Consider the following 50,116-nt stretch of genomic DNA (forward strand, 5'->3'; position numbering starts at 1 on the left):
ATTAATGACCAATAGCGGACATTAAAAATGGCGAAAAACGGCCAATAATCTTGGCGTTGACAGTTATATTAATAACAACGTTCCCCAGTGTTCGTCTCTGGAGCATGAAAGCCCGCCCGATACCTTCCCCGAGCCAGGTAAGATTTCGAAAGAGGGTTATCGGGTCTGGTTAACCTCGCATAACGATTTAGGTATTATACGTTACATGATCGCCATGGGAACGGCACATTATGTCGTCATGATCGACCCCGCTTCCTTTATTGATGTCATTCCCTATAGCTCATGGCAAATTGATACCGCTATTATTGGCAATGCCCATAATGTTGTCATAACCAGCAGCGATGAAATTGCTCAGGGAATTATAACCCGTCTACAAAAAACACCCGGTGAGCATATCGAAAATAATGGAATCATTTACGATATCCTGCCCTTCCCGGAGATGAATATTTCGATCATCACCTGGGCTTCAGCGAAAATGTTGCAGCAAGGCTGGCATCGGCAAGTCTTTATCTGGTTACCGCTCGGGTTAGTCATTGGCCTGCTGGCAGCGATGTTTGTGCTGCGTATTTTGCGCCGTATCCAGTCACCGCATCATCGGCTGCTGGATGCTATCGAAAATCGTGATATTTGCGTGCACTATCAGCCGATTGTCTCCTTAGCCAATGGCAAAATTGTCGGTGCTGAGGCACTGGCGCGCTGGCCGCAGACAGATGGTTGTTGGTTGTCACCAGATAGTTTTATCCCGCTGGCACAGCAAACGGGCCTTTCTGAGCCATTGACGCTACTGATTATAAGAAGCGTCTTTGAAGATATGGGCGACTGGCTGCGTCAGCATCCGCAGCAGCATATTTCGATCAATCTTGAATCCACCGTGCTCACCTCGGAAAAAATCCCGCAATTACTGCGTGAAATGATCAATCACTATCAGGTTAATCCCAGACAGATCGCTCTTGAACTCACGGAACGCGAGTTTGCCGATCCGAAAATCAGCGCCCCGATAATTTCTCGCTACCGGGAGGCGGGCCATGAGATTTATCTCGATGATTTTGGTACGGGGTATTCAAGTTTAAGTTATTTACAGGATCTGGATGTCGACATTCTGAAGAGCGATAAATCCTTCGTTGATGCGCTGGAATATAAAAATGTCACGCCGCATATCATCGAAATGGCAAAAACACTGAAACTGAAAATGGTAGCCGAGGGAATCGAAACCAGTAAACAAGAAGAGTGGTTACGCCAGCATGGCGTGCACTACGGCCAGGGCTGGCTCTACAGCAAGGCATTACCGAAGGAGGATTTCTTACGCTGGGCCGGGCAACATTTGTGAATTTTAGGGCTGACGACGAGCCTGTAAACAGTTTTCAGAAAAACCAGAAGACGCTGGCGAGACTTCAGCGACAGTTAAGCCGCAAGGTCAAATTCAGCAACAACTGGCAGAAGCAGAAAGGCAAAATACAGCAACTGCATTCCCGTATCGCAAATATCCGCAGGGACTACCTTCACAAAGTCACAACGACAATCAGCAAAAACCACGCAATGATAGTTATTGAGGATTTGAAGGTCAGCAACATGTCAAAGTCAGCAGCGGGTACGGTCAGCCAGCCGGGGCGCAATGTCCGGGCAAAATCAGGTTTAAACCGTTCGATACTGGAGCAGGGCTGGTATGAAATGCGCCGCCAGCTTGAGTACAAGCAGCGCTGGCGTGGAGGTCAGGTACTGGCAGTACCGCCAGCGTACACAAGCCAGCGTTGCGCGTGCTGTGGTCATACCGCGAAAGAAAACCGCCTGACACAAAGTAAATTCGTGTGTCGGGCTTGTGGATATACAGCGAACGCCGATGTAAACGGCGCTCGTAACATTTTAGCGGCGGGGCACGCCGTTCTTGCCTGTGGAGGGATGGTGCAGTCAGGCCGCCCGTTGAAGCAGGAACCCACCGAAATGATTCAGGCGACAGCCTGAACGTCGTAGGAATCCCTGTCCTGCAGGGCGTGGAGGATGTCAACGGTAGGAACGGCAACCACAAAACCATCAACATACTTCATCAGGCATACCTCCGAAGCGTACTGCGCAGCCAGACAATTCTTGCGACGTCAGTTGTGGTTAAAGTTTAGCTATATTGTTTTTTTTGACGAAACGGTGGAAGGCTGAAATGGGTGGGGGCCCTGCCAGCTACATCCCGGCACACGCGTCATCTGCCTTGGCTGCTTCCTTCCGGACCTGACCTGGTAAACAGAGTAGCGTTGCGGGAGAACCAACAGAGCCCCATTGAGAGCGTTGAGAACCAACGCGCAGGCGCATTATTACTGCTGTCCCGGCTAATTGCAACACATTGCGTGCCAGATGCTGGTTTCTTGCACAATGCGGCTTCACTCGGGCGTTTTTCCAGATTATGCTGAAAAATTGCCTCAGGAAGAAAAGATGGAAAAAGAAGATTCATTTCCCCAACGGGTCTGGCAAATCGTAGCCGCTATTCCCGAAGGCTATGTCACCACTTACGGTGATGTGGCGAAACTGGCGGGAGCGCCCCGCGCCGCGCGCCAGGTGGGCGGTGTGTTAAAGCGTCTCCCCGAAGGCAGCACCTTGCCCTGGCACCGGGTGGTTAATCGCTACGGCGCAATTTCGCTAACCGGACCTGATTTACAGCGTCAGCGACAGGCATTACTGGCAGAAGGTGTGATGGTATCGGGAAGCGGGCAAATCGACTTACAGCGTTATCGCTGGAACTACTAACCCTCTCAGGGCTGAGAGGGTTAACTTCGCTTAATATTGCGTAGGAGCAGGAACAGCCGAAGACGGATTCACCTGGGTTGGTGAAGTCGAAGGTACGGTAGTCGTTGCGCCACCGCTGGCCTGAATCGGCACGGCAGTTTGCTGTACCGGCACTAATGTCAGGTCGGCTTTAGTTCCCCCCTGGTTGATCACCGGCTGAACGGTATCGGTAATAAAGACCAGTTTGTCATTCACGGTAATCGCCGCACTCAACAGAATACGCGCGTTCGGCTGAACATCTGCCGGGTTAAATGGCAGAACAAAGCTGAATGGCGACTGTTTACCTTCGGTACGCACCGCTTTCTGCGCCAGCACTTTTGACGGAGCATCGGCTAACGACGCGTCAGAAAGTGTCACGGTCAGCACAGCGTCAGGCGGCAGTGCGACTTTCTGACGGATCCAGACGGTGCCGGAGACATTCGGTTGCTGGATAGCAGGTTGTTGTGTTGCTGAAATAGACGTATTTGCAGCCGGTGCTGGCGTCTGAATATCCGCGCTTTTATCTGCGCAAGCCGCCAACGCAATCGCAACCGCTAAACCACTGGCCATGTGCACGAGTTTCATTCACTTCTCCCTATTATCAATGCACCAGCGGGCTAACTTTCCTCGCCGGAAGAGTGGTTAACAAAATAGTAACGTCAACAAGTGTGGCACACATCACGCATTTCTGCCTGTAATTAGCCCGTAATTCAGACCATTGCACCCATCGGACCAGTGGCAAATTTGCGTTATACTCAACTCACTTTGGCTTGCTGCGGCAGCTTTGTTACTGGAGAGTTATATGAGTCAGGCGCTAAAAAATTTACTGACATTGTTAAACCTGGAAAAAATTGAGGAGGGACTCTTTCGCGGCCAGAGTGAAGATTTAGGTTTACGCCAGGTGTTTGGCGGCCAGGTCGTGGGTCAGGCCTTGTATGCTGCAAAAGAGACCGTCCCTGAAGAACGGCTGGTACATTCGTTTCATAGCTACTTTCTTCGCCCGGGTGATAGTAAGAAGCCGATTATTTATGATGTCGAAACGCTGCGTGACGGTAACAGCTTCAGCGCCCGCCGGGTTGCTGCTATTCAAAACGGCAAACCGATTTTTTATATGACCGCCTCTTTCCAGGCACCAGAAGTGGGGTTCGAACATCAAAAAACAATGCCGCCCGCGCCAGCGCCTGATGGCCTGCCTTCGGAAACACAAATCGCCCAATCGCTGGCGCACCTGTTGCCGCCGGTGCTGAAAGATAAATTTATCAGCGATCGTCCGCTGGAAGTTCGCCCGGTAGAGTTTCATAACCCGCTGAAAGGCCACGTCGCAGAACCGCATCGTCAGGTGTGGATCCGCGCAAATGGTAGCGTGCAGGATGATCTGCGCGTTCATCAGTATCTGCTCGGTTACGCTTCTGATCTTAACTTTCTGCCGGTAGCTTTACAGCCGCACGGCATCGGTTTTCTCGAACCGGGGATTCAGATTGCCACCATTGACCATTCCATGTGGTTTCATCGACCGTTTAATTTGAACGAATGGCTGCTGTATAGCGTGGAGAGTACTTCGGCGTCCAGCGCACGCGGCTTTGTGCGCGGCGAGTTTTATACCCAGGACGGCGTGTTGGTTGCCTCAACGGTTCAGGAAGGGGTTATGCGTAATCACAATTAAAAAAATAGCCGGAGGTGAAAACCGTCCGGCTGTGAGATGGTTGGTCACGTGCTTTTGTTGATGCCGGATGCGGCGTAAACGCCTTATCCGGCCGACCAATTCTTGTAAATTCAACAAATTGTGATTTTCATTGTGGGCCTGATAAGCGCATCAGGCTAAATTGCATTTGATTGCTGGTTACGCGTTATAGGCATTCTCGCCGTGGCTGTTGACGTCCAGCCCTTCTCGCTCCTGCTCTTCCGGTACACGCAGACCAACTGTCAGATCTGCCAGTTTGTAGCCAATAAACGCCACCACACCAGACCATACAATCGTAATGGCGATGCTTTCCAGCTGTACCAGCACCTGATGCCCCATCGTCACACCTTCAGCGAAGCCCACGCCGCCCAGTGAGCTGGCGGCAAAAATCCCGGTCATGATACAGCCGACAATGCCGCAAACGCCGTGTACCCCGAAGACATCGCAGGGATCATCCACCCGCAGCAGACGTTTGAGCATAGTGACACCCCACAAACCAGCCAGACCTGCCACCACGCCGATAATCAACGCGCCGCCAACACCAATATAGCCACAGGCAGGCGTCACACCGACCAGCCCCGCAATCGCGCCAGAACACGCCCCCAGCAGTGAAGGCTTGCCACGCAGCGCCCATTCACCGAAGATCCAGCCAAGAATTGCCGCCGCCGTTGCGACCACTGTATTCACAAATGCCAGTGCCGCGATTTCATTCGCGGTGCCCGCGGACCCAGCGTTAAAGCCAAACCAACCGATATAGAGAATGGCAGCCCCGGTGAAGACCATCGGCAGGTTGTGCGGTTTGAACGCCTCTTTACCGAAACCCACACGTTTGCCTGTCAAATACGCGCCCACCAGACCGGCGATTGCGGCGTTAATATGCACCACCGTGCCGCCCGCGAAATCCAGCGCACCGTGAGAAGCCAGCAAACCGCCGCCCCACACCATATGCGCAATCGGAATGTAGGAGAGCGTCAGCCATACCACCACAAAAATCAGTACAGCTGAGAAGCGGATCCGTTCTGCCAGCGCCCCGACGATCAAGCCTACGGTAATGCAGGCAAAAGATCCCTGAAACGCCACGTGGATATATTGATAAATGCTGCCCATCACCGCCGTCAGTTCGATGTTTTTCAGCATCACCCCGTTAATGTTGCCAAAGAAGTTGTTGCCCTCACCAAACGCCAGCGAGTAACCGTAAACCACCCAGAGAATACAGACCAGTGCAAACGTCACCGTCACCTGCGTCAGCATCGACAGCACGTTTTTGCCGCGAATCAACCCACCGTAAAACAGGGCAATCCCCGGAATAGTCATAAACAGCACCAGCGCAGTACAAATCATCATAAACGCATTGTCGGCTTTATCAGCCACCGCAGGTGCAGCCATTACCAGTCCCGGCAGCATCGCCAGTGAAGCAAGCCCAGTTTTTATCGTCGCTATCTTCATTTTTCGTTCCTGTTGCTGTGTGCCAGAGATTACAGCGCCGCTTCGTCGGCTTCGCCGGTACGAATACGAATGACGCGTTGCAATTCAGCGACGAAGATTTTGCCGTCGCCAATTTTTCCGGTGTAGGCCGCCTTGCTGACGATATCGATCACTTCATCGAGTTGGTCATCAGCAATTGCCACATCAATTTTTACTTTTGGCAGGAAGTTGACGCTGTATTCTGCCCCCCGGTACAGCTCGGCATGCCCTTTCTGACGCCCGAAACCTTTGACTTCGGTGACGGTCAGGCCCTGAATACCAATGGAAGATAACGCTTCACGAACGTCTTCCAGCTTGAATGGTTTGATTATCACGGTCACCAGCTTCATAGATCCCCTCCGGTCAGAATTCGGTAATGGTTCTGCTACACGAAGAAGGTATTGCAAGCGGTGTGCCAGAAATGAAAAACGAGAAAGAGAGCAGGAAGTTAAGAAGATTGAAAATAAAAACGCACTATGACAGTGCACAGTGCGTTACATTTTTGCACCAACGATGAAATATTGCGCTATTCAGGCGCTCAATGATTCCTCTTCACGCACGCTGGCTGCCAGCTCTTCGCCCGCAAGTTGCAGTTGATACATCTGCCAGTAGCGTCCCTGGGCCACCAACAGTTGCTGGTGAGTGCCCTGCTCCACAGCTTGCCCACGATGAAGCACCAAAATAGTGTCGGCATCGACAATGGTCGATAAGCGGTGAGCAATCACCACAAGCGTGGTATGTTCACGCACCGCCGCCAGAGCGTGCTGAATCGCCTGTTCAGTACCGGAATCAATGCTGGCGGTAGCCTCATCAAGGATCAGGATTTGCGGCGTCTCCACCAACACGCGCGCCAGTGCCAGCAATTGCTTTTGTCCAACCGAGAGGTTATTCCCCTGTTCACCCAGCAGCGTATTAATACCGTCGCTCATACTGCGCGCCAGCTCTGCCAGTTGCACGGTTTCCAGCGCTTGCCAGACACGTTCTTCGGAGATATCACGCCCCAGCGTCACGTTGGCGAGGAAGGTATCTGCCAGCACCACCGGATCTTGCTGCACCATCGCCACGCCCTGGCGCAGCGTGCTGTGACTTAGCGAACTTAATGGACGACCATCAAGGCGAATCTCACCTTCCGTTAGCGGGTAATAGCCCATCAATAAACTGGCGAGGGTACTTTTGCCACTGCCGGTATGCCCGACCAGCGCCACAAAGTTACGCGAAGGCACAGAGAGATTAATGTTCTTTAGCACCAGATTGTCATCACGATAAGCAAATGACACGTTATCGACTTCGATGGTGCCGCTCTGTAACGGGCGATCATCATTGCCATATTGCTGGCGCGGTCCGTCCATCAACTCAAACACGCGCTCACCAGCAACAACAGCCTGTTGCAGCATCGCCTGTTGCGTGGTCAGTTCGATTAATGGTTCGTTAAGTCGCCCAAGATAGCTGATAAACGCATACAACACGCCCACTTCAATGGTGCCACTGGCGGAGAAGCCAAACAGCATCAGCAAGCCACAAAGAATGAGCGATGAAAACAGACTCAGCAGGGGGCGCAGCAAAAAACCGTCGAGGCGCAGGGTTTGCATCCTCGCCATATAATGCGAACGACTGGCCTCGCCCATACGTTCGCCAAATCGCGCCTGCTGACGAAACTGCTGGATGACGCTCATGCCGTTGATAATTTCGTTAAAGCCGTCATTGATATCTGCCAGATAGGCGCGCACACGGCGGACAATCGGCGTGCTGTAACGCTGATATATCACCATTACCACCAGCACCACCGGGAAAATCATTATCGCCACCAGCGCCATTCGCCAGTCGAGGCTGAACATCGCCACCAGCATCGCGCCCACCAGTGCGGCGCTACGCAGGACAGTTGCCACTACGGTAACATAGAGATCGCGGATCACTTCAGTGTCATTAGTGACGCGGGAAATCACCTGCCCGACAGGCTGGGTATCAAATTCGCTTAATGGCTGGCGTAACGCCGCATCCATCACGTCGGTACGCAACTGTTGCACAACACCAACCGCCGCACGATTAAAGAGTAGCGATTGCGCATAATGCAACCCAGCAGCAAACAGTTGCAGCCCAACATACACCGCAGCCAGCCCTGCAACCACTTTCAACGGCAGGTTGTTTTTCGCTACCATATTGTCGATAAAATAGCTGATGAGCAGCGGGCAGCTCACTTCTGCCGCCGCCGCCACCCACATCATCACCACTGCACCCCCCAGCGGTTTACGCCACGGCGAACCGTACGCTAACAGGCGCTTGAGAGTCGGCCACAGTCGGCTAAAACTACGCATCAACGGCCTCCTCGCGAATTTCCGGAGCGTCGTCGAGCGCCGCCTCCAGTTGTTGATAGCGATACATATCGCGATACCAGCCGCTTTGTTGTGCCAACGCATCATGGTTGCCACGCTGGGCGATATGTCCGTGCTGCATCACAATAATTTCACGGGCTTCCGTCAGTGCAGAAAGACGATGGGCACTGATGATTACTGTTCTTCCCTGCCCCCACTGGCGCAGGTTATGCAGGATCTGGTGCTCTGTGCGTCCGTCCACCGCCGAAAGCGCATCATCCAGAATAAGAATTTCAGCATTCACCAGTAACGCACGAGCAATGGAAATACGCTGCTTTTGTCCACCGGAAAGCATCACGCCGCGCTCGCCCACTTCTGTATCGTAACCTTGCGGCAGACGCAAAATATCGTCATGTACGCTGGCTAACCGTGCTACGAATTCAATCTCTTGCTGGGTGGCATTCGGGCAACCCAGCGCGATGTTATTCGCCACGGTGTCGGAAAAAAGGAATGGCGTCTGACTGACCACCGCCAGGCGGCTACGCCAGCTATCGAGTTGCAACTGCGTCAGAGGAATATCATGAAAGCGAATATCCCCCTCGCTGACGTCGAAATGACGCTGAATGAGCGACAACAGGGTACTTTTGCCGGAGCCGGTCGGCCCGCAAATGCCCAGCATCTGACAGGGTTTCAGTACGAAATTGACGTTTTCCAGCGCAGGATGGTTAGTCTGCGGATACGTAAACCGACGAATATTCACATCCAGTTCGCCACGCCCTTCCGGCACGGGTTTGCTACCATCGTTCACCACTGGCGCTTCAGCCAGCATCGCGCGAATACGGCTGTATGCAGCACTACCTCGTTCTACAATGTTAAACATCCACGCCAACGCCAGCATCGGCCAGATCATCAAACCTAAATACATCATAAAACTGGTGAGCTGGCCCAGCGTTAAACTGCCCTGCACCACCATCCAACTACCACCGCTAATTGCCAGCAAGTTCGCCATGCCAATCGCGATATAGATGGTCGGGTCAAAACGGGCATCAATACGCGCCACCCGCATGTTTTTTTTGCCGGTATCTTCGGCATCCGCGGCAAATAACGCCGACTGGCGATCTTCCAGACCAAAGGCTTTAATCATGCGGATACTGGTGAGGCTTTCCTGAGTGCGGTCATTAAGACTGGAAAACGCCGACTGTGCCAGCTTAAAGCGTTCATGCAAGGCATCGCCGTTGCGCTTAATCATGATCGCCATCACTGGCATCGGTAACAGCGCGATTAAAGTTAACTGCCAGCTAATTTGCGTCGACATCATAATCAACACTGCGCAGCCCATCACCAGTGAATCCACCAGCGTCAGCACCCCTTCTCCGGCGGCAAACACGACCCGATCGACGTCATTGGTCGCACGAGCCATGAGGTCCCCCGTGCGATGACGCAGGTAAAACTCAGGATGCTGGCGGCTTAGCTGACGGTAATAATCTTCACGCAGTTCAACAGCCAGTTGATAAGACGCGCCGAATAGCAATACGCGCCAGACGTAACGCAGGAGATAAACCACAACTGCAATCAGCACCATGGTGGCGATCCACATCAGGATCTGCCCGGTAGTAAAGTGTTGTTCTGTCACGCCATCGACAACAATACCAACCACTTTTGGTGGAACCAGTTGCAGCATCGCGATAATGACAAGCAAGGCGACGGCCCCGAGATAGCGACGCCATTCCCGACGGAAATACCAGCTTAATTGAGCAAATAATCGCACGCGTTGTGTCCTGACCTGATTCTGGATATTTATTCGATGGGTAAAGAAGTGGTGTATTTAATCTGTTCCATCGCGAAACTGGAAGTGACGTCCGACAGCCCCGGCACGCTGTTTACCAGACGCTTATAAAACTCGTCGTAACGTTTCATGTCGGCAACCTGGATGCGCATCAGATAGTCGTATTCACCGGCCATGCGCCAGAACCCCAGTACTTCTGGCATTTCACTAACCACCGTGACAAAGCGGCAATACCATTCGCTGCTGTGATGTTGCGTTTTTATCAACACAAACGCAGTCAGCCCGAGGCCAATTTTTTCTGGATCCAGCAGGGCGACTTTGCCGATAAGGATACCGTCGTCCTCCAGCCGTTTCAGACGCTTCCAGCAGGGGGTGGTTGTCAGATTAACGGCTTCAGCCAGTGCCTGCAAAGAGAGAGTGCAATCCTGCTGTAGTAAGGCAAGCAGCTTACGATCAATTTTATCTAACATAGCCCTTTCACAGAGAATTTTTTCCTCTTTTCATTCTATTTTAAAGGTGAAATGGCAACAATTTATTCTGTGCGGTTTAAACACCACAGCACAAAATGACAAATCAAACAAAAAAAACCGGGCAATTGCCCGGTGCTGGAAGGGATCTCGTTATTCGGGGGAATAAGGTAGATGTGGATAGTCCAGCCAGTGCATCAAATAGTGAGAGACAGCCTGATTTCGGCAATGTCCAATCACCGGTAAATGTGGGAGCGCCGCGCGCAGTTGCGGCATCGCATTGCCCATAATAAAGCCGCTACCGACGCTGCCTAACATTTCGCGATCGTTCATCGCATCACCAAAAGCCATACAGTCACGCAGCGAAAACCCTAAATGTTGCGTCAGCACCTTCAGCGCTGCGCCTTTATTGCAGCCCACCGGCAGCACTTCCAGGCAATTAATTGCGGAGAAACATAAATGCACACGTTCACCTAAGGCTTCACTTAGCTGGGTCTGCAAACGCATAAGATCGTCGTGATCGCCACAGAAGCAGATCTTGGTGACGCGATCGAGCGGTATTCTTTTGACATCGATAATCTGGTAATGGAAACCGCTATACACAAACGCTTGCAACAATGCCGGGACTTCTTGTCCGGTAAACCAACCATCGTCATTGAAGATATGCATGCTGGCTCGAGTATCCCATTGCTGATACAACACCAGCTCCGCGACATCTGCGGGTAAATCATCACGATGTAAAAGCTCACCTTCCAAAGAATGCACGCGCGTTCCGTTGCCGGTAATCAAATACGCATCCAGCGATAGCGCTCCGAGAATATGCTGCATCTCCAGCGCATGACGTCCCGTGGCAAAAGTGAGGGTAATGCCGCGTTCACGCAGCCGCGCCAAAGTAGAGAGGGTCTTCTCACCGAAATGATGGTCAGGCATCAATAAAGTGCCGTCCATATCAAATGCTGCCAGACGAGCCATTTCTTTCTCCACTCTGTGACACGGTTAATGGTGATTGAGTATCACCTGATATATACGGAAGTAATAGTGAATAGTTAAATAATTTTGTTCCGGATTTATATGCGACTGCTCAACCGTCTTAACCAGTATCAACGTCTATGGCAGCCTTCTGCCGGAAGGCCGCAATCTGTCACCGTCAGCGAACTGGCCAAACGCTGTTTTTGCAGCGAACGCCATGTTCGTACGCTGTTACGTCAGGCACAGGAGGCGGGATGGCTGGAGTGGCAGGCGCAGTCAGGACGCGGAAAGCGCGGGCAACTACGCTTTCTGGTCACGCCGGAATCGCTACGCAATGCGATGATGGAACAGGCACTGGAAACCGGAAAGCAGCAAGATGTGCTGGAACTGGCGCAACTGGCCCCGGGTGAGCTGCGCACGCTGTTACAGCCGTTTATGGGCGGGCAATGGCAAAACGATACGCCAACGTTGCGTATTCCCTACTATCGCCCACTCGAACCGTTACAACCGGGCTTTTTGCCTGGCCGTGCCGAGCAGCATCTCGCCGGGCAGATATTTTCCGGCCTGGCCCGCTTCGATAATAAAACCCAGCGCCCGATTGGCGATTTAGCGCATCACTGGGAAACCTCTGCTGACGGGTTACGCTGGGATTTTTATCTTCGCTCAACCCTACACTGGCATAACGGCGATGCACTAAAAGCCACACACTTACACCAGCGGTTATTGATGCTGTTACAACTGCCAGCACTGGAGCAATTATTTATTAGCGTGAAGCGTATTGAAGTCACCCATCCGCAGTGTCTGACTTTCTTTTTACATTGCCCCGATTACTGGCTTGCGCACCGACTGGCGAGCTATTGCAGCCATCTGGCGCATCCGCAATTCCCACAGATTGGCACGGGTCCATTTCGCTTAACACACTTCACAGCGGAACTGGTGCGCCTGGAAAGCCATGATTATTACCATTTACGTCATCCGCTGCTTAAAGCGGTTGAGTACTGGATAACTCCACCGCTTTTTGAAAATGATGTGGGAACCAGTTGTCAGCATCCCGTGCAAATTACTATCGGCAAACCAGAGGAGTTGCCACGGGTCAGCCAGGTCAGTAGCGGCATCAGTTTAGGTTTTTGCTATTTAACATTGCGCAAAAGTCCCCGGCTGTCCCTCTGGCAGGCGCGAAAAGTGATCTCCATTATTCATCAATCCAGTTTATTACAAACATTAGAAGTCGGAGAAAACCTGATCACCGCCAGTCATGCATTGCTGCCAGGCTGGACTATTCCGCAATGGCAAGTACCGGATGAGATAAAACTACCGGAAACTTTGACGCTGGTTTACCACCTGCCGATAGAACTTCATACCATGGCAGAACGTTTACAGGCGACGCTGGCTGCGGAAGGCTGTGAACTTACCATTATTTTTCATAACGCAAAAAACTGGGACGACACGACCCCACTGGCACAAGCAGACCTCATGATGGGCGACAGGTTAATTGGTGAAGCACCGGAATATACCCTGGAGCAGTGGCTACGTTGCGATCCGCTTTGGCCACATGTTTTTGACGCTCCAGCCTATACACATCTGCAATCGACACTGGACGCGGTGCAAGTAATGCCTGATGAGGAAAACCGATTTAATGCCCTGAAAACGGTTTTTTGCCAGTTAATGGCAGACGCGACGCTGACGCCGCTGTTCAACTATCACTATCGCATTAGCGCCCCGCCCGGCGTGAACGGTGTGCGGCTGACTCCGCGCGGCTGGTTTGAATTTACCGAAGCCTGGCTTCCCGCACCGTCGCAATGAAGAGCTGGTCCGGGTTAATCGCAGGCGTTACCATAACGCTTTTATTGTTCAAGCAGGATTATCTATGAAACGTGCTGTCGTTGTGTTCAGTGGAGGCCAGGATTCCACCACCTGTCTGGTGCAGGCATTACAACAATATGATGAAGTCCATTGCGTGACGTTCGATTACGGTCAGCGACATCGCGCAGAAATCGACGTGGCACGCGAACTGGCGCTAAAACTGGGGGCACGCGCGCATAAGGTGCTGGATGTTACCCTGCTTAACGAACTGGCGGTCAGCAGCCTGACGCGTGACAGCATTCCGGTGCCTGATTATGAACCTGAAGCCGATGGCATCCCGAATACGTTCGTCCCAGGGCGTAATATTTTGTTCCTGACGCTGGCGGCGATATATGCGTATCAGGTAAAAGCAGAAGCCGTGATTACCGGCGTCTGCGAAACAGATTTCTCCGGCTACCCGGATTGCCGCGATGAGTTTGTGAAAGCACTAAACCATGCCGTCAGTTTGGGCATGGCGAAAGATATTCGTTTTGAAACGCCACTGATGTGGATTGATAAAGCGGAAACCTGGGCGCTGGCAGATTATTACGGCAAGCTGGATTTAGTACGTAACGAAACGCTGACCTGCTATAACGGCATTAAAGGCGACGGTTGCGGTCATTGCGCAGCATGTAATTTACGCGCCAACGGTTTGAATCATTATCTGGCCGACAGACCGATGGTGATGGCGGCAATGAAGCAGAAAACCGGGTTGAAGTAATTATTCCGGTTATCGCCGGATGCAGCTTGAGCATCCGGCACAACAAAACGTTTACTTCACCATCTGCTCCAGCTTTTCGCGCAATTCCCCTTCCAGAGCTAATGCTTTCTGCGTTTTAAGATCAATACAAACAAACGTAATAAGCGCATCCACCACCACCTGCCCTTCCGGCTCCAGTGTGATGACCTGGCTTAAGATGCCGCTTTTACCGTTTAATTGCTGCAACTGACTGGTAATGGTTAACAGGTCGCTTAATACCGCCGGGCGACGATAGTTAATATTGATATTGACCACGATGAAGGCGATGTTATGGGCGGTCATCCACTGAAAACTGTCGCTATTTTCCAACCCATCCCAGCGGGCTTCTTCGAGAAACTCAAGGTAGCGAGCGTTGTTTACGTGCTGGTAGACGTCGAGATGATATCCACGAACTTTGATTTGTGTTTGCATAGCGCAATAACCTTACGTTGTTGTTATAGGAACTGTTATCAGTACTGAGGTCATAACTGGTATGACCTCTTCAGTTTGGCAAAAAATTGCCACTATGCAAATTAACTACAGAGTTAATACCGCCAGATTACGTTCCACCAGCGAATTGCCCATCCCCGGCACCTGCTTTAGATCCTCCACCGTTTTAAACGGACCGTACTCTTCGCGATAGCTGACAATCGCCTGCGCTTTCTTCAGGCCAACGCCATTCATCGCGCGGGCCAGCTCTTCTGCGCTGGCATTATTAATGCTGACCCTGGTGCCTTCTTCGTCACTGGCTTTCGCCGGTACTGCTGCTTTACTTTGTGCTGCAGGAGCTTCCGCTTTGGTTTCTACCGCCGTCGGTTTCGCCGCAGGAGCAGCCGCCAGCGCGCTATGAGACATTCCGGCACAGGTCAGGGACAGGGTAATGAGCAGTGCTTTAATTCCGTGTTTCATACTGTTTTCTCCTTGTTTGTTAACAGTGGAATCACCTTAACGGCAGTGAAAACAGTAAACAAATGGCAATGTTCAGAAATGGAAAAGGCCGCGAAAGCGACCTTTTCTTGTTACAGCTGCAAAGCATTTTTTTGCGAGGCGGCTTCAGGATTATTGCTGTTCCAGCGCATCGCCAATTTTGATTTTCGCCTCTTTACGCAGGTTACTCATCAGCGCTTCAAAGACGATTTGTGCGTTGTTCTGGGTGATACCCTGCACCATCGCTTTTTTCTGTTCTTCCGGCATTGAACCTTGTTTCACTTCGTCCAGTGCCAGCAGAACCACATTGCCTTGCATATCGGTCGCCATACCATAGCTCGGTTTGTCTTTCGCTGGCAGTGGCAGTGCAAACGCTGCCTGGCTAATCGGGTCACGACCGGTACGGCTTAAGGTTTTCGGCTCACCAAATTTCAGACCGGCAGCCTGTATGGCTTCTGCACCTTTGCCCGCTTTCAGATCAACCAGCAGTTTTTCAGCATCCACTTTCGCCTGTTGTTCAGCTTTGTTGTGCTGAACCAATGCCTTGACCTGTTCCTGAACATCTGCCAGCGGTTTCACCGCTTCCGGTTTGTGCTCGCTGATGCGCAACACGAATGCGCGATCGCCGTCTACGGTGATGATGTCAGAATTGATGCCTGGCGCACCGTTTTCACCTACCAGACCGCCGTTGAAGATAGCGTCTGCAACCGGCTTGAAGTTCAACTCTTCCGGCAGATTATCTTTGCTGAACCAACCAGTCTGAGTAGCTTTAACGCCCGCAGCTTGCTCTGCACCTGCCAGAGACTCAGTGTCATTGCTTGCCGCATCACTCACTTTCTGCTGCAGCGCGTAGTACGCATCGAGGGCTTTTTCGTGTTTCACTTTCGCTGCAATGTCGTCACGGACTTCATCTAACGACTTCACTTTCGCTGGCTGAATGTCGTCCAGACGTACAATCAGGAAACCGACCGATGATTTGATGACACCAGACAGTTGGCCATTTTCTTTCAGACCGGCATTTTTCAGTTCGTCCGGGATAGTGGCATCTTCTAACCACCCCATATCGCCGCCATTACGGGCAGAGATAATATCGGCAGATTTTTCTTTGGCTAACGCAGCAAAATCACCGCCTTTATTCAGCTCATCAAGTACCGCTTTCGCTTCATCTTCAGTTTTGGTCTGGATGATGCTGTAGCGAGAACGCTGTGGCTGGGTGAATTGATCCTGATGCTGATCGTAGTAGCTCTGGATATCCGCATCGCTAACCGATTGCTGCATCGTTGCGGCATCCAGCTTGATGTAACTCACGCGGAATTGTTCCGGAGTCATGAAATTGTTTTTGTTTTGTTCGTAGTAGCTGGCAATTTCCTGTTCGGTCACAGGCTGCTTCGCCGCCAGCGCGTTAACATCGATAGTCGCTTCACGCACCACGCGTTGTTGAGCTACCAGTGCCGCCAGCTCGTCGGTTTCACCTTTCAGCATAAAATCGGTACCGGCAACGCCGTTAATCAGCTGTTGGGTGGTGAGCTGGTTACGCAGCGCCTGCGCGTACTGATCGGCGGTCATCCCCATCTGATTGAGGATACCGTTATAGCGGCTGTTATCAAATTTGCCGTCAACCTGGAAGGCTGGGGTCGCGAAAATCGCCTGTTTAACCTGCTCATCGCTGATACCCAGTTTCAGCTCACGAGCGTACTGATCCAGCAGCGCCTCGTCGATCAGACGATTCAGCACCTGTTGACGCAGGGTTTTCATATAGCTTTCGTTTGCTGCCAGCTCTGAGTATTGATCGCCCAGCTGTTGCTGCATGCGATTACGCTCGCTGTTGAAGGCATTCTCGAACTGCCCACGGCTGATTTCCTGGTCATTCACTTTTGCGGCGTAGTTATTGCCTCCGCCAATCAGGTAACCACTCACGCCGGTCAATATGAACGACACGATAATGATACCGAAAATAATCTTGAGCACGAGACTGTTTGCAGCCGTGCGTAAGCTGTCCATCATGGTGTAACAACACTCCGCTGTAGATGACTGTGTACCTCACGCAACGTATCGATGCGCGCAAAGGCCTATTGTGACAAGAAACGGGGGCAATTGTCAGCCCACAAGAGGCAGAAAGTCACCGAATACAAATAAAAAAGGCACATCAGTAGATGCGCCCTTGAACTTCGTCACATCCCCGCTGGGGACAACGCTTAGTTTACCGCGTCTTTCAGTGCTTTACCTGCACGGAAGCTTGGTACTTTAGCGGCAGCGATAGTAATCTCTTTACCGGTCTGCGGGTTGCGGCCAGTACGGGCAGCACGCTCTTTAACGGCAAAAGTACCAAAACCAACCAGTGCTACATCATCCCCTTCTTTCAGAGATTCAGTTACGGAAGCAATAATAGCATCTAACGCACGGCCAGCCGCAGCTTTAGAGATATCAGCCCCTGCAGCAATCTTGTCGATCAATTGAGATTTATTCACTCTTCTCTTCCTCTTTATAATTTATATCGCACTTGAATCCTTCAAGGTACGAACGCGCAGCAGTTATATCAGGCCAGCCATCCCCTTACAACACCCCTTAATAAGGGCAAGCCCAATCCACCATCTAACTTAGCGAGACAAAAAAAGGCTGGCAAGTCCGAATTAGCCTGCCAGCCCTGTTTTTATTAGTGCATTTTGCGCGAGGTCACTATTTTGCAGTCACAACCTGCATGCCAGACGGTTCATTTTGCAGCGCCAGAGTCAGAACTTCCTCAATGCGCTTCACCGGATGAATGTCCAGATCGGCAATTACGTTGTCAGGAATCTCTTCCAGATCGCGTTTATTTTCGAACGGAATTAACACTGTTTTAATCCCGCCGCGATGCGCTGCCAACAGTTTTTCTTTCAAACCACCGATAGGCAGTACCTGACCACGCAGAGTGATCTCACCGGTCATTGCCACATCGGCACGAACCGGGTTACCGGTCAGGCAAGAAACCAGCGCGGTGCACATAGCAATACCCGCACTCGGACCATCTTTCGGCGTCGCACCTTCCGGTACGTGGACGTGGATGTCGCGTTTTTCGTAAAAATCAGGGTTGATCCCCAGTTTTTCCGCACGCGCACGAACCACCGTTAACGCCGCCTGAATAGACTCTTGCATCACTTCGCCCAGCGAACCGGTATAGGTCAGTTTGCCTTTCCCCGGAACACACGCGGTTTCAATGGTCAGCAAGTCACCGCCCACTTCCGTCCACGCCAGACCGGTTACCTGACCGACACGGTTTTCGTTATCCGCGCGACCATAGTCGAAACGCTGAACACCGAGGTAGTCATGCAGGTTATCGCCGTTAATTTCGATATGTTTTAAAGAATTATCGAGCAGTAACTGCTTAACCGCTTTGCGACACAGTTTGGAGATTTCACGCTCCAGACCACGCACGCCCGCCTCACGGGTGTAATAACGAATAATGCCGATAATGGCGCTATCGTCGACGGTCAGCTCACCTTTTTTCAGTGCATTACGTTCAATCTGCTTCGGCAACAGGTGGCGTTTGGCAATGTTCAGTTTTTCATCTTCGGTATAACCGGAGAGGCGAATCACTTCCATACGATCCAGCAGCGGTGCCGGAATGTTCATGGAGTTCGACGTCGCGACAAACATCACATCGCTAAGGTCGTAATCCACTTCCAGGTAGTGATCGCTGAACGCTACGTTCTGCTCTGGATCCAGCACTTCAAGCAGTGCGGAAGCTGGATCGCCACGCATATCAGAAGACATTTTGTCGATCTCATCGAGCAGGAACAGCGGGTTTTTCACGCCCACTTTCGCCATTTTCTGGATCAATTTACCCGGCATTGAACCGATGTAAGTACGACGGTGGCCGCGGATTTCCGCTTCATCACGCACGCCGCCCAGCGCCATACGGACATATTTACGTCCGGTAGCTTTGGCGATGGACTGACCCAGTGACGTTTTACCTACCCCCGGCGGCCCAACCAGGCAGAGGATCGGTCCCTTGATTTTGTTTACACGGCTTTGAACCGCAAGATACTCAAGGATGCGATCTTTCACGCGCTCCAGACCATAATGGTCGGTATCAAGGATTTCTTGCGCCTGACGCAGGTCTTTTTTGACCTTGCTACGCGCATTCCACGGCACCTGCACCATCCAGTCGATATAACCACGCACCACGGTTGCTTCTGCCGACATCGGAGACATCATTTTCAGCTTCTGCAGCTCTGCTTCCGCTTTCTCTTTTGCCTCTTTCGGCATTTTCGCCGCGTCGATTTTGCGCTTCAGGGCTTCGTTTTCATCCGGCGCGTCGTCCATTTCGCCGAGTTCTTTCTGAATAGCTTTCATTTGCTCATTCAGATAGTACTCTCGCTGGGATTTCTCCATCTGCTTTTTAACGCGGTTGCGAATGCGTTTCTCAACCTGCAGCAGATCGATTTCCGATTCCATCATCGCCATCAGATATTCCAGACGTTCGTTGACGTCGGACATCTCCAGAACGGACTGTTTGTCAGCCAGTTTCAGCGGCATATGCGCAGCAATGGTATCTGCCAGGCGCGCCGGATCGTCGATGCTATTCAGCGACGTCAGCACTTCTGGTGGGATTTTTTTGTTCAGCTTAATGTAGCCTTCGAACTGGCTGATTGCGGTACGCACCAGCACTTCCTGTTCCCGCTCATCAATGGTCGGCGACTCCAGATACTCTGCCTTCGCAGAAAAGTGTTCGCCATTGTCAGAGAGCGCAGAAATACGCGCGCGCTGTAACCCCTCGACCAGCACTTTGACGGTGCCGTCAGGCAGTTTCAGCATCTGCAATATAGAGGCCACGGTCCCGACGGTGAAAAGATCGTTTACACCCGGCTCATCCGTTGAAGCTTCTTTCTGCGCGACCAGCATAATTTTTTTATCATGGTCCATCGCCGCTTCCAGACAACGGATAGATTTTTCCCGCCCGACAAATAAGGGAATGACCATGTGCGGATAAACCACCACATCGCGCAGCGGCAATACGGGGATTTCAATGCGTTCAGAACGCTCAGGATTCATAGAGCTCTCTCTTAGTTTAATTTCCGCCAGGTAATCAGATGACACGACTGTGCTTCACGCCATCTATTAACATGTACGTCAGTATATGGGGATGTTTCCCCCACATTCAACGCCGAGAATAGAGGAAAAATTAAAGGGGAGATAAAATCCCCCCTTTTTGGTTAACTAATTGTATGGGAATGGTTAATTATTCACCAGATGCTTGTTGCGCTTCTGGCTTGCCATAAATCAGCAACGGTTTGCTTTGACCATCAATTACCGACTCGTCGATAACCACTTTTTCGACATCTTCCATGGACGGCAGATCGTACATGGTATCGAGCAGTGCGGCTTCTACGATGGAACGCAGACCACGAGCACCGGTTTTACGCGCCATCGCTTTCTTAGCGATAGCATCCAGCGCCTCGTCACGGAATTCCAGATCCACACCTTCCAGATTAAACAGCGCCTGATACTGCTTGGTCAGGGCGTTTTTCGGCTCTTTGAGGATCTGAATCAGCGCTTCTTCGCTCAGCTCATTCAGCGTTGCTACAACCGGCAGACGACCAATGAACTCAGGGATCAAACCAAACTTGATCAGATCTTCCGGTTCAACCTGCGCCAGCAGCTCGCCTTCACTTGCTTTGTCGGATTTCGCTTTTACCGTCGCGCCAAAACCAATGCCGGAGCCGGTTTCTACACGATGGGAAATCACTTTATCCAGACCGGCAAACGCACCGCCACAGATAAACAGGATCTTAGAAGTATCAACCTGTAAGAATTCCTGCTGCGGATGTTTACGCCCACCTTGCGGTGGAACAGCAGCTACCGTACCTTCGATCAGTTTCAACAGCGCTTGCTGTACGCCTTCACCGGAAACGTCTCGGGTAATGGACGGGTTGTCTGACTTACGAGAAATCTTGTCGATTTCATCGATGTAGACAATCCCGCGCTGCGCTTTCTGTACGTCGTAATCGCACTTCTGCAACAGCTTCTGAATGATGTTTTCAACGTCTTCGCCCACATAACCGGCTTCGGTCAGCGTGGTCGCGTCGGCCATGGTAAACGGGACGTCCAGCAGGCGCGCCAGTGTTTCAGCCAGCAGCGTTTTACCGGAACCGGTCGGACCGATCAGCAAAATGTTACTTTTGCCCAACTCGACGCCATTGCTGGTATCTCCGTTGCGCAGACGTTTGTAGTGGTTGTATACCGCGACCGCCAGCACTTTCTTCGCCTGTTCCTGACCGATAACGTAATCGTCCAGGTGGTTGCGAATTTCATGCGGCGTCGGTAGCGCACTGCGTTCACGATGCGGTGCAACTTCTTTAATCTCTTCGCGAATGATGTCGTTACATAAATCAACACATTCGTCGCAGATATACACGGATGGACCGGCAATCAGCTTGCGCACTTCATGCTGGCTTTTGCCGCAAAAAGAGCAATACAGCAATTTGCCTGAGCCATCTTTGCGTTTATCTGTCATGGGTCAAAACCTCTTCTTTGTTCTTTGTGCCGCACACGACGACGCAAATGCCATTCTCAGGCGCAAGCCGCTTACAGCGTTGTGCCGCCCTGGATAAGTATAGCGGCACAGTTGCGCCTCTGGCATCAATTACGATGGGTCAGAATCGAATCGACCAGACCGTATTCCACCGCTTCAGGGGCAGAAAGGAAACGATCGCGTTCGGTATCACGTTCAATCTGTTCTAATGATTGACCCGTATGAAGTGCCATAAGTTCATTCATGCGCCCTTTAACTTTCAGAATTTCACGGGCATGAATTTCGATATCGGTCGCCTGCCCCTGATAGCCGCCCAACGGCTGGTGAATCATCACGCGCGAATTCGGCAGGCAGAAACGTTTACCTTTTGCCCCTGCGGTCAGCAAGAAGGCCCCCATCGAGGCCGCCTGGCCCATACAGATGGTGCTGACATCAGGCTTGATAAACTGCATAGTGTCATAGATAGACATCCCGGCAGTGATCACCCCGCCTGGGGAGTTAATGTACAGATAGATATCTTTTTCTGGGTTTTCTGCTTCCAGGAACAGCATCTGGGCCACAATCAGGTTAGCCATGTGGTCTTCAACCTGGCCAGTCAGAAAAATGACGCGTTCCTTAAGTAGACGAGAATAGATATCAAAAGAGCGCTCACCACGTGAGGTCTGTTCAATGACCATCGGCACCAGCGCCATATGGGGTGCAAAGTTATCTCGTTCGCCGCTGTATGACATTTCCGTCTCCTGGATAAAATTGAAAAAACCTGCTGTACCGATTGTAACCTTATGGACGGATTATCAGCTAGTCCCTGTGTTATGGGTACGGCATCACCCTATTTCAAGCATAACAATCTTTTGTTGTTACGCTAACACCGAAAGAGGCTTTTCGCACGGTTCCATGCAAAATTCATGACAAAAAAAAGCCCACCACCTGGCGGTGACGGGCCTTTGTGCGAATTTAGCGCGTTATGCTGCGTAAATTACGCCTGCTGGTTCATCAGCTCGTTGAAAGTGGTTTCTTTTTCAGTCACTTTCGCTTTCGCCAGTACAGCTTCAACAGCCTGTTCTTCCAGAGCAACATTGCGCATGTTGTCCATCAGTTCTTTGTTTTTGCTGTAGAACTCGATAACTTCTTTCGGATCTTCGTACGCAGAAGCCATCTCTTCGATCAGGCCTTTCACGCGCTCTTCATCAGCTTTCAGCTCATTGGTGCGGATAACTTCGCCCAGCAGCAGGCCAACAACTACGCGGCGTTTAGCCTGTTCTTCGAACAGTTCACGCGGCAGTTCCAGAGCTTGTTTCTCGTTGCCACCGAAACGCTGTGCAGCCTGACGACGCAGAACGTCGATTTCGCTGTCGATCAGCGCAGCTGGAACGTCGATGTCGTTAGCTTTTACCAGACCTTCGATCGCCTGAGACTTAACGCGGTTACGGATGGCGCTCTTCAGCTCGCGCTCCATGTTTTTACGCACTTCAGCGCGCAGACCTTCTACGGAACCATCTTCAACGCCGAAACGCTTGATGAACTCTTCAGTCAGTTCCGGCAGTTCACGCTCTTCAACTTTCTTCAGGTTGATAGCGAATTTCGCTGCTTTACCTTTCAGGTTTTCTGCGTGGTACTCTTCCGGGAAGGTTACGTCGATGGTGAACTCTTCGCCCGCTTTGTGGCCTTTGATACCGTCTTCAAAGCCCGGAATCATACGCCCCTGGCCCATCGCCAGTACGAAATCAGACGCTTTACCGCCTTCGAACTCTTCGCCGTCTACAGAACCGGTGAAGTCGAGGGTTACACGGTCTTCTGCTTCAGCCGCGCCGTCTTTTTCTTTCCAGGTCGCCTGCTGTTTACGCAGTGTATCCAGCATGCCGTCAACGTCAGCGTCGGTCACTTCAACGATCGGTTTTTCAACTTCGATCGCTTCCAGCCCCTGCAGTTCAACTTCCGGATAAACTTCAAACTCTACAGAGTAGGTGAAGTCTTCACCCAGCTTGTATTCGCCCGGAACATAAGTCGGTGCGCCAGCCGGATTGATTTTTTCTTTAATGATGGCGTCAATGAAGTTACGGCTCATCAGGTCGCCCAGAACGTCCTGGCGTACAGAGGCGCCATAACGCTGAGCAACGATATTCATTGGCACTTTGCCTTTGCGGAAGCCGTCAATACGTACTTTTTTCGCAACGTTGACCAGCTCGCTTTTAACAGCGGTCTCGATGCTGTCAGCAGCGATAGTAATCGTTACACGGCGGCCAAGGCCTTGAGTGGTTTCAACTGAAACTTGCATCTTGTTACCTCAAAAAATCACAGTGCTCGGTCAACTCTTACCCCGCAAGCACAGGTTGTTGGCTTCGCGGAACCGGGATGTTCTTATAATCAATCACATTCCCTGTTACCAGAATCATCCCGAAAGCATTCAAATAGGACGCGGCATTATAGCGGCATCACTTTTATGAGTCGAGAACGGTTATTGCGCGCTGTCGCGTATTTTTTCACAATTCCCGGGCAATTTTCGTCTGAATGCTGGGCAAAAAGCACAAAATCCAGACAAAACAAAACGGCCCGCAGGCCGTTTTTCATAAAATCTTTAGCAACATACTGGAAAAGCGCCGACAGTTGCAAATGCGTTTTTACGCGATGCTTCCTGCTCCACGACAGGGAGGAGAGGCAAAGATGGTGTCCTGTAACCCTTCCCACTCCTTAATAGTGTAAGTATGCAGAGCCAGCGCATGAACGGTAGTAGAGAGTTCCTCCGCTAAAGTACTGTAAATCATTCGATGACGATTCAGAAAACGTTCACCCGTAAAACGATCGCTGACCAGCACAACTTTAAAATGGCTTTCAGAGCCGGCTGGGACATTGTGACGATAGCTTTCATCCACAACTTCGAGGAATACGGGTTGGAACGCCGCCCTTAATTTTTCTTCTATCCGCTCACGTATCATCATGAAATATCTCCTCCGACAACACTGAGATGTCATCCATCCCTTTAAATACTAGCCGCTTTTACCGTTTCCATTGCCGCTTAACAACAAATATTTAGGTTTCGTCCTGGTTTTTCCGTCAAGCGTATGAAGTTTACTGATTTAAAGACTGAAACACAGGTCTCGCATCAGCGTTTCTTTTACCAGGGGTGATTATTTCGTCAACATGATGAATTTACATGCCTTACCCACTTCCCCTCGCCGTTGGCAATGTTATGATGGCGGGAATTTTTACCAAACACGCTTAAAAGTTTCTGAGAGCCCGAACATGTTCAAAAAAATCCTCTTCCCGTTAGTTGCTCTGTTTATGCTTGCAGGATGTGCAAAACCGCCAACAACTATTGAAGTTTCCCCGACAATAACGCTACCACAGCAGGATCCAAGCCTGATGGGCGTCACCGTAAGCATTAATGGTGCCGATCAGCGTACCGATCAGGCGCTGGCAAAAGTCACCCGCAATAATCAAATCGTTACCCTGACCGCCTCCCGCGATCTGCGTTTCCTGCTGCAAGAAGTGCTCGAAAAACAGATGACCGCGCGCGGTTACATGGTTGGTCCGAATGGCCCGGTAAATCTGCAAATCATCGTTAGCCAACTGTATGCTGACGTGTCTCAGGGCAATGTGCGCTACAACATCGCGACCAAAGCAGATATCGCTATCATCGCTACCGCGCAGAATGGCAACAAAATGACCAAGAACTATCGTGCCAGCTACAACGTTGAAGGTGCATTCCAGGCGTCCAACAAAAATATCGCCGATGCGGTTAACAGCGTGCTGACCGATACCATCGCTGATATGTCTCAGGACACCAGCATCCACGAATTCATCAAGCAGAACGCGCGTTAATTTCTGTCCTCTGGCCCGGTGCAAGCCGGGCCTGTAGACGCCCATGTCTAGTCAATATTTACGTATTTTCCAACAGCCACGTTCAGCCATATTGCTGATCCTGGGTTTTGCTTCCGGGCTGCCGCTCGCCCTGACATCCGGCACCTTACAGGCGTGGATGACGGTTGAGAATATCGATCTCAAAACCATTGGTTTCTTCTCTCTGGTAGGCCAGGCTTACGTCTTTAAATTCCTCTGGTCACCGCTGATGGACCGCTACACGCCCCCGTTTTTTGGGCGGCGACGCGGTTGGTTGCTCGCCACGCAAATCCTGTTATTAGTCGCCATTGCGGCGATGGGGTTTCTCGAACCAGGCACCCAACTCCGCTGGATGGCGGCACTGGCAGTGGTGATCGCTTTTTGCTCTGCCTCCCAGGATATTGTCTTCGATGCGTGGAAAACCGATGTGCTCCCGGCAGAAGAACGTGGTGCGGGTGCGGCAATCAGCGTGCTGGGGTATCGTCTGGGGATGCTGGTTTCCGGCGGCTTAGCCCTGTGGCTGGCAGATAAATGGCTGGGCTGGCAGGGCATGTACTGGTTGATGGCGGCGCTGTTGATCCCCTGTATTATCGCGACGTTGCTTGCACCAGAACCAACCGACACCATTCCTGTGCCAAAAACGCTGGAACAAGCGGTTGTTGCCCCCCTGCGAGATTTCTTTGGTCGCAATAATGCCTGGATTATTTTGCTTCTTATCGTGCTGTATAAGCTGGGTGACGCATTCGCCATGAGCCTGACCACCACGTTTTTGATTCGTGGCATCGGATTTGACGCGGGTGAAGTAGGTGTGGTTAACAAAACGCTTGGCTTACTGGCGACTATTGTTGGCGCGTTGTACGGCGGGATTCTGATGCAGCGCCTGTCGCTGTTCCGTGCACTGCTAATTTTCGGCATTTTGCAAGGTGCGTCTAACGCCGGTTACTGGCTACTGTCGATTACTGATAAGCATCTCTTCAGCATGGGCGCAGCCGTCTTTTTCGAAAATCTCTGTGGCGGGATGGGGACCTCAGCCTTTGTAGCGCTGTTAATGACGCTGTGTAACAAGTCATTTTCCGCGACTCAGTTTGCCCTGCTCTCAGCGCTTTCTGCTGTAGGGCGAGTTTATGTCGGCCCCGTGGCGGGTTGGTTTGTTGAATCACACGGCTGGTCAACATTCTATCTGTTCTCTGTCGCTGCCGCCGTACCAGGGCTTATTTTGCTGCTGGTTTGTCGCCAGACGCTTGAATATACAAGGTTAAATGACAACTTTATCCCCCGTACCGAGTATCCGGCAGGTTATGCTTTTGCCATGTGGACACTGGCGGCGGGCGTCAGCCTGTTGGCCGTGTGGTTACTGCTGTTGATGCTGGACACGCTGGACTTGACGCACTTCTCTTTCCTGCCGGCTCTGCTGGAAGCCGGGGTTTTAGTCGCTCTCTCTGGCGTCGTGCTTGGTGGTTTACTGGATTATCTGGCACTACGAAAACGCACCTGACGTAATCTGTAAATATTATTTAGCCGTAGTAATCACTCGCCGTCATTATTATGGCTAAATAAACATCACTATCGTTTATTAATATTTGTCCTTTTGTGCGGCTTAGTTTTTGGAAATTATTTGCGTAATTTATGAATTCTATTTTTTTACACGATTCAGCTAATAAATTTTTATTTTCTCACGTCTTAATTATCACCTTAATGATAACCAATTGTTAGATAATTGTTTTATTGCGCATTGGTTATACCTATTGCCCGCTCAGACGCCTTCTACTTTCCCCTTTCGTTATAACGCCCTTTTGCAACAGCTTCTTAAAATCAATTTGATACATTTTGCAACATATGCGACAAAGCAGCCAAACCAAAGTAACAAAAATTTAATTGTGTTTACAGTAATGTAACCTTCCCGTAAGATGCCCACACACTTTAAACGCCACCAGATCCCGTGGAATTGAGGTCGTTAAATGAGACTCAGGAAATACAATAAAAGTTTGGGATGGTTGTCATTATTCGCAGGCACTGCATTGCTCAGTGGCTGTAATTCTGCGCTGTTAGATCCCAAAGGACAGATTGGTCTGGAGCAACGTTCACTGATACTGACGGCATTTGGCTTGATGTTGATTGTCGTTATTCCCGCAATCTTGATGGCTGTTGGTTTCGCCTGGAAGTATCGTGCGAGCAATAAAGATGCTAAGTACAGCCCGAACTGGTCACACTCCAATAAAGTGGAAGCTGTGGTCTGGACGGTGCCTATCTTAATCATCATCTTTCTTGCGGTACTGACCTGGAAAACCACTCACGCTCTTGAGCCTAGCAAGCCGCTGGCACACGACGAGAAGCCCATTACCATCGAAGTGGTTTCCATGGACTGGAAATGGTTCTTCATCTACCCGGAACAGGGCATTGCTACCGTGAATGAAATCGCTTTCCCGGCGAACACTCCGGTGTACTTCAAAGTGACCTCCAACTCCGTGATGAACTCCTTCTTCATTCCGCGCCTGGGTAGCCAGATTTATGCCATGGCCGGTATGCAGACTCGCCTACATCTGATCGCCAACGAACCCGGTACTTATGACGGTATCTCTGCCAGCTACAGCGGCCCGGGCTTCTCAGGCATGAAATTCAAAGCTATTGCAACACCGGATCGCGCCACATTCGACCAGTGGGTCGCAAAAGCGAAACAGTCGCCGAACACCATGTCTGACATGGCTGCCTTCGAAAAACTGGCCGCACCTAGCGAATACAACCAGGTGGAATATTTCTCCAACGTGAAACCAGATTTGTTTACCGATGTGATTAACAAGTTTATGGCTCACGGTAAGAGCATGGACATGACCCAGCCAGAAGGTGAGCACAGTGCGCACGAAGGTATGGAAGGCATGGGCATGAGCCACGCGGAATCTGCCCATTAAAGGGGTTGAGGAAGAATAAAGATGTTCGGAAAATTATCACTTGATGCAGTCCCGTTCCATGAACCTATCGTCATGGTTACGATCGCTGGCATTATTTTGGGAGGTCTGGCGCTCGTTGGCCTGATCACTTACTTTGGTAAGTGGACCTACCTGTGGAAAGAGTGGCTGACCTCCGTCGACCATAAACGCCTCGGTATTATGTATATCATCGTGGCGATTGTGATGTTGCTGCGTGGTTTTGCTGACGCCATTATGATGCGTAGCCAGCAGGCCCTTGCCTCGGCGGGCGAAGCCGGCTTCCTGCCACCTCACCACTACGATCAGATCTTCACCGCGCACGGCGTGATTATGATCTTCTTCGTGGCGATGCCTTTTGTTATCGGTCTGATGAACCTGGTCGTTCCGCTACAGATCGGCGCACGTGACGTTGCGTTCCCGTTCCTCAACAACTTAAGCTTCTGGTTTACCGTTGTTGGCGTGATTCTGGTTAACGTTTCTCTCGGCGTGGGCGAATTTGCGCAGACCGGCTGGCTGGCCTATCCACCACTATCGGGAATAGAGTACAGTCCGGGAGTCGGTGTCGATTACTGGATATGGAGTCTCCAGCTATCCGGTATTGGTACGACGCTAACCGGTATCAACTTCTTCGTTACCATTCTGAAGATGCGCGCACCGGGCATGACCATGTTCAAGATGCCAGTATTTACCTGGGCATCACTGTGCGCGAACGTACTGATTATTGCTTCCTTCCCAATTCTGACAGTTACCGTCGCGTTGTTAACCCTGGATCGCTATCTGGGCACCCATTTCTTTACCAACGATATGGGTGGCAACATGATGATGTACATCAACCTGATTTGGGCCTGGGGCCACCCGGAAGTTTACATTCTGATCCTGCCTGTTTTCGGTGTGTTCTCCGAAATTGCGGCAACCTTCTCACGTAAACGTCTGTTTGGTTATACCTCGCTGGTATGGGCAACCGTCTGTATCACCGTGCTGTCGTTTATCGTCTGGCTGCACCACTTCTTTACGATGGGTGCGGGCGCGAACGTAAACGCCTTCTTTGGTATCACCACGATGATTATCGCCATCCCGACCGGGGTGAAGATCTTCAACTGGCTGTTCACCATGTATCAGGGCCGCATCGTGTTCCATTCCGCGATGCTGTGGACCATCGGTTTTATCGTCACCTTCTCGGTGGGCGGGATGACGGGTGTGCTGCTGGCAGTACCGGGCGCGGACTTCGTTCTGCATAACAGCCTGTTCCTGATTGCGCACTTCCATAACGTTATCATCGGCGGCGTGGTCTTCGGCTGCTTCGCAGGGATGACCTACTGGTGGCCTAAAGCGTTCGGTTTCAAACTGAACGAAACCTGGGGTAAACGCGCGTTCTGGTTCTGGATCATCGGCTTCTTCGTTGCCTTTATGCCGCTGTATGCGCTGGGCTTCATGGGCATGACTCGTCGTTTGAGCCAGCAGATTGACCCGCAGTTCCACACCATGCTGATGATTGCAGCCGGCGGTGCAGTACTGATTGCACTGGGTATTCTCTGCCTCGTTATCCAGATGTACGTTTCTATTCGCGACCGCGACCAGAACCGTGACCTGACTGGCGACCCGTGGGGTGGCCGTACGCTGGAGTGGGCAACCTCTTCCCCGCCTCCGTTCTATAACTTTGCCGTTGTGCCACACGTTCACGAACGTGATGCATTCTGGGAAATGAAAGAGAAAGGTGAAGCGTACAAAAAGCCTGACCACTATGAAGAAATTCATATGCCGAAAAACAGCGGCGCCGGTATCGTCATTGCGGCTTTCTCCACCATCTTCGGTTTCGCCATGATCTGGCATATCTGGTGGCTGGCGATTGTAGGCTTCGCAGGCATGATCATCACCTGGATCGTGAAAAGCTTCGACGAGGACGTGGATTACTACGTGCCGGTGGCAGAAATCGAAAAACTGGAAAACCAGCATTTCGATGAGATTACTAAGGCAGGGCTGAAAAATGGCAACTGATACTTTGACGCACGCGACTGCCCACGCGCACGAACACGGGCACCACGATGCAGGTGGAAACAAAATCTTCGGATTTTGGATTTACCTGATGAGCGATTGCATTCTGTTCTCTATCTTGTTTGCTACCTATGCCGTTCTGGTGAACGGCACCGCAGGTGGCCCGACAGGTAAGGACATTTTCGAACTGCCGTTCGTTCTGGTTGAAACGTTCTTGCTGTTGTTCAGCTCCATCACCTACGGCATGGCAGCTATCGCCATGTACAAAAACAACAAAAGCCAGGTTATCTCCTGGCTGGCGTTGACCTGGTTGTTTGGTGCTGGATTTATCGGGATGGAAATCTATGAATTCCATCACCTGATTGTTAACGGCATGGGCCCGGATCGCAGCGGCTTCCTGTCAGCGTTCTTTGCGCTGGTCGGTACACATGGTCTGCACGTCACTTCCGGTCTGATCTGGATGGCAGTGCTGATGGTGCAAATCGCCCGTCGCGGCCTGACCAGCACTAACCGTACCCGCATCATGTGCCTGAGTTTGTTCTGGCACTTCCTGGATGTGGTGTGGATCAGTGTGTTCACTGTTGTTTATCTGATGGGGGCGATGTAATGAGTCATTCTAACGTGAACGGCGGCGCGTCCCATGGCAGCGTAAAAACCTACATGACAGGCTTTATCCTGTCGATAATCCTGACGGTGATTCCGTTCTGGATGGTGATGACAGGAGCTGCCTCTCCGACCGTAACTCTGGGAACAATCCTGGCAATGGCAGTGGTACAGGTTCTGGTGCATCTGGTGTGCTTCCTGCACATGAATACCAAATCAGATGAAGGCTGGAACATGACGGCGTTTGTCTTCACCGTGTTAATCATCGCTATCCTGGTTGTAGGCTCCATCTGGATTATGTGGAACCTCAACTACAACATGATGATGCACTAAGAGCGGCGGTTATGATGTTTAAGCAATACCTGCAAGTAACGAAACCAGGCATCATCTTTGGCAACCTGATCTCGGTGATAGGGGGATTTCTGCTGGCCTCAAAGGGCAGCATTGATTATCCCTTGTTTATCTACACGCTGGTTGGGGTATCACTGGTTGTGGCGTCAGGTTGTGTGTTTAACAACTACATCGACAGGGATATCGACAGAAAGATGGAAAGGACGAAGAATCGGGTGCTGGTTAAAGGCCTGATCTCTCCTGCTGTCTCGCTGGTGTACGCTACCTTGCTAGGCTTTGCTGGCTTTATGCTGCTGTGGTTTGGCGCGAATCCGCTGGCCTGCTGGCTGGGGGTGATGGGCTTTGTGGTGTATGTTGGCGTTTATAGCCTGTACATGAAACGCCACTCTGTCTACGGCACGTTGATTGGTTCGCTCTCCGGCGCTGCGCCGCCGGTGATCGGCTACTGTGCGGTAACCGGCGAGTTCGATAGCGGCGCAGCGATCCTGCTGGCTATCTTCAGCCTGTGGCAGATGCCTCACTCTTATGCCATCGCCATTTTCCGCTTTAAGGATTATCAGGCGGCAAACATTCCGGTATTGCCAGTAGTAAAAGGCATTTCGGTGGCAAAGAATCACATCACGCTGTATATCATCGCCTTTGCCGTGGCCACGCTGATGCTCTCTCTTGGCGGTTACGCCGGGTATAAATATCTGGTGGTTGCCGCAGCGGTTAGCGTCTGGTGGTTAGGCATGGCCCTGCGCGGTTATAACGTTGCTGATGATCGAATCTGGGCGCGCAAGCTGTTCGGCTTCTCTATCATCGCCATCACTGCCCTCTCGGTAATGATGTCCGTTGATTTTATGGTGCCGGATTCGCATACGCTGTTGGCTTCTGTGTGGTAAACGCGCGAAATCTCATAAAGATAAACGCTCCGAATGTCACATTCGGGGCGTTTTTTATTACGCTAATTACAAGGCGCTACGATCGGGCGCAAGGCCAACCAGTGAGCCATAAATCAAAGCGCCCAGCAAAATTGATTTCTCATTGGCAATAAACGGATTCGAATGTAGCGGGTTACAGATCCCTTTCGCATGGTCGCCACTGCCTAAAAAGAAAAATGCGCCGGGCCGTTCTTCAAGGAAATACGAAAAGTCTTCGGAGCCTACCATCGGCGGTAAATCCGTCAATACTCCCTCGTCACCCAGCAGCTGGCGACTGGCATCAATTAAATCCTGCGTCGCCTGGCGGTGGTTATTAATTGCCGGATACCCCCTGATATCAAGTTCAACTTTAAATCCACGGTGGCGCGACTCCTCAAGTTCATTTTTGAACTTTTCCATCAGCGTGGTATGCACATCTTTATCAAAAGAGCGGATTGATCCCTGAAACTCAGCATTACGCGCCAGAATATTTGGCGCTTCGCCGGCCTTCAACATACACGTTGAGATAAGCGCAGGTTTATTCGGATCGATATTGTCCGTAATAATACTTCTGAACGAACTGAGTAAGCGTACAGCCTCTGAAAGGGCATCCAGTCCGAGATGAGGGGCAGAAGCGTGTGCGCTCTTCCCTTCGATAGTCACCTTAAACTGATCGCCATTCGAGGACATAATGCCAGGATGAACGGAGATTTTGCCATAATCGATCTGCGGATCATTATGTAAACCATACACCCGTTCAACACCGTTCAGGCAGCCGGCCTCCACCATCCCTTTCGCCCCACCGCGAAACATTTCTTCGGAGGGTTGAAAAAGGAAACGAATATTATATTTCAGGCGATCTTTGCAATCGCTCATCATGCGTGCAGCAGTCAATGATACTGCCATATGAATATCATGCCCGCAGAGATGCGCAGCACCAGGATTAGCAGACGTCACGACCTCGCCACTTTTTTCTTCTGCAGGCAAAGCGTCCATATCGGCACGAAAAGCGATAGTCTGAAAATGATCATTTACCTGTAAATCGGCGTAAAAACCCGTCTCAAAGCAATCGGTGATTTTATAACCCCATTGTTCCAGTTGCTGAATACAGTAACGCCGGGTTTCATGCTCTTCACGGCCCGCACGGTGGGTACTACCACAAACGGATATGGGCTATTACCAGGCGTTATTTGAATTATTTGAGCATAACGTCGTCAATACCGATCGCGTCGTACGCACTGACTCCGTCATTACTATCTATACTCGTCATACTTCAAGTTGCATGTGCTGCGACTGCGTTCGCTCACCCCAGTCACTTACTTATGTAAGCTCCTGGGGATTCACTCGCTTGCCGCCTTCCTGCAACTCGAATTATTTAGAGTATATAATCTGGTGGCTCATGCTGAATTTCTCAGCGTGCTGGCAAAAGCCATGTCGACGCCTTTTAATAATGAAAACTTTATTGAGCTGCCGATAAGAGAACATCTTCCGCTTGCGCGTTACGCACTTGTTTATCCCAAAAACAGACGAGTGGGCAATGAAACAGAAGCGATCATCAACTTAGTGAAGAATCATCCGTACCATTTATACCGTGGATTCAATCCAATAACTTAGCGGCCAGGGGCGCGCATTGTCCTTTTTTTGCATGAGCACATTCACCAGCATCCTGAGAACTTAAAGTTTCTGGTGAATTGCCCCCGCTTTAAGCAGCTCCACATCCTTACCGTTAATGGTCGCCGTTGCGGCAACGATTGTCGTCTTAATATTTGCACAAGATTTTCGCGCAAAGTCCGCTTTATAAAGAATAAGAGATGAATTACTGGTAAATGAACCAAACACGTAATCAGTAAAATTAATATTCAGCCGGTTTAAGCCGAAAGGCGCGAAGCCAACCGTTTGGTTAGTCTCCTTGCCGGAAGGGCTACGGATGCTGAACGTCACGCGAAGATTGGCCACTTCGCCTAATTTATTGGTTTTGGCAAAGAGGCTTTCCATGCAGGAAAAACTCTCACCCATAAAATTATCCCGCATACCGGACCCGGTAACAGTAAGCACGGGTAACGTATTATCTACCGTTTTTCTGTCAATCATGTCTTTTCGACAGGCGGCAAGAAAGTCTTTCGGAGCATCATACGCATAAATATGCACCCCCTTTGCAAGATATTCCTTCGCTTTAATGCAATCCACCTCAACATACTGACCATTAGCGTACATCATGCCCAGCCAAGACCATGCAAAACTTACACCTTGTTGCGCGGCCTGATTAAATAACGCATACGCTTTGGCATAATCCACCCGCACCAGCTCACCGTCGTAGTAGATTTTCCCCAGCGCTAACTGAGCTTCTCCATCACCTTGCTTTGCGGCTAACTCGAACCATTTAATCGCTTCCTGAACGTCGGGTTTGGTATCATAGCGAGGCTGATAATATTCCCAGCCTAACAGGCTCTGCGCGTCGACATCCCCCAACTCAGCCATTTTATGCAGTGTACTTATAACATCGGGCGCAGTTTTTTCACCGTATATGCTGTCATACAATTCATGCGCTTTCTCGCTTGCCAATGAGCCTTGTGACACCATCAGCATTAAGGACAATATTGTCCTTTTAGTTAACATAGATACCTTTATACCTGCCCTGTTATATATTTCCATAGTGTTTAACCACCAAACATCTGTTTAGTGAATAAATATTATACCATAAAGGTCCAGGTAATAAGTACATATTTAGCCTGAAACATTATCATCCATGCCATCAACACGTTTATTTATTGAGATAAAAACAGCATATTCGCCGGATAAAAAATGCATACACCAATCAAGAAATAATATTATTACTTTTGAGGCAAAATCATTTTTCTTAAGAGTTCGTTATTTTCAACATATAAAGCATTCATTTAATGAATGCGAAAAAATCATACCGGCCCCACAAATTACTCTCCTCTGTAATATTTTCTCATTAACACTCTGTTTACCCAACATGCGCTCCGCACTACACTATGTGGGCAATTTTTTAAGAGGTGGTAATGAACGATTATAAAATGACGCCAGCGGAGCGGCGCGCGACCTGGGGTTTAGGAACCGTATTTTCATTGCGCATGCTGGGCATGTTTATGGTTCTGCCGGTTCTGACCACATATGGTATGACCCTGCAAGGTGCCAGCGAAGCATTAATAGGCATTGCCATTGGTATTTATGGTCTGACTCAGGCCGTTTTTCAGATTCCGTTTGGCCTGCTTTCCGACCGTATTGGTCGCAAACCATTAATCGTCGGCGGGCTGGCGGTGTTTGCCGCCGGTAGCGTTATCGCTGCGCTTTCCGACTCTATCTGGGGAATTATTTTGGGCCGGGCGTTACAAGGCTCAGGAGCGATTGCCGCTGCCGTTATGGCGCTGCTTTCCGATCTCACGCGCGAACAAAACCGCACCAAAGCGATGGCATTTATCGGTGTAAGTTTTGGCATTACCTTCGCCATTGCGATGGTGCTTGGCCCGATCATTACTCACAAACTTGGGCTACACGCACTGTTCTGGATGATTGCTATTCTGGCAACGACCGGCATTGCGTTGACCATTTGGGTTGTTCCCAACAGCAGCACGCACGTACTCAATCGTGAATCCGGGATGGTGAAAGGCAGTTTTAGTAAAGTGCTGGCAGAACCGCGGCTGCTGAAACTCAACTTCGGCATTATGTGTCTGCACATGCTTCTGATGTCGACGTTTGTTGCCCTGCCAGGGCAACTTGCTGGCGCAGGTTTTCCGGCGGCTGAACACTGGAAGGTCTACCTGGCGACGATGCTAATCGCCTTTGGCTCGGTCGTGCCTTTCATTATCTATGCCGAAGTTAAGCGTAAGATGAAGCAAGTCTTTGTCTTCAGCGTCGGACTGATCGTGGTTGCGGAAATTGTACTGTGGAACGCACAAACGCAATTCTGGCAACTTGTGGCCGGCGTACAGCTTTTCTTTGTGGCGTTTAATTTAATGGAAGCTCTCCTGCCCTCACTTATCAGTAAAGAGTCGCCAGCGGGTTACAAAGGTACGGCGATGGGCGTTTACTCCACCAGCCAGTTTCTTGGCGTGGCGATTGGCGGTTCGCTGGGCGGCTGGATTGACGGCATGTTTGACGGTCAGGGGGTATTTCTCGCTGGCGCAATGCTGGCCGCAGTGTGGCTGGCAGTCGCCAGTACCATGAAAGAACCGCCGTATGTCAGCAGTTTGCGCATTGAAATCCCGGCAAACCTTGCCGCAAACGATGCGTTAAAAGTGCGTTTGCTGGAGACCGCCGGTGTCAAAGAAGTGTTGATTGCAGAACAAGAACATTCAGCTTATGTGAAAATCGACAGCAAAGTGACGAATCGCTTTGAGGTTGAACAGGCCATTCGTCAGGCATAAAAAACGAGCCTAATTGCCTGATACGCTACGCTTATCAGGCCTACAAAGTTCCTGAGTTACAAACCTTTGTAGGCCGAATTAGACGTTCATGCCGCATCTGACATGAACAAAACGCACATTGTCGCGATTAATCGCGGAAGTTTTTAAACTGGAACGGCTGACCGAGATCGCCACCACGTACCATCGCCATCACTGCCTGCAAATCATCACGAGATTTGCCCGTTACGCGGATCTCATCGCCCTGAATTTGCGCCTGCACCTTCAGTTTGCTGTCTTTGATCATCTTGACGATTTTCTTCTGGGTCGCGCTCTCAATGCCCTGTTTCAGTTTCGCTTCCACAAACCAGGTTTTACCGCTATGAACGATATTTTCCGGTACATCCAGCGAACTGCCTTCAATGCCGCGCTTCAGCAGCTTGGCACGCAGAATATCCAGCAACTGATTGACCTGGAAGTCAGATTCGCTCAACACTTTGATGGTTTTGCTGGCGTCATTCAGCTCAAATGAGGCTTCAACGTTACGGAAGTCAAAACGGGACTCCACTTCGCGGCTTGCGTTATCGACCGCGTTACGTGCTTCCTGAAGATCAACTTCAGAGACAATATCGAAAGATGGCATCTTTTCCTCTCCCTTCATTTTTGATGCGAAGCATAATACCTGCAAAGTTAAATAACCGACAGTCCTGCACCCGGATGCATCCCTTAATTGTGCATAGTCGCAACAGCATGCACAATTAAGGGATAGCCTTATTGAACACCCGGAGTGGTTGCGGGTGAGGAGGAACAATGAAAATTACCGTATTGGGATGCGGTGCCTTAGGGCAATTATGGCTTACAGCACTTTGCAAACAGGGTCACGACGTTCAGGGCTGGCTACGCGTACCGCAACCTTATTGTAGTGTGAATCTGGTTGAGACAGATGGTTTGATATTTAACGAATCGCTGACCGCCAACGATCCCGATTTTCTGGCCACCAGCGATCTACTACTGGTGACGCTGAAAGCATGGCAGGTTTCCGATGCCGTCAAAAGCCTTGCATCCACACTGCCTGTAACCACGCCAATACTGTTAATTCACAACGGCATGGGCACTATTGAAGAGTTGCAAAACATTGCGCAACCATTACTGATGGGCACGACCACCCATGCGGCGCGCCGCGACGGAAATGTCATTATTCATGTGGCAAACGGTATTACACACATTGGCCCGGCACGGCAACAGGACGGTGATTACAGCTATCTGGCAGATATTTTGCAAACCGTGTTACCCGATGTTGCGTGGCATAACAATATTCGCGCCGAGCTGTGGCGCAAGCTGGCAGTCAACTGTGTGATTAATCCACTGACCGCCATCTGGAATTGTCCGAATGGTGAATTACGTCATCATCCGCAAGAAATTATGCAGGTATGCGAAGAAGTCGCCGCAGTGATCGAACGCGAAGGACATCATACTTCAGCAGAAGATTTACGTGATTACGTGATGCAGGTGATTGATGCCACAGCGGAAAATATCTCGTCGATGTTGCAGGATATCCACGCACTGCGCCACACTGAAATCGACTATATCAATGGTTTTCTCTTACGCCGCGCCCGTGCGCATGGGATTGCTGTACCGGAAAACACCCGCCTGTTTGAAATGGTAAAAAGAAAGGAGAGTGAATATGAGCGCATCGGCACTAGTTTGCCTCGCCCCTGGTAGTGAAGAGACTGAAGCCGTCACCACTATCGACCTGCTGGTTCGCGGTGGTATCAAAGTCACCACTGCCAGCGTCGCCAGCGATGGCAACCTGGCGATTACCTGCTCACGCGGCGTGAAGCTGCTGACGGATGCGCCGCTGGTCGAAGTGGCTGATGGCGAATATGACGTGATCGTTCTGCCTGGTGGTATTAAAGGCGCAGAATGTTTCCGCGATAGCACCCTGCTGGTTGAAACCGTTAAACAGTTCCACCGTTCCGGACGTATTGTCGCGGCTATTTGCGCCGTGCCAGCCACCGTGCTGGTCCCACACGATATCTTCCCGATTGGCAATATGACCGGCTTCCCGACGCTGAAAGACAAAATTCCCGCTGAACAATGGCAGGACAAGCGCGTTGTCTGGGATGCACGGGTAAAATTGCTGACCAGCCAGGGGCCAGGCACGGCTATTGATTTTGGTCTGAAAATTATCGACCTGTTGGTTGGGCGCGAGAAAGCCCATGAAGTGGCATCACAACTGGTGATGGCGGCAGGGATTTATAATTATTACGAGTAGTGTTAGATGCGGTAAGCGTCGCATCTGGCCAGATGCGACGTCACAACCACAAATTACGGGCGATACACCTTCACATTGTTAAAGCCCTGTTCGCGCAGATAGAGCGCCTGCAGACGGCTCATCACCCCGCGCTCACACCACAACAGCCAGGTTTTGTTCTGGTCGAGATCGCCAAATTTAGTGCTCAGTTTGTAGAACGGCAGAGAAACCACGTCGATGCCTTCAACTTTCAGCGGCTTATCTTCTTGTTCATCAATAGCGCGAATATCAAGGATCACGTCGTTCGGGCCGAAGCCATTGACGGTTTCCACTTCAACCACTGCCTGCTCGGTCTGCTGGGCGATTTCACGGATATCAACGTTATTCGCTTCCTCAACCACTTTATCGAGAATGCTGAAGTCGAACTTCTCTTCTTCCGCTTCAATCTTCGATTTAACCGCTTTCACCGTCGGGCTTTTGGAGATCACACCGCAATATTCCGGCATAGTACGGGCAAAGTCTTCAGTACCAATCTGGCGAGCCAGGTTGATGATGTGCTCTTTGTCGTAAGAGATCAGCGGACGCAGGATCAGCGTATCGGAGACGTTATCAATCAGGCGCAGGTTGGTCAGCGTCTGGCTGGACACCTGACCCAGAGCTTCGCCGGTGACCAGCGCCTGTACGCCGTAACGTTCAGCCACTTTAGACGCCGCACGCACCATCATCCGTTTGAGGATAACGCCCATCTGACCGTCGTCGATTTTCTCGAGAATTTCCCCGACGACCGGTTCAAAGTTAATGGCGACAAAACGCACACGGTGGGAGCTGCCAAAGCGGTTCCACAGATAATGCGCCACCTGGCGAACGCCAATTTCATGCGCCGCGCCGCCAAGGTTAAAGAAGCAGTAATGCACGCGACAGCCGCGACGCATTAACATATAACTGGAAACCCCGGAGTCGAAACCACCGGAAATGAGCGACAGCACATCTTCCTGGGTGCCAATCGGGAAACCGCCAATACCTTCGTAGCGACCTTTGATCAGCAGCAGACGATCGTCTTCAACCTCCAGATGGACAGTCACATCCGGATTGGTTAGCTTCACGCGCGCGGAGTCAATATGCTGATTTAAACCGCCACCGACGTAACGTTCCACATCAATCGAGCTAAAATCATGTTTGCCACGGCGCTTTACGCGTACGCAGAAGGTTTTCCCTTCCAGCTGATCGCGATACTGCACCAACGCTTTCTCGAAAATATCGTGCATGTCGGTAAACGGCACGTCTTCGACTTCGAGAATATGGTGGATACCCGGAATACGGGTCAGGGCGTCGCGAATGGCCAGACGCTGGTTTTCATCTTTCGCGCGAACTTCGATGTTATCCCAGTGTCGGACGACAGCGAGCGTCTCATCATAGTGCTTTAAAACGTTACGAATGTTCCCGGTAAGGATTTTTATAAAGCGCAAGCGCACAGATTGGCTTTTGATGGTGATTTCCGGGAACAATTTAATGATAAACTTCATGGCGGCAATGGTTCGTTGGCAAGTCTTAAGCGACTTGTATAGGGAAAAATACAGCAGCCCACACCTGCGGCTGCATCCAGGCGCGGAAGTATACCACTAACATCGCTTTGCTGCGCACATCACCTTACCATTGCGCGTTATTTGCTATTTGCCCTGAGTCCGTTACCATGACGGGGCGAAAAATATTGAGAGTCAGACATTCATTATGCCGAAGAAAAATGAGGCGCCCGCCAGCTTTGAAAAGGCGCTGAGCGAGCTGGAACAGATTGTAACCCGTCTGGAAAGTGGTGACCTGCCGCTGGAAGAGGCGCTGAACGAGTTCGAACGCGGCGTGCAGCTGGCACGTCAGGGGCAGGCCAAATTACAACAAGCCGAACAGCGCGTACAAATTTTGCTGTCTGACAATCAAGACGCCTCTCTAACCCCTTTTACACCGGACAATGAGTAATGGACTTTCCGCAGCAACTCGAAGCCTGCGTTAAGCAGGCCAACCAGGCGCTGAGCCGTTTTATCGCCCCACTGCCCTTTCAGAACACTCCCGTGGTCGAAACCATGCAGTATGGCGCATTATTAGGTGGTAAGCGCCTGCGACCTTTCCTAGTTTATGCCACCGGTCATATGTTCGGCGTTAGCACAAACACGCTGGACGTCCCCGCTGCCGCCGTTGAGTGTATCCACGCTTACTCATTAATTCATGATGATTTACCGGCAATGGACGATGACGATCTGCGTCGCGGCTTGCCGACCTGTCATGTGAAGTTTGGCGAAGCTAACGCGATTCTCGCTGGCGACGCTTTACAAACGCTGGCGTTCTCGATTTTAAGCGATGCCGATATGCCGGAAGTGTCGGATCGCGACAGAATCTCGATGATTTCTGAACTGGCGAGCGCCAGCGGGATTGCCGGAATGTGCGGCGGTCAGGCGTTGGATTTAGACGCTGAAGGCAAACACGTACCTCTGGACGCGCTTGAGCGTATTCATCGTCATAAAACCGGCGCGTTGATTCGCGCCGCCGTTCGCCTTGGTGCATTAAGCGCCGGAGATAAAGGACGTCGTGCTCTGCCAGTACTCGACAAGTACGCAGAGAGCATCGGCCTTGCCTTCCAGGTTCAGGATGACATCCTGGATGTGGTGGGAGATACTGCAACGTTGGGTAAACGCCAGGGTGCCGACCAGCAGCTTGGTAAAAGTACCTACCCTGCACTTCTGGGTCTTGAGCAAGCCCGGAAGAAAGCCCGGGATCTGATCGATGATGCCCGCCAGTCGCTGAAACAACTGGCAGAACAGTCACTCGATACCTCGGCACTGGAAGCGCTAGCGGACTACATCATCCAGCGTAATAAATAAACAATAAGTATTAATAGGCCCCTGATGAGTTTTGATATTGCCAAATACCCGACCCTGGCACTGGTCGACTCCACCCAGGAGTTACGACTGTTGCCAAAAGAGAGTTTACCGAAACTCTGCGACGAACTGCGCCGCTATTTACTCGACAGCGTGAGCCGTTCCAGCGGGCACTTCGCCTCCGGGCTGGGCACGGTCGAACTGACCGTGGCGCTGCACTACGTCTATAACACCCCGTTTGACCAATTGATTTGGGATGTGGGGCATCAGGCTTATCCGCATAAAATTTTGACCGGACGCCGCGACAAAATCGGCACCATCCGTCAGAAAGGCGGTCTGCACCCGTTCCCGTGGCGCGGCGAGAGCGAATATGACGTATTAAGCGTCGGGCATTCATCAACCTCTATCAGTGCCGGAATTGGTATTGCGGTTGCTGCCGAGAAAGAAGGCAAAAATCGCCGCACCGTCTGTGTGATTGGCGATGGCGCGATTACCGCAGGCATGGCGTTTGAAGCGATGAATCACGCGGGCGATATCCGCCCGGATATGCTGGTGATTCTCAACGACAATGAAATGTCGATTTCCGAAAATGTTGGCGCGCTCAACAACCATCTGGCGCAGCTGCTTTCCGGTAAGCTTTACTCTTCGCTGCGCGAAGGCGGGAAAAAAGTCTTCTCTGGCGTGCCGCCCATTAAAGAGCTGCTCAAACGTACCGAAGAACATATTAAAGGCATGGTGGTGCCTGGCACGTTGTTTGAAGAGCTGGGTTTTAACTATATCGGGCCGGTTGACGGTCACGATGTGCTGGGGCTTATCACCACGCTTAAGAACATGCGCGACCTGAAAGGCCCGCAGTTCCTGCATATCATGACCAAAAAAGGTCGTGGTTATGAACCGGCAGAAAAAGACCCAATCACCTTCCACGCCGTGCCTAAATTTGATCCCTCCAGCGGTTGTTTGCCGAAAAGTAACGGCGGTTTACCAAGCTATTCAAAAATCTTTGGTGACTGGTTGTGCGAAACCGCAGCGAAAGACAACAAGCTGATGGCGATTACCCCGGCGATGCGCGAAGGTTCCGGCATGGTCGAGTTCTCACGTAAATTCCCGGATCGCTACTTCGACGTGGCAATCGCCGAACAACACGCAGTGACCTTTGCTGCGGGTCTGGCGATTGGTGGGTACAAACCCATTGTCGCGATCTACTCTACCTTCCTGCAACGCGCCTATGATCAGGTGCTGCATGACGTGGCAATTCAAAAACTCCCTGTTCTGTTCGCCATTGACCGTGCGGGCATTGTCGGTGCTGATGGTCAAACCCATCAGGGCGCTTTTGATCTCTCTTACCTGCGCTGCATACCGGAAATGGTCATTATGACCCCGAGCGATGAAAACGAATGTCGCCAGATGCTCTATACTGGCTATCACTATAACGATGGCCCGTCAGCGGTGCGCTACCCGCGCGGCAACGCGGTTGGCGTGGAATTGACGCCGCTGGAAAAACTGCCAATTGGCAAAGGCATTGTGAAGCGTCGTGGTGAGAAGCTGGCGATCCTCAACTTTGGTACGTTGATGCCGGAAGCGGCGAAAGTCGCCGAATCGCTGAACGCTACGCTGGTCGATATGCGTTTTGTGAAGCCGCTTGATGAAGCGTTAATTCTGGAAATGGCTGCCAGCCATGAAGCGCTGGTCACTGTTGAAGAGAACGCCATTATGGGTGGTGCAGGCAGCGGCGTGAACGAGGTGTTGATGGCACATCGTAAACCCGTGCCCGTGCTGAACATTGGCCTTCCGGACTTTTTTATTCCACAAGGAACTCAGGAAGAAATGCGCGCCGAACTCGGCCTCGATGCCGCCGGTATGGAAGCCAAAATCAAGGCCTGGCTGGCATAATCTCTACTCCACTCCTGCTATGCTTAAGAAATTATGCATAGACTCTAAATAATTCGAGTTGCAGGAAAGCGGCAAGCGAGTAAAGCCCCAGGAGCTTACATAAGTAAGTGACTGGGGTGAACGACAAATCCGCATGGAGCGGATTTGAACGCTGCTTGCAGCGGCCCTGTTAAGGGTGAGGCCCATGGATGGGCCGAATAACTCGCAGCCGCAGCACATGCAACCTGAAGTATGACGAGCATAGCGGGAGTGGCAGCATGCAATACACCCTCTTAGGAAAAACCGACCTTCGCGTTTCCCGACTTTGCCTCGGCTGCATGACCTTTGGCGAGCCGGATCGCGGTAATCATGCATGGACACTGCCGGAAGAGAGCAGCCGTCCCATAATTAAACGCGCACTGGAAGGTGGCATAAATTTCTTTGATACCGCCAACAGTTATTCTGACGGCAGCAGCGAAGAGATCGTCGGTCGCGCATTACGGGATTTCGCCCGTCGTGAAGACGTGGTCGTTGCGACCAAAGTGTTCCATCGCGTTGGTGATTTACCGGAAGGATTATCCCGTGCGCAAATTTTGCGCTCTATCGACGACAGCCTGCGACGTCTCGGCATGGATTATGTCGATATCCTGCAAATTCATCGCTGGGATTACAACACGCCAATCGAAGAGACGCTGGAAGCCCTGAACGACGTGGTAAAAGCCGGGAAAGCGCGTTATATCGGCGCGTCATCCATGCACGCCTCGCAGTTTGCTCAGGCGCTGGATCTACAAAAACAGCACGGCTGGGCACAGTTTGTCAGTATGCAGGATCACTACAATCTGATTTATCGCGAAGAAGAGCGCGAGATGCTGCCACTGTGTTATGAGGAAGGTGTGGCGGTGATTCCGTGGAGCCCGCTGGCGCGGGGGCGACTGACTCGTCCGTGGGGAGAAACTACTGCACGCCTGGTATCTGATGAGGTGGGGAAAAATCTTTATAAAGAGAGCGATGAAAATGACGCACAAATCGCAGAGCGGTTAACAGGCGTCAGTGAAGAACTGGGTACAACACGGGCACAAGCTGCGCTGGCCTGGTTGTTGAGTAAACCGGGCATTGCCGCGCCGATTATCGGAACTTCGCGGGAGGAACAGCTTAATGAACTGCTGAATGCGGTGGATATCACACTCAAACCGGAGCAAATTGCTGAACTGGAAACGCCGTATAAACCACATCCGGTAGTAGGATTTAAATAGGAATCCAGATCTGATAAGAGGTGACCAGCGCCGCATCCGGCTCCGGCGCACAATTGCCGGATGCGGCGTGAACGCCTTATCCGGCCTACCGTTCAGGCACAGATTTGTAGGCCGGATAAGCGTAAGCGCATCCGGCACCGGCGTACAACCGCCGGATGCGGCGAGAACGCCTTATCCGGCCTACCGTTAAGGCACAGATTTGTAGGCCGGATAAGCGTGAGCGCATCCGGCTCCGGCGCACAACCGCCGGATGCGGCGTAAACGCCTTATCCGGCCTGCCGTTCAGGCACAGGTTTGTAGGCCGGATAAGCGTGAGCGCATCCGGCACCGGCGCACAACCGCCGGATGCGGCGTAAACGCCTTATCCGGCCTACCGTTCAGGCACTGGTTTGTAGGCCGGATAAGCGTAAGCACATCCGGCACCGGCGTACAACTGCCGGATGCGGCGTAAACGCCTTATCCGGCCTACCGTTCAGGCACAGATTTGTAGGCCGGGTAAGCGTGAGCGCATCCGGCATCAGCGCACAACTGCCGGATGCGGCGTGAACGCCTTATCCGGCCAACCATTCAGGCACAGATTTGTAGGCCGGATAAGCGTAAGCGCATCCGGCACCGGCGCACAACTGCCGGATGCGGCGTGAACGCCTTATCCGGCCAACCATTCAGGCACAGATTTGTAGGCCGGATAAGCGTAAGCGCATCCGGCTCCGGCGCACAACTGCCGGATGCGGCGTGAACGCCTTATCCGGCCTACCGTTCAGGCACAGGTTTGTAGGCCGGATAAGCGTAAGCGCATCCGGCACCGGCGCACAACTGCCGGATGCGGCGTGAACGCCTTATCCGGCCTACCGTTCAGGCACAGGTTTGTAGGCCGGATAAGCGTAAGCGCATCCGGCTCCTGCGCACAACTGCCGGATGCGGCGTGAACGCCTTATCCGGCCTACCGTTCGGCACAGGTTTGTAGGCCGGATAAGCGTAAGCGCATCCGGCTCCGGCGCACAACCGCCGGATGCGGCGTGAACGCCTTATCCGGCCTACCGTTCGGCACAGGTTTGTAGGCCGGATAAGCGTAAGCGCATCCGGCTCCGGCGCACAACTGCCGGATGCGGCGTGAACGCCTTATCCGGCCTACCGTTAAGGCACAGATTTGTAGGCCGGATAAGCGTAAGCGCATCCGGCACCAGCACACAACCGCCGGATGTGGCGTGAACGCCTTATCCGGCCTACCGTTCAGGCACTGGTTTGTAGGCCGGATAAGCGTAAGCGCATCCGGCATCAGCGCACAACCGCCGGATGCGGCGTGAACGCCTTATCCGGCCTACCGTTCGGCACAGGTTTGTAGGCCGGATAAGCGTAAGCGCATCTGGCACCTGCGCACAACCGCCGGATGCGGCGTGAACGCCTTATCCGGCCTACGACAGAATACCCACCGGCCAGTGATGACCGATAAAGTACAAGATGCCTGCGGAAATCACCCCGGCGACAATATCATCTATCATGATCCCCATGCCGCCATGTACATTGCGATCAAACCAGCGGATTGGCCACGGTTTCCACATATCCAGGATACGGAAAATCACAAACCCGGCGGCGACCCACTGCCAGTCATTGGTCGGCAGCGCCATGAGCGTGATCCACATACCAATAAATTCGTCCCAGACAATGCTGCCGTGATCGTGCACGCCCATGTCTTTCGCCGTTTGATGACAAAGATAGACACCGATGCAGATCCCCAGCATCACCACCAGCGAATAGAGCTGCCAGGGCAAAAAGGTCATCAGATACCAGAACGGAATCGCTGCCAGCGATCCCATCGTGCCGGGAACGATTGGACTTAATCCACTGCCGAATCCGACAGCAAGCAGATGCCACGGATTACTCATCTTCAGGCGACTTTTCGCGACATCTTTATGGCGTGGCAAAATGGTCATATCCTTTCCAGTCTAACGTGACAGGTTCGCCGTCACGAATAAAACAGATCCCTTCGATATCGGCCATCATCTGACCAATACAGGTAAACGGAACTCCAAGATGCCCGAGAGCAACATCCAGCGCACCACGGTTCAGTTCCGACACCGTGAAACACAACTCGTAATCTTCACCGCCAGAGAGCGCCCAGCGCAGCGCCTGTTCCGGTTCAACATGGCGAGAAAGCGCATCAGAAAACGGCAGCAATGCCAGGTCAATGCGTGCGCCGCAGTTGCTGGCTTTCACGATATGCCCGAGATCGGAAATCAAACCGTCAGAGAGATCGATGGCTGAATTTGCCAGATAGCGCAATGCCTGCCCCTGTAAAATACGCGGCGACGGACGGAGATGACGTTTAATTAAGTAGTCCGCATCTTTAGCATCGGCAACCTGCAAACGGTTTTGCAAAATTGCTAACCCGGCGGCGCTATCGCCCGGTGTACCGGTCACATAAATCCAGTCACCGGGTTTCGCACCAGAACGCGTTAAGGCTCGTCCCATCGGGACAAAGCCGTGGATACCCAACGTCATTGATAATGGCCCACGCGTGGTATCGCCACCAATGAGTTGCATATCGTAATAATTGAGAAGATCAAACAAACTGTCGCTGAAGGACTCAAGCCACGCTTCGTCGACGTCCGGTAAGGTCAATGCCAGCGTTAGCCAGGCCGGATCGGCGCCCATCGCGGCCAGATCGCTTAAATTCACTGCCAGTGCTTTATATGCCAGATCCGCAGGATCGATATCAGGGAGGAAGTGGTTGCCCGCCACCAACGTATCAGTGCTGATCGCTAGGGTCTGTTTCTCGGGGATATTGAGAAGTGCACAATCGTCGCCGATGCCCACTTCAACATCAAGACGAGAACTTCTTACTCGGTCAAAATAACGGGCAATCAGGGAGAACTCGCCACATGCCATACGTTATGCCTCAGCAGGTAAAAAAGAAAAGGCCGGCGATCGCGGAACGGTCTTCCGTGAATCTACCGGCCTGGATATTACTTTTTGTTAGGGCGAATCACAGGGGCTGCTTTATCGAGTACGCCGTTAACGAACTTATGGCTATCTTCTGCACCGAACGATTTCGCCAGTTCGATCGCTTCGTTAATGGCCACTTTATACGGCACATCGCTACGTTTAGACAGCTCATACAGCGCAATGCGCAGTACGGCTTTTTCTACCTGGCCCAGTTCTTCCAGCAGGCGGGACAAGTATGGCTTCATCAGTCCGTCGAGGTATGCGGTGTTAGTCGCCACCCCGGCCAGCAGCTCACGGAAGTACAGGACATCAACGTCTTTTACATCCTGTTCAGCCAGGAACTGGTATTCAACATCAGCGATGTCGTTCTGGGACAACTGCCAGGAGTAGAGCGCCTGGACGGCACACTCACGAGCGCGGCGACGAGCAGCAGGTTTCACGGATTTCCCCTTACTAATTTCAGGCCTTGATGGCTTTCAATACATTAATCATTTCAAGCGCGGTCAGTGCAGCTTCTGCACCTTTGTTGCCAGCTTTGGTGCCAGCACGTTCGATCGCTTGTTCAATGCTTTCAGTGGTCAGAACCCCAAAAGCAACCGGAATTTCGCTGTCCTGGGCAACATGCGCCAGGCCGTTGCTTGCACCACCAGCGACATATTCAAAGTGGGCAGTGCCACCACGAATAACCGTACCCAGCGCAATCACCGCGTCGTATTTACCGGTTTTAGCCAGTGCACCCGCCGCCAGCGGCAGCTCGTAGGCACCAGGCACCCAAACGACGGTAATGTTTTCATCTTTTACCTGACCGATACGTTTCAGTGCGTCAATTGCACCTTCCAGCAGGCTGTCATTGATAAAGTTGTTGAAACGCGCGATGGTGATGGCGACGCGAGCGTCCGGGGTAGCAACGTTAGCTTCAATAATGTTCATTTTATTCCTTCGGGTTCGAGTATGGCCCCGCAGGGGGGCGGATTTTAGCATAATATTTCGTGCGCTGCTTCCCTTTCGAGCCGGGAGATCATGCACCCACTAAATGCAGGCAAACATCCGGGCCTACATGACGTATCTCTTTGAATTTAAATTGGGGAGCGTCGGCTAATTTCTCAAGCCCCGGCAGGGTGCATAATCCGCGGGCGTCGCTGCCTAATAGTTTAGGTGCGATATAGACGATCAGCTCATCGACTAAACCCGCCTGTAGCAATGCGCCAGCGAGCGTTGGCCCCGCTTCCACCCAGATGCTGTTAATTTGCTGTTTACCCAGTTGCATCATCAGTACAACCAAATCCAGATGACCTTTATGCTCTGGAATCAGCAAGGTACGCACCGTTTCCGGCCACTCACGAGAATCCTCCTGCGTACGCGCAAACCAGGTTTCGCCGGGCTGCTGCACAATACGATGTTCCGGCGTCACGCGATTTTGGCTATCAATCACAATACGTACCGGCTGGCGAAGATTTTGTTGCGGATAGAGCACCTGAGTTTGTTCGTCCAGTTCAGACCAACGCACCGTTAAGGCCGGATCGTCTGCCAGCACCGTGGTGCTGCTGGTTAATATGGCATGACTTTGCGCGCGCAGACGTTGTACATCGCGCCGCGCCTGAGGCGAAGTGATCCACTGGCTCTCACCGCTCGCCATCGCCGTGCGACCATCAAGCGATGCGCCAAGTTTTAACTGGATATAAGGAAAGCCGGTGCGCATCCGCTTGAGAAAGCCTTTATTCAATTGTTCAGCTTCACTCATCATCAGCCCGTGGCTGACGTCAATCCCCGCTTGTTGAAGGCGATAAAGCCCACGCCCAGCGACCTGCGGATTAGGGTCTTGCATTGCGGCAACCACGCGCGCCACGCCAGCGGCAATTAATGCATCACAACACGGAGGCGTTCGACCATGATGGCTACAGGGTTCGAGTGTGACATACGCTGTGGCGCCTTTGGCTTTTTCGCCAGCCATGCGCAACGCGTGTACCTCGGCATGCGGTTCACCCGCACGGTGATGGTAACCTTCACCGACGATTTCACCATCTTTCACAATGACACACCCAACATTCGGGTTGGGATGCGTGGTAAAACGTCCTCGTTGCGCCAGCTTTAGCGCCCGCGCCATGTAATACTCGTCCTGCACGGCTTAGTCCTCCAGGCGCGCGATCTCTTCGCCAAATTCTTTGATATCTTCGAAACTGCGGTAGACAGAGGCAAACCGGATATAGGCAATTTTATCGAGCTTTTTCAATTGCTCCATCACCAGATTGCCAATCATCTTGCTCGGCACTTCACGCTCACCGGTAGCGCGCAGCTGCGATTTAATATGATTGATCGCCATTTCAACGTCATCGGAACTCACCGGACGTTTTTCCAACGCCCGCTGCATTCCGCTGCGCAATTTTTCTTCATTAAACGGTTCACGCACGTCGTTGCTTTTTACAACACGCGGCATAACCAGCTCTGCCACTTCAAAGGTGGTGAAACGTTCATTACACACCAGACACTGCCGACGGCGGCGTACGGATGAACCCT

45 protein-coding genes, 1 other RNA gene and 2 pseudogenes are annotated in these 50,116 nt (G+C 51.6%); 21 read left to right on the forward strand and 27 right to left on the reverse strand.

The window, feature by feature from the left end; all coding sequences use genetic code 11:
* Nucleotides 1-64: 64 nt before the first annotated feature.
* Both pdeB and A7090_RS15480 read left to right on the forward strand, forming a co-directional pair.
* Nucleotides 65-1,327 (forward strand): annotated as a pseudogene (gene pdeB, locus A7090_RS15475) (cyclic-guanylate-specific phosphodiesterase PdeB); the annotation flags it as partial.
* Nucleotides 1,328-1,344: 17 nt separating this feature from the next.
* A pseudogene (locus A7090_RS15480) lies at nt 1,345-1,959 on the forward strand (RNA-guided endonuclease InsQ/TnpB family protein); the annotation flags it as partial.
* Between the two features lie 201 nt (nt 1,960-2,160).
* Here the strand turns inward: A7090_RS15480 and ffs are convergent.
* Nucleotides 2,161-2,257, reverse strand: an RNA gene (ffs, locus tag A7090_RS15485) — signal recognition particle sRNA small type.
* Nucleotides 2,258-2,418: 161 nt separating this feature from the next.
* Between ffs and A7090_RS15490 the strand changes: the two genes are divergently transcribed.
* Nucleotides 2,419-2,730, forward strand: a complete 312-nt coding sequence (locus tag A7090_RS15490; RefSeq protein ID WP_198599590.1) for an MGMT family protein — start codon at nt 2,419-2,421, stop codon at nt 2,728-2,730.
* Nucleotides 2,731-2,760: 30 nt separating this feature from the next.
* Here A7090_RS15490 and A7090_RS15495 read toward each other — a convergent pair whose 3' ends face one another.
* Nucleotides 2,761-3,333 carry a YbaY family lipoprotein gene (locus A7090_RS15495; RefSeq protein ID WP_105274687.1) on the reverse strand — a complete coding sequence of 191 codons (573 nt, stop codon included), beginning with the start codon at nt 3,331-3,333 and terminating at the stop codon, nt 2,761-2,763.
* Nucleotides 3,334-3,550: 217 nt separating this feature from the next.
* On the opposite strand from A7090_RS15495, the gene tesB reads away from it, so the two are divergent.
* Nucleotides 3,551-4,411, forward strand: a complete 861-nt coding sequence (gene tesB / locus A7090_RS15500; protein WP_105274688.1) for an acyl-CoA thioesterase II — start codon at nt 3,551-3,553, stop codon at nt 4,409-4,411.
* Nucleotides 4,412-4,588: 177 nt separating this feature from the next.
* On the opposite strand, the gene amtB is transcribed toward tesB, so the two are convergent.
* From amtB to cof, 6 genes are all read right to left on the reverse strand, one after another.
* A complete protein-coding gene (gene amtB, locus A7090_RS15505; RefSeq protein WP_105274689.1) occupies nt 4,589-5,875 on the reverse strand; it encodes an ammonium transporter AmtB in 1,287 nt (428 codons plus the stop codon).
* Between the two features lie 29 nt (nt 5,876-5,904).
* The gene (gene glnK / locus A7090_RS15510; protein ID WP_000780338.1) at nt 5,905-6,243 is read right to left on the reverse strand and encodes a P-II family nitrogen regulator; all 339 of its coding nucleotides are present in this window, start codon (nt 6,241-6,243) and stop codon (nt 5,905-5,907) included.
* Between the two features lie 180 nt (nt 6,244-6,423).
* Nucleotides 6,424-8,205: a SmdB family multidrug efflux ABC transporter permease/ATP-binding protein gene (locus A7090_RS15515; protein WP_105274690.1), complete on the reverse strand. Its 1,782-nt coding sequence runs from the start codon at nt 8,203-8,205 to the stop codon at nt 6,424-6,426.
* The gene (locus A7090_RS15520; protein ID WP_105274691.1) at nt 8,198-9,970 is read right to left on the reverse strand and encodes a SmdA family multidrug ABC transporter permease/ATP-binding protein; all 1,773 of its coding nucleotides are present in this window, start codon (nt 9,968-9,970) and stop codon (nt 8,198-8,200) included. The genes A7090_RS15515 and A7090_RS15520 overlap by 8 nt, the downstream gene beginning before the upstream one ends.
* Nucleotides 9,971-9,999: 29 nt before the next feature.
* Nucleotides 10,000-10,458, reverse strand: a complete 459-nt coding sequence (gene decR / locus A7090_RS15525) for a DNA-binding transcriptional regulator DecR (protein WP_105274692.1) — start codon at nt 10,456-10,458, stop codon at nt 10,000-10,002.
* Between the two features lie 150 nt (nt 10,459-10,608).
* Nucleotides 10,609-11,427, reverse strand: a complete 819-nt coding sequence (cof, locus tag A7090_RS15530; protein ID WP_105274693.1) for an HMP-PP phosphatase — start codon at nt 11,425-11,427, stop codon at nt 10,609-10,611.
* 99 nt (nt 11,428-11,526) lie between these two features.
* Here cof and A7090_RS15535 point away from each other — a divergent pair, with 99 nt between their 5' ends.
* Nucleotides 11,527-13,227, forward strand: a complete 1,701-nt coding sequence (locus A7090_RS15535; RefSeq protein ID WP_105274694.1) for an SgrR family transcriptional regulator — start codon at nt 11,527-11,529, stop codon at nt 13,225-13,227.
* Nucleotides 13,228-13,291: 64 nt separating this feature from the next.
* Nucleotides 13,292-13,987, forward strand: a complete 696-nt coding sequence (gene queC, locus A7090_RS15540) for a 7-cyano-7-deazaguanine synthase QueC (protein ID WP_105274695.1) — start codon at nt 13,292-13,294, stop codon at nt 13,985-13,987.
* Nucleotides 13,988-14,038: 51 nt separating this feature from the next.
* On the opposite strand, the gene fadM is transcribed toward queC, so the two are convergent.
* From fadM to bolA, 9 genes are all read right to left on the reverse strand, one after another.
* Entirely contained in the window at nt 14,039-14,437 is a 399-nt protein-coding gene (gene fadM, locus A7090_RS15545; protein ID WP_105274696.1) for a long-chain acyl-CoA thioesterase FadM, read from the reverse strand.
* A 105-nt stretch (nt 14,438-14,542) separates the two neighbouring features.
* Nucleotides 14,543-14,914 carry a helix-hairpin-helix domain-containing protein gene (locus A7090_RS15550; RefSeq protein WP_105274697.1) on the reverse strand — a complete coding sequence of 124 codons (372 nt, stop codon included), beginning with the start codon at nt 14,912-14,914 and terminating at the stop codon, nt 14,543-14,545.
* Nucleotides 14,915-15,064: 150 nt separating this feature from the next.
* On the reverse strand, nt 15,065-16,936 hold the full coding sequence (gene ppiD, locus A7090_RS15555; protein ID WP_105274698.1) for a peptidylprolyl isomerase: 1,872 nt from the start codon (nt 16,934-16,936) through the stop codon (nt 15,065-15,067).
* A 191-nt stretch (nt 16,937-17,127) separates the two neighbouring features.
* Entirely contained in the window at nt 17,128-17,418 is a 291-nt protein-coding gene (gene hupB / locus A7090_RS15560) for a nucleoid-associated protein HU-beta (protein WP_254892905.1), read from the reverse strand.
* Nucleotides 17,419-17,608: 190 nt separating this feature from the next.
* Nucleotides 17,609-19,963, reverse strand: coding sequence for an endopeptidase La (gene lon, locus A7090_RS15565; protein WP_021568279.1), 2,355 nt, complete (start codon nt 19,961-19,963; stop codon nt 17,609-17,611).
* A 187-nt stretch (nt 19,964-20,150) separates the two neighbouring features.
* A complete protein-coding gene (gene clpX / locus A7090_RS15570) occupies nt 20,151-21,425 on the reverse strand; it encodes an ATP-dependent protease ATP-binding subunit ClpX (protein WP_000130305.1) in 1,275 nt (424 codons plus the stop codon).
* Nucleotides 21,426-21,550: 125 nt separating this feature from the next.
* Nucleotides 21,551-22,174 carry an ATP-dependent Clp endopeptidase proteolytic subunit ClpP gene (clpP, locus tag A7090_RS15575; RefSeq protein ID WP_000122253.1) on the reverse strand — a complete coding sequence of 208 codons (624 nt, stop codon included), beginning with the start codon at nt 22,172-22,174 and terminating at the stop codon, nt 21,551-21,553.
* A 245-nt stretch (nt 22,175-22,419) separates the two neighbouring features.
* A complete protein-coding gene (tig, locus tag A7090_RS15580) occupies nt 22,420-23,718 on the reverse strand; it encodes a trigger factor (RefSeq protein WP_105274699.1) in 1,299 nt (432 codons plus the stop codon).
* 343 nt (nt 23,719-24,061) lie between these two features.
* The gene (gene bolA / locus A7090_RS15590) at nt 24,062-24,379 is read right to left on the reverse strand and encodes a transcriptional regulator BolA (protein WP_096941835.1); all 318 of its coding nucleotides are present in this window, start codon (nt 24,377-24,379) and stop codon (nt 24,062-24,064) included.
* 304 nt (nt 24,380-24,683) lie between these two features.
* Here bolA and A7090_RS15595 point away from each other — a divergent pair, with 304 nt between their 5' ends.
* The 7 genes from A7090_RS15595 to cyoE all read left to right on the forward strand — a co-directional run bounded on the left by A7090_RS15595 (nt 24,684) and on the right by cyoE (nt 32,034).
* Nucleotides 24,684-25,262: a lipoprotein gene (locus A7090_RS15595; RefSeq protein WP_096985658.1), complete on the forward strand. Its 579-nt coding sequence runs from the start codon at nt 24,684-24,686 to the stop codon at nt 25,260-25,262.
* A gap of 43 nt (nt 25,263-25,305) precedes the next feature.
* Nucleotides 25,306-26,775, forward strand: coding sequence for a muropeptide MFS transporter AmpG (ampG, locus tag A7090_RS15600; protein WP_105274701.1), 1,470 nt, complete (start codon nt 25,306-25,308; stop codon nt 26,773-26,775).
* Between the two features lie 463 nt (nt 26,776-27,238).
* Nucleotides 27,239-28,186 carry a cytochrome o ubiquinol oxidase subunit II gene (cyoA, locus tag A7090_RS15605; protein ID WP_105274702.1) on the forward strand — a complete coding sequence of 316 codons (948 nt, stop codon included), beginning with the start codon at nt 27,239-27,241 and terminating at the stop codon, nt 28,184-28,186.
* A gap of 21 nt (nt 28,187-28,207) precedes the next feature.
* Nucleotides 28,208-30,199 carry a cytochrome o ubiquinol oxidase subunit I gene (gene cyoB / locus A7090_RS15610; RefSeq protein WP_105274703.1) on the forward strand — a complete coding sequence of 664 codons (1,992 nt, stop codon included), beginning with the start codon at nt 28,208-28,210 and terminating at the stop codon, nt 30,197-30,199.
* Entirely contained in the window at nt 30,189-30,803 is a 615-nt protein-coding gene (locus A7090_RS15615) for a cytochrome o ubiquinol oxidase subunit III (RefSeq protein ID WP_105274704.1), read from the forward strand. The genes cyoB and A7090_RS15615 overlap by 11 nt, the downstream gene beginning before the upstream one ends.
* Entirely contained in the window at nt 30,803-31,132 is a 330-nt protein-coding gene (locus A7090_RS15620) for a cytochrome o ubiquinol oxidase subunit IV (RefSeq protein WP_105274705.1), read from the forward strand. The genes A7090_RS15615 and A7090_RS15620 overlap by 1 nt, the downstream gene beginning before the upstream one ends.
* An 11-nt stretch (nt 31,133-31,143) precedes the next feature.
* Nucleotides 31,144-32,034, forward strand: a complete 891-nt coding sequence (gene cyoE, locus A7090_RS15625; protein WP_105274706.1) for a heme o synthase — start codon at nt 31,144-31,146, stop codon at nt 32,032-32,034.
* Between the two features lie 66 nt (nt 32,035-32,100).
* Here cyoE and A7090_RS15630 read toward each other — a convergent pair whose 3' ends face one another.
* Nucleotides 32,101-33,222 carry a M20 metallopeptidase family protein gene (locus A7090_RS15630; protein WP_342365296.1) on the reverse strand — a complete coding sequence of 374 codons (1,122 nt, stop codon included), beginning with the start codon at nt 33,220-33,222 and terminating at the stop codon, nt 32,101-32,103.
* A 114-nt stretch (nt 33,223-33,336) separates the two neighbouring features.
* Here A7090_RS15630 and A7090_RS15640 point away from each other — a divergent pair, with 114 nt between their 5' ends.
* Nucleotides 33,337-33,666 (forward strand): hypothetical protein, encoded by a 330-nt coding sequence (locus tag A7090_RS15640; protein WP_198599591.1) that lies wholly within the window; start codon nt 33,337-33,339, stop codon nt 33,664-33,666.
* 60 nt (nt 33,667-33,726) lie between these two features.
* Here A7090_RS15640 and A7090_RS15645 read toward each other — a convergent pair whose 3' ends face one another.
* Nucleotides 33,727-34,668: a tetratricopeptide repeat protein gene (locus A7090_RS15645; protein WP_105274708.1), complete on the reverse strand. Its 942-nt coding sequence runs from the start codon at nt 34,666-34,668 to the stop codon at nt 33,727-33,729.
* A gap of 407 nt (nt 34,669-35,075) precedes the next feature.
* Between A7090_RS15645 and A7090_RS15650 the strand changes: the two genes are divergently transcribed.
* The gene (locus A7090_RS15650; protein ID WP_105274709.1) at nt 35,076-36,440 is read left to right on the forward strand and encodes an MFS transporter; all 1,365 of its coding nucleotides are present in this window, start codon (nt 35,076-35,078) and stop codon (nt 36,438-36,440) included.
* Nucleotides 36,441-36,567: 127 nt separating this feature from the next.
* Here A7090_RS15650 and yajQ read toward each other — a convergent pair whose 3' ends face one another.
* Entirely contained in the window at nt 36,568-37,059 is a 492-nt protein-coding gene (gene yajQ / locus A7090_RS15655; protein ID WP_001138904.1) for a nucleotide binding protein YajQ, read from the reverse strand.
* A gap of 167 nt (nt 37,060-37,226) precedes the next feature.
* Here yajQ and panE point away from each other — a divergent pair, with 167 nt between their 5' ends.
* Nucleotides 37,227-38,138: a 2-dehydropantoate 2-reductase gene (panE, locus tag A7090_RS15660; RefSeq protein ID WP_105274710.1), complete on the forward strand. Its 912-nt coding sequence runs from the start codon at nt 37,227-37,229 to the stop codon at nt 38,136-38,138.
* Nucleotides 38,101-38,691 (forward strand): protein deglycase YajL, encoded by a 591-nt coding sequence (gene yajL / locus A7090_RS15665; protein ID WP_105274711.1) that lies wholly within the window; start codon nt 38,101-38,103, stop codon nt 38,689-38,691. Before panE ends, yajL begins: the two co-directional genes overlap by 38 nt.
* A 53-nt stretch (nt 38,692-38,744) precedes the next feature.
* On the opposite strand, the gene thiI is transcribed toward yajL, so the two are convergent.
* On the reverse strand, nt 38,745-40,193 hold the full coding sequence (gene thiI, locus A7090_RS15670; protein ID WP_105274712.1) for a tRNA uracil 4-sulfurtransferase ThiI: 1,449 nt from the start codon (nt 40,191-40,193) through the stop codon (nt 38,745-38,747).
* A gap of 205 nt (nt 40,194-40,398) precedes the next feature.
* On the opposite strand from thiI, the gene xseB reads away from it, so the two are divergent.
* The 4 genes from xseB (at nt 40,399) to yajO (ending at nt 44,659) form a co-directional block, all read left to right on the forward strand.
* Nucleotides 40,399-40,641 (forward strand): exodeoxyribonuclease VII small subunit, encoded by a 243-nt coding sequence (xseB, locus tag A7090_RS15680; protein ID WP_105274714.1) that lies wholly within the window; start codon nt 40,399-40,401, stop codon nt 40,639-40,641.
* Nucleotides 40,641-41,540 (forward strand): (2E,6E)-farnesyl diphosphate synthase, encoded by a 900-nt coding sequence (gene ispA / locus A7090_RS15685; RefSeq protein ID WP_105274715.1) that lies wholly within the window; start codon nt 40,641-40,643, stop codon nt 41,538-41,540. The genes xseB and ispA overlap by 1 nt, the downstream gene beginning before the upstream one ends.
* Before the next feature lie 24 nt (nt 41,541-41,564).
* A complete protein-coding gene (dxs, locus tag A7090_RS15690; RefSeq protein WP_105274716.1) occupies nt 41,565-43,427 on the forward strand; it encodes a 1-deoxy-D-xylulose-5-phosphate synthase in 1,863 nt (620 codons plus the stop codon).
* A gap of 257 nt (nt 43,428-43,684) precedes the next feature.
* Nucleotides 43,685-44,659: a 1-deoxyxylulose-5-phosphate synthase YajO gene (gene yajO, locus A7090_RS15695; protein ID WP_105274717.1), complete on the forward strand. Its 975-nt coding sequence runs from the start codon at nt 43,685-43,687 to the stop codon at nt 44,657-44,659.
* 1,412 nt (nt 44,660-46,071) lie between these two features.
* Here yajO and pgpA read toward each other — a convergent pair.
* The 6 genes from pgpA to nrdR all read right to left on the reverse strand — a co-directional run.
* Nucleotides 46,072-46,590, reverse strand: a complete 519-nt coding sequence (pgpA, locus tag A7090_RS15705; protein WP_105274719.1) for a phosphatidylglycerophosphatase A — start codon at nt 46,588-46,590, stop codon at nt 46,072-46,074.
* Nucleotides 46,568-47,545, reverse strand: coding sequence for a thiamine-phosphate kinase (gene thiL, locus A7090_RS15710; protein ID WP_105274720.1), 978 nt, complete (start codon nt 47,543-47,545; stop codon nt 46,568-46,570). Before thiL ends, pgpA begins: the two co-directional genes overlap by 23 nt.
* Nucleotides 47,546-47,622: 77 nt before the next feature.
* The gene (gene nusB / locus A7090_RS15715) at nt 47,623-48,042 is read right to left on the reverse strand and encodes a transcription antitermination factor NusB (protein ID WP_000801125.1); all 420 of its coding nucleotides are present in this window, start codon (nt 48,040-48,042) and stop codon (nt 47,623-47,625) included.
* Nucleotides 48,043-48,061: 19 nt separating this feature from the next.
* Entirely contained in the window at nt 48,062-48,532 is a 471-nt protein-coding gene (gene ribH / locus A7090_RS15720) for a 6,7-dimethyl-8-ribityllumazine synthase (RefSeq protein WP_001021161.1), read from the reverse strand.
* 88 nt (nt 48,533-48,620) lie between these two features.
* Nucleotides 48,621-49,724, reverse strand: coding sequence for a bifunctional diaminohydroxyphosphoribosylaminopyrimidine deaminase/5-amino-6-(5-phosphoribosylamino)uracil reductase RibD (gene ribD, locus A7090_RS15725; RefSeq protein ID WP_105274721.1), 1,104 nt, complete (start codon nt 49,722-49,724; stop codon nt 48,621-48,623).
* A 3-nt stretch (nt 49,725-49,727) separates the two neighbouring features.
* On the reverse strand, nt 49,728-50,116 hold a 389-nt coding region (gene nrdR / locus A7090_RS15730; protein WP_105274724.1), incomplete at its 5' end, for a transcriptional regulator NrdR.

Source organism: Escherichia sp. MOD1-EC7003 (genome assembly GCF_002965065.1).
In the GTDB taxonomy this organism is placed as follows: Bacteria; Pseudomonadota; Gammaproteobacteria; order Enterobacterales; family Enterobacteriaceae; genus Escherichia.

What these genes read in the sequence shown, in the direction of transcription:
- A7090_RS15490 (WP_198599590.1), top strand. Translation starts at nt 2,419, where the DNA reads ATGGAAAAAGAAGATTCATTTCCCCAACGGGTCTGGCAAATCGTAGCC.
- A7090_RS15495 (WP_105274687.1), bottom strand. Translation starts at nt 3,333, where the DNA reads ATGAAACTCGTGCACATGGCCAGTGGTTTAGCGGTTGCGATTGCGTTG.
- tesB (WP_105274688.1), top strand. Translation starts at nt 3,551, where the DNA reads ATGAGTCAGGCGCTAAAAAATTTACTGACATTGTTAAACCTGGAAAAA.
- amtB (WP_105274689.1), bottom strand. Translation starts at nt 5,875, where the DNA reads ATGAAGATAGCGACGATAAAAACTGGGCTTGCTTCACTGGCGATGCTG.
- glnK (WP_000780338.1), bottom strand. Translation starts at nt 6,243, where the DNA reads ATGAAGCTGGTGACCGTGATAATCAAACCATTCAAGCTGGAAGACGTT.
- A7090_RS15515 (WP_105274690.1), bottom strand. Translation starts at nt 8,205, where the DNA reads ATGCGTAGTTTTAGCCGACTGTGGCCGACTCTCAAGCGCCTGTTAGCG.
- decR (WP_105274692.1), bottom strand. Translation starts at nt 10,458, where the DNA reads ATGTTAGATAAAATTGATCGTAAGCTGCTTGCCTTACTACAGCAGGAT.
- cof (WP_105274693.1), bottom strand. Translation starts at nt 11,427, where the DNA reads ATGGCTCGTCTGGCAGCATTTGATATGGACGGCACTTTATTGATGCCT.
- A7090_RS15535 (WP_105274694.1), top strand. Translation starts at nt 11,527, where the DNA reads ATGCGACTGCTCAACCGTCTTAACCAGTATCAACGTCTATGGCAGCCT.
- queC (WP_105274695.1), top strand. Translation starts at nt 13,292, where the DNA reads ATGAAACGTGCTGTCGTTGTGTTCAGTGGAGGCCAGGATTCCACCACC.
- fadM (WP_105274696.1), bottom strand. Translation starts at nt 14,437, where the DNA reads ATGCAAACACAAATCAAAGTTCGTGGATATCATCTCGACGTCTACCAG.
- A7090_RS15550 (WP_105274697.1), bottom strand. Translation starts at nt 14,914, where the DNA reads ATGAAACACGGAATTAAAGCACTGCTCATTACCCTGTCCCTGACCTGT.
- ppiD (WP_105274698.1), bottom strand. Translation starts at nt 16,936, where the DNA reads ATGATGGACAGCTTACGCACGGCTGCAAACAGTCTCGTGCTCAAGATT.
- lon (WP_021568279.1), bottom strand. Translation starts at nt 19,963, where the DNA reads ATGAATCCTGAGCGTTCTGAACGCATTGAAATCCCCGTATTGCCGCTG.
- clpX (WP_000130305.1), bottom strand. Translation starts at nt 21,425, where the DNA reads ATGACAGATAAACGCAAAGATGGCTCAGGCAAATTGCTGTATTGCTCT.
- clpP (WP_000122253.1), bottom strand. Translation starts at nt 22,174, where the DNA reads ATGTCATACAGCGGCGAACGAGATAACTTTGCACCCCATATGGCGCTG.
- tig (WP_105274699.1), bottom strand. Translation starts at nt 23,718, where the DNA reads ATGCAAGTTTCAGTTGAAACCACTCAAGGCCTTGGCCGCCGTGTAACG.
- bolA (WP_096941835.1), bottom strand. Translation starts at nt 24,379, where the DNA reads ATGATGATACGTGAGCGGATAGAAGAAAAATTAAGGGCGGCGTTCCAA.
- A7090_RS15595 (WP_096985658.1), top strand. Translation starts at nt 24,684, where the DNA reads ATGTTCAAAAAAATCCTCTTCCCGTTAGTTGCTCTGTTTATGCTTGCA.
- ampG (WP_105274701.1), top strand. Translation starts at nt 25,306, where the DNA reads ATGTCTAGTCAATATTTACGTATTTTCCAACAGCCACGTTCAGCCATA.
- cyoA (WP_105274702.1), top strand. Translation starts at nt 27,239, where the DNA reads ATGAGACTCAGGAAATACAATAAAAGTTTGGGATGGTTGTCATTATTC.
- cyoB (WP_105274703.1), top strand. Translation starts at nt 28,208, where the DNA reads ATGTTCGGAAAATTATCACTTGATGCAGTCCCGTTCCATGAACCTATC.
- A7090_RS15615 (WP_105274704.1), top strand. Translation starts at nt 30,189, where the DNA reads ATGGCAACTGATACTTTGACGCACGCGACTGCCCACGCGCACGAACAC.
- A7090_RS15620 (WP_105274705.1), top strand. Translation starts at nt 30,803, where the DNA reads ATGAGTCATTCTAACGTGAACGGCGGCGCGTCCCATGGCAGCGTAAAA.
- cyoE (WP_105274706.1), top strand. Translation starts at nt 31,144, where the DNA reads ATGATGTTTAAGCAATACCTGCAAGTAACGAAACCAGGCATCATCTTT.
- A7090_RS15645 (WP_105274708.1), bottom strand. Translation starts at nt 34,668, where the DNA reads ATGTTAACTAAAAGGACAATATTGTCCTTAATGCTGATGGTGTCACAA.
- A7090_RS15650 (WP_105274709.1), top strand. Translation starts at nt 35,076, where the DNA reads ATGAACGATTATAAAATGACGCCAGCGGAGCGGCGCGCGACCTGGGGT.
- yajQ (WP_001138904.1), bottom strand. Translation starts at nt 37,059, where the DNA reads ATGCCATCTTTCGATATTGTCTCTGAAGTTGATCTTCAGGAAGCACGT.
- panE (WP_105274710.1), top strand. Translation starts at nt 37,227, where the DNA reads ATGAAAATTACCGTATTGGGATGCGGTGCCTTAGGGCAATTATGGCTT.
- yajL (WP_105274711.1), top strand. Translation starts at nt 38,101, where the DNA reads ATGAGCGCATCGGCACTAGTTTGCCTCGCCCCTGGTAGTGAAGAGACT.
- thiI (WP_105274712.1), bottom strand. Translation starts at nt 40,193, where the DNA reads ATGAAGTTTATCATTAAATTGTTCCCGGAAATCACCATCAAAAGCCAA.
- xseB (WP_105274714.1), top strand. Translation starts at nt 40,399, where the DNA reads ATGCCGAAGAAAAATGAGGCGCCCGCCAGCTTTGAAAAGGCGCTGAGC.
- ispA (WP_105274715.1), top strand. Translation starts at nt 40,641, where the DNA reads ATGGACTTTCCGCAGCAACTCGAAGCCTGCGTTAAGCAGGCCAACCAG.
- dxs (WP_105274716.1), top strand. Translation starts at nt 41,565, where the DNA reads ATGAGTTTTGATATTGCCAAATACCCGACCCTGGCACTGGTCGACTCC.
- yajO (WP_105274717.1), top strand. Translation starts at nt 43,685, where the DNA reads ATGCAATACACCCTCTTAGGAAAAACCGACCTTCGCGTTTCCCGACTT.
- pgpA (WP_105274719.1), bottom strand. Translation starts at nt 46,590, where the DNA reads ATGACCATTTTGCCACGCCATAAAGATGTCGCGAAAAGTCGCCTGAAG.
- thiL (WP_105274720.1), bottom strand. Translation starts at nt 47,545, where the DNA reads ATGGCATGTGGCGAGTTCTCCCTGATTGCCCGTTATTTTGACCGAGTA.
- ribH (WP_001021161.1), bottom strand. Translation starts at nt 48,532, where the DNA reads ATGAACATTATTGAAGCTAACGTTGCTACCCCGGACGCTCGCGTCGCC.